The 55,785-nt window shown below is 69.7% G+C and carries 50 protein-coding genes (1 of these 50 running past the window's edge); 24 read left to right on the top strand and 26 right to left on the bottom strand.

Annotated elements, in window-relative coordinates; translation table 11 throughout:
• The 6 genes from ACFSC0_RS02770 to ACFSC0_RS02745 form a co-directional block, all read right to left on the bottom strand.
• On the bottom strand, positions 1–1,095 hold the 5' portion of the coding sequence (locus ACFSC0_RS02770; protein ID WP_377280638.1) for an ABC-F family ATP-binding cassette domain-containing protein. Its footprint begins 534 nt before the window's first position; the window shows 1,095 of its 1,629 coding nt (coding positions 1–1,095); its start codon is at positions 1,093–1,095; its stop codon lies beyond the left edge, outside the window.
• Between the two features lie 95 nt (positions 1,096–1,190).
• A complete protein-coding gene (locus ACFSC0_RS02765; RefSeq protein WP_377280639.1) occupies positions 1,191–2,015 on the bottom strand; it encodes a thioesterase family protein in 825 nt (274 codons plus the stop codon).
• Positions 2,016–2,206: 191 nt separating this feature from the next.
• Positions 2,207–3,019: an HNH endonuclease gene (locus tag ACFSC0_RS02760; protein ID WP_377280640.1), complete on the bottom strand. Its 813-nt coding sequence runs from the start codon at positions 3,017–3,019 to the stop codon at positions 2,207–2,209.
• Positions 3,016–4,728, bottom strand: a complete 1,713-nt coding sequence (locus ACFSC0_RS02755) for an AAA family ATPase (protein ID WP_377280641.1) — start codon at positions 4,726–4,728, stop codon at positions 3,016–3,018. The genes ACFSC0_RS02760 and ACFSC0_RS02755 overlap by 4 nt, the downstream gene beginning before the upstream one ends.
• 2 nt (positions 4,729–4,730) lie before the next feature.
• The gene (locus ACFSC0_RS02750; RefSeq protein WP_377280642.1) at positions 4,731–6,308 is read right to left on the bottom strand and encodes a restriction endonuclease subunit S; all 1,578 of its coding nucleotides are present in this window, start codon (positions 6,306–6,308) and stop codon (positions 4,731–4,733) included.
• Between the two features lie 49 nt (positions 6,309–6,357).
• Complete coding sequence (locus ACFSC0_RS02745) at positions 6,358–7,869, bottom strand: class I SAM-dependent DNA methyltransferase (RefSeq protein WP_377280643.1); 1,512 nt, start codon at positions 7,867–7,869, stop codon at positions 6,358–6,360.
• Between the two features lie 348 nt (positions 7,870–8,217).
• On the opposite strand from ACFSC0_RS02745, the gene ACFSC0_RS02740 reads away from it, so the two are divergent.
• The 4 genes from ACFSC0_RS02740 to ACFSC0_RS02725 all read left to right on the top strand — a co-directional run bounded on the left by ACFSC0_RS02740 (position 8,218) and on the right by ACFSC0_RS02725 (position 15,804).
• Positions 8,218–9,840, top strand: a complete 1,623-nt coding sequence (locus ACFSC0_RS02740) for a long-chain fatty acid--CoA ligase (RefSeq protein ID WP_377280644.1) — start codon at positions 8,218–8,220, stop codon at positions 9,838–9,840.
• 206 nt (positions 9,841–10,046) lie between these two features.
• On the top strand, positions 10,047–10,922 hold the full coding sequence (locus ACFSC0_RS02735; RefSeq protein ID WP_377280645.1) for an alpha/beta fold hydrolase: 876 nt from the start codon (positions 10,047–10,049) through the stop codon (positions 10,920–10,922).
• Positions 10,923–10,982: 60 nt separating this feature from the next.
• Positions 10,983–12,068, top strand: coding sequence for a Zn-dependent alcohol dehydrogenase (locus ACFSC0_RS02730; protein WP_377280646.1), 1,086 nt, complete (start codon positions 10,983–10,985; stop codon positions 12,066–12,068).
• 382 nt (positions 12,069–12,450) lie between these two features.
• The gene (locus ACFSC0_RS02725) at positions 12,451–15,804 is read left to right on the top strand and encodes a TonB-dependent receptor domain-containing protein (RefSeq protein ID WP_377280647.1); all 3,354 of its coding nucleotides are present in this window, start codon (positions 12,451–12,453) and stop codon (positions 15,802–15,804) included.
• A gap of 82 nt (positions 15,805–15,886) precedes the next feature.
• Here ACFSC0_RS02725 and ACFSC0_RS02720 read toward each other — a convergent pair whose 3' ends face one another.
• From ACFSC0_RS02720 to arsC, 5 genes are all read right to left on the bottom strand, one after another.
• The gene (locus ACFSC0_RS02720; RefSeq protein ID WP_377280648.1) at positions 15,887–16,195 is read right to left on the bottom strand and encodes a hypothetical protein; all 309 of its coding nucleotides are present in this window, start codon (positions 16,193–16,195) and stop codon (positions 15,887–15,889) included.
• Between the two features lie 72 nt (positions 16,196–16,267).
• On the bottom strand, positions 16,268–17,494 hold the full coding sequence (locus ACFSC0_RS02715) for a TetR/AcrR family transcriptional regulator (protein ID WP_377280649.1): 1,227 nt from the start codon (positions 17,492–17,494) through the stop codon (positions 16,268–16,270).
• Between the two features lie 88 nt (positions 17,495–17,582).
• Positions 17,583–19,220 (bottom strand): carboxylesterase/lipase family protein, encoded by a 1,638-nt coding sequence (locus tag ACFSC0_RS02710; protein WP_377280650.1) that lies wholly within the window; start codon positions 19,218–19,220, stop codon positions 17,583–17,585.
• Positions 19,221–19,537: 317 nt separating this feature from the next.
• The gene (locus tag ACFSC0_RS02705) at positions 19,538–20,887 is read right to left on the bottom strand and encodes a M23 family metallopeptidase (RefSeq protein ID WP_377280651.1); all 1,350 of its coding nucleotides are present in this window, start codon (positions 20,885–20,887) and stop codon (positions 19,538–19,540) included.
• A 187-nt stretch (positions 20,888–21,074) separates the two neighbouring features.
• Positions 21,075–21,425, bottom strand: a complete 351-nt coding sequence (arsC, locus tag ACFSC0_RS02700; RefSeq protein ID WP_377280652.1) for an arsenate reductase (glutaredoxin) — start codon at positions 21,423–21,425, stop codon at positions 21,075–21,077.
• A gap of 156 nt (positions 21,426–21,581) precedes the next feature.
• On the opposite strand from arsC, the gene ACFSC0_RS02695 reads away from it, so the two are divergent.
• A complete protein-coding gene (locus ACFSC0_RS02695) occupies positions 21,582–22,646 on the top strand; it encodes an amidohydrolase family protein (protein ID WP_377280653.1) in 1,065 nt (354 codons plus the stop codon).
• Between the two features lie 74 nt (positions 22,647–22,720).
• Positions 22,721–22,906, top strand: a complete 186-nt coding sequence (locus ACFSC0_RS02690) for a hypothetical protein (RefSeq protein WP_377280654.1) — start codon at positions 22,721–22,723, stop codon at positions 22,904–22,906.
• A 62-nt stretch (positions 22,907–22,968) separates the two neighbouring features.
• On the opposite strand, the gene ACFSC0_RS02685 is transcribed toward ACFSC0_RS02690, so the two are convergent.
• The 3 genes from ACFSC0_RS02685 to ctrA form a co-directional block, all read right to left on the bottom strand.
• Positions 22,969–24,606 (bottom strand): M10 family metallopeptidase C-terminal domain-containing protein, encoded by a 1,638-nt coding sequence (locus ACFSC0_RS02685; RefSeq protein ID WP_377280655.1) that lies wholly within the window; start codon positions 24,604–24,606, stop codon positions 22,969–22,971.
• A 139-nt stretch (positions 24,607–24,745) separates the two neighbouring features.
• Complete coding sequence (locus ACFSC0_RS02680; RefSeq protein ID WP_377280656.1) at positions 24,746–27,136, bottom strand: M20/M25/M40 family metallo-hydrolase; 2,391 nt, start codon at positions 27,134–27,136, stop codon at positions 24,746–24,748.
• A gap of 107 nt (positions 27,137–27,243) precedes the next feature.
• The gene (ctrA, locus tag ACFSC0_RS02675; RefSeq protein ID WP_329634694.1) at positions 27,244–27,939 is read right to left on the bottom strand and encodes a response regulator transcription factor CtrA; all 696 of its coding nucleotides are present in this window, start codon (positions 27,937–27,939) and stop codon (positions 27,244–27,246) included.
• 362 nt (positions 27,940–28,301) lie between these two features.
• On the opposite strand from ctrA, the gene ACFSC0_RS02670 reads away from it, so the two are divergent.
• The 7 genes from ACFSC0_RS02670 to ACFSC0_RS02640 all read left to right on the top strand — a co-directional run bounded on the left by ACFSC0_RS02670 (position 28,302) and on the right by ACFSC0_RS02640 (position 34,542).
• On the top strand, positions 28,302–29,444 hold the full coding sequence (locus ACFSC0_RS02670) for an SDR family oxidoreductase (RefSeq protein ID WP_377280657.1): 1,143 nt from the start codon (positions 28,302–28,304) through the stop codon (positions 29,442–29,444).
• A 69-nt stretch (positions 29,445–29,513) separates the two neighbouring features.
• Positions 29,514–30,356, top strand: coding sequence for an alpha/beta fold hydrolase (locus ACFSC0_RS02665; RefSeq protein ID WP_377280658.1), 843 nt, complete (start codon positions 29,514–29,516; stop codon positions 30,354–30,356).
• A gap of 39 nt (positions 30,357–30,395) precedes the next feature.
• Complete coding sequence (locus ACFSC0_RS02660) at positions 30,396–30,764, top strand: BlaI/MecI/CopY family transcriptional regulator (RefSeq protein ID WP_377280659.1); 369 nt, start codon at positions 30,396–30,398, stop codon at positions 30,762–30,764.
• A complete protein-coding gene (locus ACFSC0_RS02655; RefSeq protein ID WP_377280660.1) occupies positions 30,754–31,683 on the top strand; it encodes a M56 family metallopeptidase in 930 nt (309 codons plus the stop codon). Before ACFSC0_RS02660 ends, ACFSC0_RS02655 begins: the two co-directional genes overlap by 11 nt.
• Positions 31,684–31,751: 68 nt before the next feature.
• Positions 31,752–33,089, top strand: coding sequence for a flagellar protein export ATPase FliI (gene fliI, locus ACFSC0_RS02650; protein WP_377280661.1), 1,338 nt, complete (start codon positions 31,752–31,754; stop codon positions 33,087–33,089).
• Positions 33,086–33,496 (top strand): flagellar export protein FliJ, encoded by a 411-nt coding sequence (locus tag ACFSC0_RS02645; RefSeq protein ID WP_377280662.1) that lies wholly within the window; start codon positions 33,086–33,088, stop codon positions 33,494–33,496. Before fliI ends, ACFSC0_RS02645 begins: the two co-directional genes overlap by 4 nt.
• Positions 33,493–34,542: an endo-1,4-beta-xylanase gene (locus ACFSC0_RS02640; protein WP_377280663.1), complete on the top strand. Its 1,050-nt coding sequence runs from the start codon at positions 33,493–33,495 to the stop codon at positions 34,540–34,542. The genes ACFSC0_RS02645 and ACFSC0_RS02640 overlap by 4 nt, the downstream gene beginning before the upstream one ends.
• Here the strand turns inward: ACFSC0_RS02640 and ACFSC0_RS02635 are convergent.
• The 3 genes from ACFSC0_RS02635 to ACFSC0_RS02625 are packed head-to-tail and all read right to left on the bottom strand — an operon-like array spanning position 34,539 to position 35,790.
• The gene (locus ACFSC0_RS02635; RefSeq protein ID WP_377280664.1) at positions 34,539–34,862 is read right to left on the bottom strand and encodes a hypothetical protein; all 324 of its coding nucleotides are present in this window, start codon (positions 34,860–34,862) and stop codon (positions 34,539–34,541) included. The genes ACFSC0_RS02640 and ACFSC0_RS02635 overlap by 4 nt on opposite strands.
• Positions 34,859–35,488: a hypothetical protein gene (locus tag ACFSC0_RS02630; protein ID WP_377280665.1), complete on the bottom strand. Its 630-nt coding sequence runs from the start codon at positions 35,486–35,488 to the stop codon at positions 34,859–34,861. The genes ACFSC0_RS02635 and ACFSC0_RS02630 overlap by 4 nt, the downstream gene beginning before the upstream one ends.
• Positions 35,485–35,790 (bottom strand): autorepressor SdpR family transcription factor, encoded by a 306-nt coding sequence (locus tag ACFSC0_RS02625; RefSeq protein WP_377280666.1) that lies wholly within the window; start codon positions 35,788–35,790, stop codon positions 35,485–35,487. Before ACFSC0_RS02625 ends, ACFSC0_RS02630 begins: the two co-directional genes overlap by 4 nt.
• A gap of 84 nt (positions 35,791–35,874) precedes the next feature.
• Between ACFSC0_RS02625 and ACFSC0_RS02620 the strand changes: the two genes are divergently transcribed.
• Positions 35,875–36,549, top strand: coding sequence for a class I SAM-dependent methyltransferase (locus tag ACFSC0_RS02620; protein WP_377280667.1), 675 nt, complete (start codon positions 35,875–35,877; stop codon positions 36,547–36,549).
• A gap of 16 nt (positions 36,550–36,565) precedes the next feature.
• Complete coding sequence (locus tag ACFSC0_RS02615; RefSeq protein ID WP_377280668.1) at positions 36,566–37,024, top strand: GNAT family N-acetyltransferase; 459 nt, start codon at positions 36,566–36,568, stop codon at positions 37,022–37,024.
• 17 nt (positions 37,025–37,041) lie between these two features.
• Here the strand turns inward: ACFSC0_RS02615 and ACFSC0_RS02610 are convergent, their stop codons facing one another.
• A complete protein-coding gene (locus ACFSC0_RS02610; RefSeq protein WP_377355061.1) occupies positions 37,042–37,494 on the bottom strand; it encodes a hypothetical protein in 453 nt (150 codons plus the stop codon).
• 53 nt (positions 37,495–37,547) lie between these two features.
• Between ACFSC0_RS02610 and ACFSC0_RS02605 the strand changes: the two genes are divergently transcribed.
• The 3 genes from ACFSC0_RS02605 (at position 37,548) to ACFSC0_RS02595 (ending at position 41,458) form a co-directional block, all read left to right on the top strand.
• Positions 37,548–38,201: a glutathione S-transferase family protein gene (locus ACFSC0_RS02605; RefSeq protein WP_377280670.1), complete on the top strand. Its 654-nt coding sequence runs from the start codon at positions 37,548–37,550 to the stop codon at positions 38,199–38,201.
• Positions 38,202–38,483: 282 nt separating this feature from the next.
• On the top strand, positions 38,484–40,295 hold the full coding sequence (locus ACFSC0_RS02600; protein WP_377280671.1) for a flavin-containing monooxygenase: 1,812 nt from the start codon (positions 38,484–38,486) through the stop codon (positions 40,293–40,295).
• Between the two features lie 278 nt (positions 40,296–40,573).
• Positions 40,574–41,458 (top strand): DUF2189 domain-containing protein, encoded by an 885-nt coding sequence (locus ACFSC0_RS02595; protein ID WP_377280672.1) that lies wholly within the window; start codon positions 40,574–40,576, stop codon positions 41,456–41,458.
• A 7-nt stretch (positions 41,459–41,465) separates the two neighbouring features.
• On the opposite strand, the gene ACFSC0_RS02590 is transcribed toward ACFSC0_RS02595, so the two are convergent.
• Positions 41,466–42,458, bottom strand: coding sequence for an LLM class flavin-dependent oxidoreductase (locus ACFSC0_RS02590; RefSeq protein ID WP_377280673.1), 993 nt, complete (start codon positions 42,456–42,458; stop codon positions 41,466–41,468).
• Between the two features lie 93 nt (positions 42,459–42,551).
• Between ACFSC0_RS02590 and ACFSC0_RS02585 the strand changes: the two genes are divergently transcribed.
• From ACFSC0_RS02585 to ACFSC0_RS02565, 5 genes are all read left to right on the top strand, one after another.
• On the top strand, positions 42,552–42,794 hold the full coding sequence (locus ACFSC0_RS02585; RefSeq protein WP_377280674.1) for a hypothetical protein: 243 nt from the start codon (positions 42,552–42,554) through the stop codon (positions 42,792–42,794).
• A gap of 107 nt (positions 42,795–42,901) precedes the next feature.
• Positions 42,902–43,291, top strand: a complete 390-nt coding sequence (locus tag ACFSC0_RS02580; protein WP_377280675.1) for a DUF6491 family protein — start codon at positions 42,902–42,904, stop codon at positions 43,289–43,291.
• Positions 43,292–43,489: 198 nt separating this feature from the next.
• Positions 43,490–44,872 (top strand): flavin-containing monooxygenase, encoded by a 1,383-nt coding sequence (locus tag ACFSC0_RS02575; protein ID WP_377280676.1) that lies wholly within the window; start codon positions 43,490–43,492, stop codon positions 44,870–44,872.
• Between the two features lie 65 nt (positions 44,873–44,937).
• On the top strand, positions 44,938–45,510 hold the full coding sequence (locus ACFSC0_RS02570) for a TetR/AcrR family transcriptional regulator (protein WP_377280677.1): 573 nt from the start codon (positions 44,938–44,940) through the stop codon (positions 45,508–45,510).
• A 25-nt stretch (positions 45,511–45,535) separates the two neighbouring features.
• Positions 45,536–45,922, top strand: coding sequence for a VOC family protein (locus tag ACFSC0_RS02565; RefSeq protein ID WP_377280678.1), 387 nt, complete (start codon positions 45,536–45,538; stop codon positions 45,920–45,922).
• A 4-nt stretch (positions 45,923–45,926) separates the two neighbouring features.
• Here ACFSC0_RS02565 and ACFSC0_RS02560 read toward each other — a convergent pair whose 3' ends face one another.
• The 7 genes from ACFSC0_RS02560 to ACFSC0_RS02530 form a co-directional block, all read right to left on the bottom strand.
• Positions 45,927–46,142, bottom strand: a complete 216-nt coding sequence (locus tag ACFSC0_RS02560; protein WP_377280679.1) for a hypothetical protein — start codon at positions 46,140–46,142, stop codon at positions 45,927–45,929.
• Positions 46,139–47,296, bottom strand: a complete 1,158-nt coding sequence (locus ACFSC0_RS02555; protein ID WP_377280680.1) for a PepSY-associated TM helix domain-containing protein — start codon at positions 47,294–47,296, stop codon at positions 46,139–46,141. Before ACFSC0_RS02555 ends, ACFSC0_RS02560 begins: the two co-directional genes overlap by 4 nt.
• 5 nt (positions 47,297–47,301) lie before the next feature.
• Positions 47,302–49,398, bottom strand: a complete 2,097-nt coding sequence (locus ACFSC0_RS02550) for a TonB-dependent receptor (protein ID WP_377280681.1) — start codon at positions 49,396–49,398, stop codon at positions 47,302–47,304.
• Positions 49,399–49,586: 188 nt separating this feature from the next.
• Positions 49,587–49,862, bottom strand: coding sequence for a hypothetical protein (locus tag ACFSC0_RS02545; RefSeq protein WP_377355059.1), 276 nt, complete (start codon positions 49,860–49,862; stop codon positions 49,587–49,589).
• Positions 49,863–49,983: 121 nt separating this feature from the next.
• A complete protein-coding gene (locus ACFSC0_RS02540; protein ID WP_377280683.1) occupies positions 49,984–50,406 on the bottom strand; it encodes a hypothetical protein in 423 nt (140 codons plus the stop codon).
• 65 nt (positions 50,407–50,471) lie between these two features.
• Entirely contained in the window at positions 50,472–52,286 is a 1,815-nt protein-coding gene (locus ACFSC0_RS02535) for a glycoside hydrolase family 15 protein (protein WP_377280684.1), read from the bottom strand.
• On the bottom strand, positions 52,283–53,320 hold the full coding sequence (locus ACFSC0_RS02530) for an SDR family oxidoreductase (RefSeq protein ID WP_377280685.1): 1,038 nt from the start codon (positions 53,318–53,320) through the stop codon (positions 52,283–52,285). Before ACFSC0_RS02530 ends, ACFSC0_RS02535 begins: the two co-directional genes overlap by 4 nt.
• A gap of 186 nt (positions 53,321–53,506) precedes the next feature.
• Between ACFSC0_RS02530 and katG the strand changes: the two genes are divergently transcribed.
• Complete coding sequence (gene katG, locus ACFSC0_RS02525) at positions 53,507–55,753, top strand: catalase/peroxidase HPI (protein ID WP_377280686.1); 2,247 nt, start codon at positions 53,507–53,509, stop codon at positions 55,751–55,753.
• Positions 55,754–55,785 lie beyond the last annotated feature (32 nt).

Here is a 55,785-nt window from a genome sequence, read left to right as displayed (position 1 = left end):
CGTCGACTTGCCGGCGCCGTTGGCGCCAAGCACGCACCAGCGTTCCTTGCGGCGCACCAGGAAATCGAGGCCTTCGTAGATCGGCTGGGCGCCGTAGCCCTTGTGGACGCCCCGCAGGCTGACCACGTCGTCGCCCGACCGCGGGGGGCTCTTGAACTCGAACTGCACCGACTGCCGGCGGCGCGGCGGCTCGACACGCTCGATCTTGTCGAGCTTCTTCACCCGGCTCTGGACCTGGGCGGCGTGCGAGGCGCGCGCCTTGAACTTCTCGATGAACTTGATCTCCTTGGCCAGCATCGCCTGCTGGCGCTCGTACTGCGCCTGGCGTTGCTGTTCCCCGAGCGCGCGCTGCTGCTCGTAGAAGTCGAGGTCGCCCGAGTAGGTGATGAGCGAGCCGGCGTCGATCTCCACCACCTTGCCGATGATCCGGTTCATGAAGGCGCGGTCGTGCGAGGTCATCAGCAGGGCGCCGTCGTAGCCCTTCAGGAAGGCCTCCAGCCAGATCAGGCTTTCCAGGTCCAGGTGGTTGCTGGGCTCGTCCAGCAGCATGCCGTCGGGCCGCATCAGCAGGATCCGCGCCAGCGCCACGCGCATCTTCCAGCCGCCGGACAGGAGGCCGACGTCGCCGTCCATCCGCTCCTGGCTGAAACTCAGGCCCGCCAGCACCTCGCGCGCCCGCGCTTCCAGCGCATAGCCGTCCAGCTCCTCGAAGCGCTCCTGCACCTCCCCATAGCGTTCGATGATGGCGTCCAGCTTGTCGGCCTGGTCCGGATCGACCATCGCCGCCTCGAGCTGCGCCATCTCGGCGGCGAGCGCGCTGACGGGCCCCACGCCGTCCATCACCGCCGCGACCGCGCTCTGGCCCGACATCTCGCCGACGTCCTGGCTGAAATAGCCGATGGTCATTCCGGCATCGATGGCGACCAGGCCATCGTCAGGCTGCTCCTGACCGGTGATCATGCGGAACAGCGTCGTCTTGCCGGCGCCGTTCGGGCCGACCAGCCCGACCTTCTCGCCCTTCTGGACGCCCATCGACGCCTCGATGAACAGGATCTGGTGGCCGTTCTGCTTGGAGACGTTGTCGAGGCGGATCATCGGGCGGTCTGCTAGCCGGTGGGCGGGCGGAACGCCAGCGTCGGGGCCTGGGCGTGTTGTCCCAGGCAGGCGGGGCCTTGCGTGCGCTCAGGCGCTCATTCCGGCACTCTCGGGTGCTCGCGGTACCAGAGCAGCTGTTCGCTCGTGGCCAGGAGCTTGCCGTCGCGCCGCCAGTAGCTGGAGCGCTCGTCCGTCGCGCCGCCGCCGCCCACGCGGCCCTCGTACTCGACGAGCAGATAGTCCTCACCCGCGGCGGCCACCTCTTCGGCGGCAGCGTGCAGATAGATGGTCAGCGTCACGGTCGTGGTCATGACCGTATGGCCGAGGGCGTAGAAGGCGCGGGGCGGCGAACTGTCGGTGAGCATCCCGAGCAGCGCCTTGTTCCATGGGCCGAGCTTTGGCCTGACCCAGGCCGTCGACCGCGAACTGGCCGCGGGCTCGATCGGAAAGGTTTCGGAGGTTCGGCGCTCGAACGCCCGGCTGCCGAAGTGCTGGGTCCCGCCGGGCCGCGCCTGCGGCGGCAGGCTCTCCGGGTCGGGCGCCTCCGGCATCTGCGCGAACGCAAAGGCCGGCGTGGCGGGTCGCCTGGCCATCGTCACGATGGCGTGGACGCTGACCTCCGCCGCGCCTGCCGACCGCAGCTCGACCTCCCAGACCCCGACGGAGCCGCCCTGGCGCAACCGCCGCGTCCGCACCTCGACCGTGCCGGCGCTCAGCCCCGCCACGTAGGTGAGCGTGATGGCCAGCGGCTCCCCCCGCGCCTCCGGCTCGGCCGCCACCACGGCAAGGCACAGGCCGATGGAATAGCCGCCCCAGAGGGGGCCGTTCGGATTGCGCCATTCGGGTCCGGCTTCTGTGGTCCAGACGCCGGAACCGAGGGAGGTCAGGGGGAAGAGTTGGTCGTCTAAGGTCGTCGTCATACGCGCGGCTCTAGCGCGCCGAGGCGGTGCGAGGAAGCTTGGTGCGGATCGAGCGAGCGGCGGCGCGGCGGGCACCGATGTCCCGGTTGCGCCATGAGCGGACACTCGGTCGCTGCCGGAAACCAGACCCTCCGGGCGGCTAAAGCACACTCCGCTGCAGTTCGGAGCAGACATCAGCGCGAACCGGCGGTTCAGGTTTCCAGCAGCTCTTGGATCCATGGATGGTCGGTGTCTCGTTCGCCGCTCAAAAGGAAGCGCATCTCACCACTAAAAGGCGCGTCCACGCGAACTGCAGCAAGAATGCGCGCTGCTACCTTCTTGAAGGCGACGTCCATCGCGTGATCTGCCTGAGCCGCGACGAATGCTGCCTTAGCTTCCTCGATGTCGCTCAACAGCTTTACTGCTTCGCGATGTCTCATCTTGCAGGTGGGATCGTGGTGGAGGTGATAAACGTCGATCGAGACCTCTGCCCGTCGGATGAGGTCTGCCTGAGTGCTGGCTGGGCAAGGTGTTCCATTTTCTTTTCTGCACCCCAAGAGCCGCCAGTCACCGACTTCGCAAGGATCGAGCAACATCGGTCGCTCGCCAGCGATTGATCCCGCCGCGTACACGCGCTGCGTTTCGTCCATCAACGGAAAGCGATCAGCTTTACCGCCGACGGTCCCCCCTTCGAGATCCTTTCGACGCGAGTTGCAGAAAGTGCAGGCGTACCGAAAGTTTGACGGATCAAAAGCAAGCCACGTGTATCCATGATGCTTCTGCGCGGCGTCGCTTACCCGCCCCTTCGGCCGGAAGTGATCGACTGCATTGTCGGAACGCGGCACCGGCAGTTCGCAGTACCAACATTTGTCGTGGAAAAGCTCTGCCAAGCCATCCTTTAGCTCTCTCCAAACCGGCGCATGATCCCCTACAGAGGCACCTCCGGAAACGGCGGCGGCCGCCACCGCTGCGCGATCCAGCCAGCCGTCGGGCAGCCGGAGCCGTGCCAAGTCGATGTACCTCATGCCTGTGGTGCTCTGCCGCCGGCCTGTTCAGCGAGCAATTCCTTGATTAGGCGCCTCCCGAGATCCTCGCGCTCGTCGAGGGTCATTGCAGTCGATTGGCGTGCTAGCTCTTCGGCATCGTCCGTCCCATAGGCGGCCTGTAAGGCCTCGAACCTTAGGCGGAGATAGCGAGAATATTCGTCGTCCGGATGGAAGAAGCGGAACCCTAGCCGCTCGAGCTTCTGGTTTATCTGGGATAGCTCATCAAGTTCGTGCGGAGCCAAGTGCTCCTTACCCGCGTAAGCTCGCTGGCGTTCCAAGAGGGCGTAGGTGGGCGGGTCCAGGGCTGAGGCGATGCCAAACATGTCGCTCGTCACGATTGCCGCGTACCCCAGCCCTCGGGGATCTAAATCTGGATGCACCGCTACAATCCGGTGACCCTCTCCGTCAGCGCGGAGTTGAAGGATCTGAACCTGTTCCTTGGTAAGCTCCGCGATGGCGAGTGGATTGTGGGTCGTAAGGAGGATGTGGCTATTTTCGCGGTCTGAATCGTTTCGGCCAGCGAACGTCCGCAGATAATTGAGGTAGTCGACGGACCAGCGAGGGTTCAGATGGGTGTCCGGCTCATCAAGGAGAAATAGGCTTTCGCTTTCGGCGGTGAATCGCAGAAGGCCTAGAACGGTTAGCAGTTGTTGCTCGCCTTCGCTTAGTTCGCGAAAGGTGACGGTGCCGTCGTTCTTCCGGAGGCGAACCCGTATCCGGACTTCTTCTATAAGCTGAGAAACGTGGGTGCTTTCCAGGTCGCGGAAGAATTCCGCAGGTCTCTGATCCCCAACAAGAGCCCTTAGGGCTGCGATGTCTTTCACATAGAGGTACTTAAATTGAAGCGCCTTGGTATTCCAGAGGGACACTTGGACTCGACGTGTAAGTGACACAGGGGCGAGCGCTACGTCGTAAAGCCGGTCGAGAAAGCCGGCGACCACCCCCTTAGCGAACCAGAACCGCGGGTCCCCTTCTTTAGAAGTCCATGGCGGCTCTCGGAGCACGAATAGGACGGAGTCTATTCCCTCATCTGGGTCTAGGCCGAGGTGGTTGGTTAAGAATTCTCGGACCTCGTCGGTTTGCTGAATCAAGAACGCCAGTAGAACAAATTGACTGTGTACTGGCATTGCGTAGAAGAGCCGTTTGAGTCCAGGATTCTCTCCCCGCCTTAGCTTTTTATCGAAATCTTCAAGGTATGGCCGGAATACCTGGTACAGGCGGTCGCTTTCGCCCGAATAATATGCAAACACATACTTTGGCAGGTATGCTGTTTGGTTGTCGAAGAACGTCTTTAGTGCGATCTTGTGCCCAGCCATAGCTGGTCGTTCCGTTCGCTCCGCCACGTTCTCAGAGCCAGCGCCCAGTTCGGCATGGCTGGCCACATGAATGATGAGGGGCTCCCGCTCGCGGTCAGGGTCAGCATCTACATTGATGTAGAGAGTTTCCGCCCCTGCGCCGATGCGGTACTCCAGATTGTAAGCGAAGCGCGGGCGCCTGTCCCCGCTGATCAAATCCCGGAAGATTGTGGCGAGTGCTTCAAGTACATTGGACTTGCCGGTGCCATTCCAGCCGATGAGGACCGTTATCCAGTGCCTCTGGTCAAAGTCGATCGAGACATTCTTGAGATTCTTGAATTGCTGAGCCGGCCCCGCCTTCGAGGTTCCGATCGTCAGGCGATCTAGCCGCATGGTCAGGCCGCCTTAAGTCGCAGCTGGTCTTCGATCTTATTGCCGTCGCCGTCGGTGACCGTCTTCACCTCAAGCTTGCCCATAAGGTCCAACTCTCTTAGCTGAGCGTAGAACTGCTCGATGTCCTCAGTACGCGCGTTGTCACCGTGACCGCATAGCTGCAGCGCGGCTTGGGCAGAGATCCAATCGCTGGCTTCTGTCAAAACCTGCTCGACAGTCTTGTCCACTTTGACCTCCGCCTCCCCTAGTCTCGTCGCGCGTGAGGACCGGGCGCGTCCCTCGACGGGCCGCCCCTCAGTCTTGGTCTTGATGCGATTCAGCCGAACCGCGGCGGGTTCATCCGTATCATCCTGTGGCACAAGCCCGCCTCTGAGCGCCTTGCTGAGTATGGCTGCCTCCAGCGGGGCAAGGAACTCCGTCGCGCGCCCATGATCTGCCGAGACGCCATCCAGCCAGGCTAGCGCTGCCTCCAAGCGGCGCACGATCTCCAACGCCTCGTCGAGAGGCGGCACGGGCACCGGTAGCGCGGCGACCTTCCGCTTGCTTATCGAGGCAAGGTTGGTTGTCTGCGTTCCCTCGTCGAAGAAGTAGCGCTGCCCGTGCTCATTCGCGAAATGAGAGACGAATTCAGGCGGCACGATCCCGGGCCGCATCCTGATGCGAAAGACATGGTTTTGATGGATGCATTGGGGAATTTGCTCGTCCCATACCCAGCCGCGTCCGAGCTTGTCGCGGTCACCGCCTTCGTTCATCAGAATGTCCCCCTTGCGCAGCAGGAGGCGGTCCCGCTCCGCTGGAGTGACCTGGATAGTTCTGACGTCATTCAATGCCAGCCATCCGCGCTGCACATTGGCTACGCGAAGGTAAGGTACTTCGACCAGGGCCTGCTCCCTGGTCCGCCTCTTCCCAACTTGAATGCCGCCTTGGATTTCGCTGATGTCCCCGAGCGCTCGCAGCTCCCACTCCGCGGGAAGACCATCCACCGATGATCCGTCGCGCCGCAGGTCTGCGGTGAGTTCGCCGGAGAAGGCCTTTCGCATGAGCGCGGACTTGTAGCGGGCAATTAGCGCCGGGATCGGCGCGAGCTCAGATTGGGCCCGCCGCGTACCCGCCAACAATTGCCCCACCTTTTCTGAGATGCGTTCCTGCTCCGCGAGCGGTGGAACGGGGATCTCTAGACGCTTCAGCTTGCCGCCTGATATTCTTACGCGCGTGCTGCCACCAGATTGGGCGTGAATGCGCTGGCGCACCTCTGGACTATTGATCGCGTACATAAGCCAGCGCGGGTCAGCGCCGGCTTCGACCGGGTCGGCCCGCCATATCATGATATCTACTACGGTTACGGCCGGCTGCCCGACGTCCGGGAATAGGCACGCTCGTCCTAGCGGCTCAGGCATCCTCGCGACCAGCAAATCACCCGGCTTGAGAAGCGTGCAGCCCAGACGATCGACCGTCCTTGGGTTCATGTATCGCGTCGAGCGGTCGACAAAATGCCCATCGCCGATGTCGGCGAGCTGAATCAACCTTACGGAGCCGCTTGGATCCTGATCTTTGCTTTCCACCCAATCGCCGTCAGTCACCACACCATCCGGGCCGGCGAGCTGCTCGAGTGTTGCTACAGCCCAGCCGCTAGGCATCATAGTCATCAGCTAACCCGTGGCGGTGAGGCGTACGGCGCGGAGTTGCCGAAGCTTCAGTCGACATCGTCAATGATCCGTCTACGACTGGCACTTCCGCCTCCTCGGCGTCCATTAGCTCATCCGCAACGGCTTCGATTTCCGCGACAGCAGCGCGCAGGTGCACGAGGATCGCTGACGCAAGATCTTCAGGCTCCGTCAGCGCCTCTTCCGGATCGGTATCGGATCCGGCGTGCCAGGAGATGTTGAGATCGTCGGATCGGGCCGCGATGGCTTCGCGCGTGAAGCAGCGCCAGCGATCTTCCTCGTCTCTGGGTGAGCGATCGGATCTGCCGAGCGGATCGTCGCCAAATAGTGCTTCGAAGGCCGAGAAGTCTTCACGTCTAAGAGGCCGCTTCTTCCCGTACTTGGGCGCGTTGTGTCGCATATCGTACACCCATAGGCGGCGAGTGTTCGACCTGTTCGTTCGGCCCTTTGTGAAGAATAGAACGTTTGTCTTCACGCCGGGGCTATAGAATATACCGGTTGGTAGACGCAAAATTGTATGCAGATCACAAACGTCCATAAGCTCATTGCGCACCTTTCGCGCAACGCCATCTTCGAAGAGAACGTTATCGGGTAATACGACCGCTGCCCGTCCGCCAGGTTTGAGCCCGCGATAGATATGCTGCAGGAATGCCAATTGCTTGTTCGCAGTCGCGTAGGAGATGTCGCTTCGCATCTTTCGGGCGCTGCCCGCCTTCGCGCCGAACGGCGGATTTGCGAGTATGACGTCCGCTTCTGAAAGTGCTTGTGCGTCGTCGGTAAGGGCGTCTCCGAGAGTTATTTTGGCATTCAACTGGTGCAAGAAGGCATTCATCAGGCAAATTCGATAAGTGCCCTTCTCAATTTCAATGCCTTCATACCGAGGCGGTGAGTTTTGATACAAGGCACCCGCTGTGGAGGCTCTCACGTATTGATCTGCCGAGATCAGGAATCCACCGCTTCCGGTCGCTGGGTCCTGGATGATCTCGCCTGCCTTCGGACGCACCATACGAACAATGCAGTCGACGAGCGGTCGTGGCGTGAAGTATTGCCCCGCGCCTGATCGGGCATCCTGCGAGTTCTTCGCCAGCAAGCCCTCGTAGATTTCGCCCATTCCGTCCATGGTGACGGAATGCCAGTCGATCTGAGCGATGCCTTCGATGACCGCTCGCAGGTTTTCTGAATGTGAAAATACCGTCGTAGGAAACGCATAGATGCGTCGAACCTGCTCGCTTGGCGCGTGGGCTCCCAAGAAGGTTAGCATCTCTCGGTAATGATCGAGCAGGTCGCGCCCTTTGTAGGAAGCCAGATCTTTCCACCTGCGGCCTTCGGGAAGCAGATGATCCGTGCCCGTTTCATCTGCGATTTTCAGGAAGAGAAGGTAGGTAAGCTCAGATATATACTCATGATAGCTTACGCCGTCACCGCGGAGTATGTGGCAGAGCCCCCAAATCTTTTGAATGATGTTGTCAGCGTTCACTGCGGGGAAACCTGAGCTATTTGGACGACATTGCCGCTGTGTATGCGGGTTGGCGACCACCTGAACCGGGGCTCGCCGCCGGGCTCGTTATGACTGATTGCCGCCTTTGCCCAAAGCGCCGCTGCGCGATGTCGCGAACTTCGAGGGCAGCCTATTAGAGGCGGTCGCGCGGGGCGAGATGCCGATGATTGAAGTTCGGGCCTACGGCCAAGCATGAAGATGCCCGGCAAGCTGACCTTTCGAACGTCAGCTAAGAGTCAGCATCGGCTCCCGCACTCCTCCTTCCGCACCAACCCCCAGCGCCATAACCTCCCCTGACCACCGCACCCGCCCGGGAGGCCCCGCCCCATGCTCGCCCTGATGATGGACCGGCCGCTGACCCTGCCGTCGATCCTCGAGTATGCCGCCGCCTACCACCCCCACCGCGAGATCGTGACGCGCACGGTCGAGGGCCCCATCCACCGGTACGGCTACGCCGAGGCGCTCGCGCGCTCCAAGCGGATGGCGAATGCGCTGATCGCGCTCGGCGTGAAGCCGGGGGACCGGGTGGCGACGCTGGCGTGGAGCACGCACCGGCACTTCGAGCTCTACTATGCGGTGTCGGGGATCGGGGCGGTGCTGCACACGATCAATCCGCGGCTGCACCCGGACCAGATCGCCTGGGTGGCGGGGCATGCGGAGGATTCCGTGCTGTTCTTCGACATCAGCTTCGGGGAGCTGGTGGGGGAGGGGCTGAAGGGCAGGCTGCCGACGGTGAAGACCTTCGTCGCACTCACCGACCGGGCGCACCTGCCGGCCGAGGCGCCGGAGGGGACGCTGGTCTACGAGGAGCTGGTCGAGGCCCATTCGGCCGCATTCGACTGGCCGGAGCTGGACGAGCGGCAGGCCAGCGCCCTCTGCTACACCTCCGGCACCACGGGCAATCCCAAGGGCGTGCTCTACGGCCACCGCTCGACGGTGCTGCACGCCATGGCGGCGGTGGCGCCGGACGCCTTCGACCTGTCGGCGCGCGATGCGGTGCTGCCCTGCGCCCAGATGTACCACGCCAACGCCTGGTGCACGCCCTATGCGGCGCCGCTGGTGGGGGCCAAGCTCATCCTGCCCGGGCGGGCGCTGGACGGGCCCAGCCTCTGCGAGCTGGCGCTGGCCGAGCAGCCGACCTTCCTGCTGGGGGTGCCGACCATCTGGGTGGGCCTCTTGGACCACCTGGACCAGACCGGCCAGCGGCTCACCTCCGTGCGCCACGTGGCGGTGGGCGGCTCGGCCCCGACCGCGTCGCTGGTCCGGCGCATCGAGGAGGGGCTGGGCGCCAGCGTTAGGCAGATCTGGGGGATGACCGAGACCAGCCCGATGGGGGTGATCAACACCCCGCTGGCCGCCCACGCCGGAGAGGCGCCCGAGGCCGCCGCCGCCCGCAAGCTGAAGCAGGGGCGGGGGATGTGGGGCGTGGAGATGCGCATCGTCGGCGAGGACGGGGCCGTGCTGCCCCGCGACGGCAAGAGCAGCGGCGCGCTGCAGGTGAGGGGGCCCTGGGTCTCCTCGGCCTACTTCAAGCACGACGGGGCCGCGGCCTTCACCGACGACGGCTGGTTCGACACCGGCGACATCGCCACCCTCGATGCCGAGGGCTACCTGCGCCTCACCGATCGGGCCAAGGACGTGATCAAGTCGGGCGGGGAGTGGATCTCGACGCTGGACCTGGAGGACGCGGTCTCCTCCCACCCGGCCGTGGCCATCGCCGCGGCCATCGGCGTGCCGCACCCCAAGTGGGACGAGCGGCCGCTGCTGCTGGTGGTGCTGCGGCCCGGCTATTCGGCGAGCCCCGACGAGCTGAAGGCGCACGTGGCGAGCCGCGTCGCCAAATGGTGGGTGCCGGACGAGGTGCGCATCGTCGAGGCCCTGCCCATCGGGCCCACCGGCAAGGTGCTGAAGCGCGAGCTTCGCCAACAGGTCGCCCAGGCCGCCGAGTAGCCGCCCTGAAGTGTTGCGTCCGGGCCAGGGCGGCGAACACACTATGGTGACGCTTCCTTGATGGGGCGAACTCCCGCGCCCACTTCGCGTTCAGAATTGCGAGGTGAGTGTTCGAGGAGCGTTGCGTGGCGCGTAAAAGACCGAAGGGAGTCTTGGCCTTAGGTTGGGCGTGCATCTCCTGTGCGGCGACCGGCCGGACCGAGCATGTGCCGACATCCGAAGACTATCCCGACGACGTGGTCCGCCGGATCAGCTTCGAGGCCGGCGGCGGCCACGGCTGGAAGATCTCGGCCCTGACGACGCCGAGGGACAAGCCGGCGCCCTGGAAGATCGTGGTGATCACCGGCTCGCCCTCCTGGGCCGAATACTGGGCGCCGGTGATGGCCGCCCTGCCGCAGGACCGCGAGATGCTGGTGGTCGACCGGCCGGGCTTCGCCGGCTCGGAGCCGTTCGACTGCGTGCCGGACATCACCGTCCAGGCGCAGGCGCTGGCCCCGGCGCTGGCCGCCGCGCCCGGCCAGAAGGTGCTGCTGATCGGCCAGTCCTACGGCGGGGCCATCGCCAGCCTGATGGCCAGGGCCCATCCGCGCCAGGTTCACGGCCTGGTGCTGCTCTCGGCCTTCCTCGGCTCGCCCGGCCCGACCGCGAAGTTCCTCCTGGAGCACGGCTCGAAGGTGCTGGGCCTGCTGCCGCGCGACCTGAAGCACGCGACCATCGAGTGCACCGGCCAGGCGAGCCAGCTGCACCTGCTGCATCAGGCGCTGCCGGCCCTGAAGGTCCCGATCCACGTGGTGCACGGGGACGCGGACGACTTCGCGCCCATCGACATCGCCGAGCGGTTGGCCCGCGAGACCCGCACGCGCCGGCCGATCCGGTTCCAGAGCGTGCCCGGCGCCAACCACTTCATGAACGATGCGCCGCCGCAGCTGCTGCTGGAGGTGATCGAGGCCTGCATCCCGCCGGCGCCGTTGCCGCTGTGGAAGCGCGTGCCGCTGCCGAACCTGCGCTGGCCGAAGCTGCGCCTGCCGCAGACGATCGGGGCCGGCGGCGTGCGACAAAGGGGCTTGGCCGCCTCCATCTGAACGGCGATAAGCGATGCCTCAACCGCCCTTGCGGGCCAACGATTGGGGAGAGCCTCGCCGATGAAGGCCGCCGTTCTGCGCGAAGTGCGCACGCCGCTTCAGATCGAAGACGTCCAGATCAACAAGCCGGGCCCGCGGGAAGTGCTGATCCGCACCGTCGCGGCCGGCGTCTGCCACTCGGACCTGCACTTCATCGAAGGGTCCTATCCCCACCCGCTGCCGGCGGTGCTCGGCCACGAGAGCGCCGGCATCGTCGAGCAGGTCGGCTCGGACGTGCGCACGGTGAAGCCGGGCGACCACGTCATCACCTGCCTGTCGGCCTTCTGCGGCCACTGCGAATTCTGCCTGACCGGCCACATGAGCCTGTGCGTGTCGCCCGACACCAAGCGCGACCCGAAGGACGAGCCGCGGCTGATGCAGAACGGCGCGCCGATGCCGCAGTACCTGAACCTGTCGTCCTTCGCCGAGCAGATGCTGATCCACGAGCATGCGTGCGTGGCGATCAACAAGGAGATGCCGCTGGACCGGGCGGCGCTGATCGGCTGTTCGGTGATGACCGGGGTCGGGGCGGTGATCCACACCTCCAACGTGCGGCCCGGCGAGACCGTGGCGGTGATCGGCTGCGGCGGCGTGGGCCTGTCGGCCATCAACGGGGCGGCGATCGCCGGCGCGGGCCGGATCATCGCCATCGACATGCACCCGGGTAAGGAGAACTTCGCCAAGGCGTTCGGCGCCACCGACTTCATCAACGCCTCGGAGACCGATCCGGTGAAGGCGGTGATCGAGCTGACCAAGGGCGGCGTGCACCACTCGTTCGAGGCCATCGGCCTCGGCAAGACCGCCGAGCAGGCGTTCAACATGCTGCGCCGGGGCGGGACCGCCAACGTGATCGGCATGATCCCCGTCGGCCAGACGGTCACCCTGATGGGCGCGGCCTTCCTGGGCGAGAAGCGGATCCAGGGCTCGCTGATGGGCTCCAACCACTTTCCGGTCGACATGCCCCGGCTGGTGGACTTCTACCTGCAGGGCAAGCTGAAGCTGGACGACATGATCTCGCGCCGGCTGAAGCTCGAGCAGATCAACGAGGCCTTCGACGAGATGAAGAAGGGCGGCATCGCCCGCTCGGTCGTCATGTTCGACGCTTAACGGCGAAGCCCGCCGATTCTCTTGCGCGCGCCCGCATCAATGCTTGCGGGCGCGCGTTTCATTTGGCCCTGCTCCGACGGCCCAGGTCGGGGCGATTCCCTGCAAGCATACCCCCGCCTAGAATCCCGCGCCGCGCCCCGGCCGCCCCCGCCTGCGCCGATGCGGCTATATTGTCATTCCAAGTCAAGAACTTCGCGCGCCGCGGACAGCGGCCGGCGCGGCGGAGATACCGGCCGCTAGATTTCGTGTTTCCGGCCGGAAGCAGAGTTGCAGACTGAAACAATTCTGCTTGCGAACAGTACCGATCGGTGTCGAAAATTCGGCATCCACACAGCATGCACGACGATTTCCAATGATCGTGCAGCCTCAGGGGGGATCGGTCATGTCTAGGTCAAATTACTTCCGCGCGTCGTCTTTCGCGGCCCTTGCGGTCGCCACCGGCCTCGGCGCCACCGCCGCCCACGCCCAGTCCGAGGACAGCACCCTCGACGAAGTGGTCGTCACCGGCTCGTTCATCGCCGGCACGCCGGAGGATGCGGCCCTGCCGGTGAATGTCCTCAACTTCGAGGACATCAAGAAGATGGGCGCGCCGAACAACGTGGAGATCATCCGGAACATCTCCGAGATCGGGATGATCCAGGGCGAGTCCAACCGCTATTCGGGCCTGCAGCAGGGCACCGGCTCGGTGAACCTGCGCAACATCGTCTCCTCGCGGTCGATCGTGATCTTCAACGGCCGCCGGCTGCCCGACCAGGTCGGCGGCATCAGCCAGAACACCAACATGATCCCCAACGCCGCCATCGGCCGGGTGGAGGTGCTGAAGGAAGGCGGGGCTACGACCTATGGGGCCGACGCGGTCGGCGGGGTGGTCAACTTCATCACCCGCAAGAGCTACGACGGCCTGGAGATGACGCTCGGCGGGCGGCACATCCCCGGCGCGGAGGACCTCGAGTACGACGCCAGCATCCTGTGGGGCAAGACGTTCGACCGCGGCAACGTGCTGGCGACCCTCAGCTATTCGCACCGCAGCGACCTGCGGGCCCTGGAGCGCGACTGGTCGCAGCGCGACTACCTGGAGAACAACCACATCTTCGCCTGGACGGCGGCGGGCAGCCCGGGCTCCTACGTCCCGCAGTCGCGGCTCGGGGCGACCTTCGTCAACGCCCCGCTGACCGACCCGCTGAACCAGGCGCGCTCGATCACCGGCATCGTGCGCGACCCGTTCTGCTCCGAGCTGGGCGGCTTCGCCGGCTTCTCGGCGACGCCCTCGCCGGTCTGCTACTGGCACCTGACCGAGTACGACTTCCTGCAGGAAGAGCAGAACACCACCCAGTTCTACGGCGAGGCCAACTACGACGTCACCGACAACCTCCGGCTCCACGCCGAGCTGACCTATTCGCAGGTGGACCTGCCGGCGATCTCGATCTCGCCGGGCGAGGGGCCGGCGCGGAACCCGGACGGCGGGACCAACTCGGTCAACCCGGCGCTGTTCTTCTCGACGCCCGGCACCAACCCCGCGGTCGGCCAGTTCCTGCGCGACATCGGATTCTATTCCGATGCGACCATCGCCAACATCACCAATCCGGCCGCGCCCGGCCGCGTGGCGCTGCCGCTGCAGGCCTGGCGCCTGTTCGGGGCCGGCGGCAACCCGCTCAACGCGAGCGGCCTGGACGACTCCCAGCACACCACCAACGAGTCCTGGCGCGGCACCCTGTCGGCCAACTGGGACATCGGCGAGCTGTTCGGCAACAAGCTCTCGCTCGAGGGCGCCGTCACCTACCAGTACACCAATTATTCGGTGAGCACGGTCGACGTGCTGTCCACCCGGCTGATGGCGGCGCTGCAGGGCTTCGGCGGGCCGAACTGCAACGGCGTGCGGGCCGACCTGCCGGGCTCGTCGGGCTGCTACTACTTCAACCCCTTCTCCAGCGCCATTCCGCGCAACGTGGCGACGGGGGCGGTCAACCCCGGCTTCGTCGGCACGGGCAGCTACGCCGGCTACGCGCCGGGGACCGGGCTGCAGAACAACCCCGACATGCTCCGCTGGCTCTACGAGCCGATCTGGATCGAGCGCGAGCAGGACTTCTACGTCTATGACCTGATCCTGCGCGGCGAGACCAACTGGGAGTTGCCCGGCGGTCCGGCGCGGTGGGCGGTCGGCGGCCAGTACCGCCTGACGGAGAACTCGCGCCGGCTCAGCGACCTGGCCAATATCGGCGAGGTGCCGATCGACCCGGCCCTGGCGCAGACGCCGCGCGGGCCGGAGACCAACCCCTGCGTCATCCCCGGCATGCAGCCGGGCGACCCGCCGCGGGTGCTGTTCGGCCAGACCATCACCTGCGTGACGGGCGTCAACGCCGTCGGTCCCTTCCTGGTCGGCCCGTTCGGCAACCGGGCGACCTCGGTCCTGCAGGGGACCACCCGCTTCAACGAGACGCGGGAGTTCCCGGTCTGGTCGGCGTTCGGCGAAGTGAACCTGCCGATCTTCGACAATCTGCAGCTGAACCTCTCCGGTCGCTGGGAGAAGTTCATCTCCGACATCACCGACCGCGACAACGAGGTGTTCGTGCCGGCCGGCTCCATCCGCTGGCAGGTGAACGACATGCTCGCCCTGCGGGCCACGGCGGGCAAGACCTTCTCGCAGGTCAACCCGGATGTCCGCAGCTTCACCGACGCCACCTTCAACGCCATGACCACCTTCGGGGGCAACAACCCGACGGCGACGCGCGTGTACGAGAACCCGGACATCAAGCCGGAGACCGGGTTCAACTACAACATCGGCATGATACTGAATATCAACAACTTCTCGGCGACGATCGACTACTACAACATCACCATCGACGACTACACCGGCCGCGACGTGGGGGTCTCCGACCTGATCGCCCAGTCGCTGCAGGACCCCAACAACATCACGCCGACCAACCCGCTGCTGAACTGCGCCAGCCCGTTCATCACCGAGCCGCAGGCCTCGCTGGACGGCGTGCCGGTGCTGACCCTGGACGGCCCCTGCGTGCAGGGGACCACGCGGGTCCAGGACATCGAGCGGATCACCTACACCAACGACCTGAACTCGGGTCAGCTGAAGACCTCGGGGATCGACCTCACCGCCCGGATCCGGTTCGACGACTTCTGGCGCGGCACGCTGACCCTCAGCACCGACCTGACCTACCAGCTGACCTACGAGGTGACGCCGCTGGAGTACCTCGGCATCGAGATCGCCGAGGGCTGGGAGGGGCTGGGCTACCTCAACGACTCGCCGACCGGCGGCAAGAACGGCCAGCACAACTCCATCTGGCGCGCGACCTGGGGGGCCAACTACGCCATCGGCCGCCACAACTTCAATCTGAACGCCCGCTTCGTCGACAGCCTCGAAGACGACCGCGCCGCCAACTTCCAGCCGTCGAACACGACCAACTCGAACCCGGCGAATCCCTCGTCGTGCCAGGGCTCCGGCGCCAACATCAACTCCAATCCGCCGGACGCCGGCGGCAGCGAGCGGCCGTTCAACGCCGCCTGCAACGTGACCATCCTGAACGGTCAGAAGATCGAGGACTTCTTCACGGTCGACTTCACCTACCGGGTGGAGCTGCCGTGGGATACCTCGGCCTCGTTCACGATCAACAACCTGTTCGACCAGGATCCGCCGTTCGCCCGCTACGGCCTGTCGTACGACCCGTATCTCGGCAGCCCGCTGGGCCGGAACTTCCGGTTCACCATCACCAAGCGGATCTGGTGACGGCGGCGCCGCTGCATGATCGACAGCCCTGCGGGGGCGGCGCCGGCCGCCCCCGCAGTCGCATCAGGCCGGGCCTGGTCCGTTAGTAGCGCGGTTGCCCGTTTTCCCAGTAGTAGCGGCCGGTGCCCGGGTCGTAGAAGTAGTACCGCCCGGCGCGTTGGTCGTAGTACTGGCGGCGGTTGACGTTGTCGTAGCGCGGGGTGGTCGCCGCGCCGAGCGCCGCGCCTGCGGCCCCGCCGACGACCGCGCCGGTCACCGACCCGTCCACGGCCGCGCCGATCGCGGCCCCGGCCAGGCCGCCGGTGGCGGCGCGTTCGGTCATGGTGGTTCCGCAGCCGGCGAGCGCCAGGGCGCCGGCGGCCGCCGCACAGCTGATCAGTGCCTGCTTCATGGCTATCCTCATTTGCTAACCAGCGAACGACCCATGGCGTAGCAAGGTTCCGCGACCGGCGCGTGGCGGGGATCAGCGGACGCTGAACACGCCCCGCAGGGCCGGGCGCACGTAGCCGTAAAGGGTGACCTCCGGCGTCAGCTCGGGAATGCGGTCCAGCATGGCGGCCGAGTTGATCATCGCCAGCAGCATGTGCGCGGCGATGGTGGGGTCCACCGGCCGCAGCGCGCCCTCGACGATGCCGTCGCAGATCTGCCCGGCGAGGGCGTTGGCGGTCTGGCGCATGCGCCGCTCCACGTGGCCGCGCAGCTCGGGCGGGGCCAGGCGCAGCGCGTGCCGGCGGAGCATCCGGCCTCCGCCATGGTGGGCCTGGCTGATGGCCAGCGGCGCAGTCGCCAGGAACAGGCGCCGCCAGCCGGTCTCCTCCGTCCGCGCCCGGGCCAGCGCGCTCTCCAGGATGGCGAAGCTGCGGTCGAAGCAGGCGCCGATCAGCTCGTCCTTGTCGGCGTGGTGATGGTAGAACGAGCCTTTGGTGACCTTCAGCCGGGCCGAGATGCGGTCCACCGAGGCGCCCGTCCAGCCCTCGCGGTTGATCAGGTCCGTGGCCTCGATCAGGAATCGCTCGCGGACCACCTCGCAGCCGGCGACTTCCGCCTCCATCACCGCCAGGTCGTGCGGCCACCGCTGACCGGGCCCGGCCAGGCCGAAGGTCATGATCTCGGCCACCCGGTCGGCGACCCGCGGGTAGTCGGCCAGGGCGTAGTCGCCCAGCCACGCCTCGGACGCGGCCAGCTGCTGCAGGATCAGGCGCGAGAGCAGCCGCTGGCGCCACGCCTCCGGGGCCGGCCGGTCCTCTCCGACCAGCAGGTCGGCGATCCGCTGGCGCAGTTCCTGGTAGCGGATGTCGACCGGATCGCCGCTCGCCCGCCACAGGGTCCGCACCTCGTCGAGCGGCGCCAGCGGCGGCTCCTCGCCCAGCGCGATCCGGCGCTGGACCTCGAAGTAGGCGCGCACGAAGGCCCGCAGGCGCTCCGGCGGCGAGCCGGCGCTCCAGGCTGCGTCCAGCATGGCGTCGAAGCGGTCGGCCCCGTGCAGCAGGCAGGCGCTGACCAGATCCTCGCGCCGCTTGAAATAGTAGGTCAGGCTGACCGGGTGCAGCCCCATCCGCTTGGCGACCGCCGCCAGGGTGAAGCCCGCGAGCCCCTCCTGCGCCAGCGCCTCCGCCGCCGCCGTCAGGATCGCCTCGCGCCGCGCCGCATAGCGCGGTCTCTCGTTGGCAAGCCCCACGCCCGCTTCCACGGTGTTCCTCCCTCCGACAGACCCTTTTTTCTTTGAAGTCTATGGCCTGCCCCGCCGCCGCGAAAGCTCCGCAGTTCGCAGAGCGGCGTTACGCCGCCAGCGCCATGCGCAACTCGGGCGTCGGATCGTTTTCCACCCGGCTCTGCAGGTCGAAGATCATCGTCGCCCGCCGCTCGACCTCGTACGGCGGCCAGGCGGGCAGGGCGGGCGTGCTCGGGTTGCCGGAGCGCGCGAAGGCGAGCCAGGCGGCGCTCATCTGGTCGGCCAGGGCCTGGGGCTCGGGCCCGGGGCCGACGAAGGCGCGATTGGTCTCGACCCGGTCGAACACCAGCGGGATCTCCAGCGTGTGGGGCGACTTGAAGACGCCGTTCCCGACCGGCGTCTCCCAATCCAGCCGGTACATCCACACCGGTGCGCCCTTCTGGGCGGCCTTCCGCTCGGCCAGGGTGATCGAGCGTCCGAGCATCCCCGTCGCCGTGGCGAAGGCGGTGAACAGGTAGGTCGGCGAATAGTCCGGATGGACCTTCCTCAGCGCCGCCAGCACCGCGTCGGCCCTGGGCCCGGCCTGCTGGCGCGTCCGCTCCACCAGCTCGGCCTCGGTCAGCTTCCCGAACCAGGGCTCGGAGGCCATGAACAGGGTCATCTCGTCCTTGGTCGTGCCGATCAACAGCGGGATGTCGGCCGACTGGGGCGGGGCGTCGGGCGTGAACGGGTCGCGCGGCAGGACCAGGCCGTCCACCACCGGGGCGAGGCCGAAGCGGGTCCCCGGCTGGGTCACCGCCTTGGCCTGGGCGGCGTAGGCGGCCTTGATGATCGCCTCCGCCGGGACCGCCTGCAGCGCCGCCGTATCGCCCTTGGCGATCCCGAGCTCGGCCAGCAGCATCTCGGCGTTGCGCGCCGCCGCCTCCTTCGGCACGCCGGTCAGGCCGGGTCCGCTCTGGACGATGGCCTTGTGGAACAGGCCCTTGGCGGCGGGCGTGGCCATCAGGGTGGAGACCTTCGCCCCGCCGCCGCTCTCGCCGAAGATGGTTACGTTGCCGGGATCGCCGCCGAACGCCTCGGCGTTGTCGCGCACCCATTGGAGCACGGCGATCAGGTCCAGCAGGCCGGCGTTGCCCGACTTGTCGTAGGCCTCGCCCATCGCCTCGGCGAGGTAGGTGTAGCCGAAGGCGTTCAGCCGGTGGTTCACGGTCACCACCACCACGTCGCCTTTGCGGGCCAGACCCAGCCCCTCGTACATCGGCCAGCCGCCCGAGCCGTAGGCGTAGCCGCCGCCGTGGAACCAGACCATGACCGGCCGCTGCTTCGAATCCCCCAGCCCCCGGGTCCAGACGTTGAGGAACAGGCAGTCCTCGCGCCCCTCGCGCGTCTCGCGCGCCGTGGGGAAGACCTCGGCCAGGGACCTGCCCAGCGCCGACTGCGCCTCGCCCGAGGGGCGGGAGTACATCTGCACGGCCGGCGCGCCATAGGCGATCGCGTCCACCGGCTCGGTCCAGGCCTTGGGCGGCTCCGGAGGCTTGAACCGCAGCGGCCCCACTGGCGGAGCGGCGTAGCGCACGCCCTTGAAGACGTTCACCCCCTCCTGCACGATCCCGCGCACCGGCCCGAAGCTGGTCCGCACCACCGGCGTGCGCGCCTGGGCCGCGGCGGGCGTCCAGAGGAGGGTGGCGCCGGCGAGCCCGCCCGCGCCGAGCAGCAGCCCGCGCCTGTGCATGATTGCGCCCATCGTCGCCTCCCGAACCCGCTCGCTGCGGCAGCAGGCGTCAGAGCGGGCGGAACGTCAACGGTGGCGACGACAAATGCCGCCTCTACCTCCCCCGCGAAGCGGCGGGAGGGGAACCAGGCGCCGAGCGCAGCGAAGAGCGACTGGTGGAGGGGGCGAGCCGCAGGCGCGGCGCCGGGCAATGCGACAGCGCGCGAGGTGGAGAGGCGGTGCAGGTGGCTCGCCCCCTCCACCCCCCGCTCTTCAGCCGGCGGGCGCCGGCTTCGGCGGGCAGTCCCCCTCCCGCCGCTGCGCGAGGGAGGTAGGGGAGGGAGAGTGGATTATCGCGCCAGGCTGGCGGTGGTGAGGCGGGGGGCGGCCTCGGCCAGGTGGCGGGTCTCGGCCTTGGCGGCCACCAGGCGCTCGATCTCGGCCTTCTTGGCCTTGAAGGCGGCTAGTTCGGAGCCGGCCAGCACCGTGCCTTGCGGGACCTTGGCGCCGATCGGGTTCACGCGGCGGCCGTTCAGCCAGACCTCGTAGTGCAGGTGCGGTCCGGTCGAGGCGCCGGTGGAGCCCACATAGGCAATCACCTGCCCCTGGCGGACGCGCTGGCCCTTCTTGATGCCCTTGGCGTAGCGGGAAAGGTGGGCGTAGCCGGTCTCCCAGCCGCCCGAGTGGCGCACGCGCACCCAGTTGCCGTAGCCGCCCCAGCGGCGGGCCTCGACCACCACGCCGTCGCCGGCGGCGAACACCGGCGTGCCGGTCCCGGCCCCGAAGTCGATGCCCTGGTGCATGCGGTTGTAGCCGAGGATCGGGTGGCGGCGCATGCCGAAGCGGGAGGTCATCCGCGCCCCGTCGACCGGGGTGCGCAGCAGGAAGCCTTTGATGTTCTTGCCGGTCTCGTCGAAGTACTCGACCCCGCCGCCGGGCCGCTCGAAGCGGTAGAAGCGCTGACCCTTGAACTCGGCGTATTCCAGCTCGCCGGTGTCGACGGTGCGGCCGCTCTCGGTGACCTTGCGGCCGAACACCAGCACGAACGGGTCGCCCGGCTGGATCTCGCGGAAGTCGACCTTGTGCGAGAACAGCTTGACCATCTGGCCGGTGATGGTCGGCGTCGCGCCGAGCTTGGCGGCGCTCTGGTAGAGCGAGCCGTGGATCTCGCCGTCGGCGACGGTCAGCTCCTCGCGGACCTCCTCCTCCATCTCGCGCAGGCGAAGCGCGCCGTCGAAGCTGCGGGACAGGGTGATAGCGCTGGCCGGGCCCGTGCGCAGGGACAGGCCGATCAGCTTGGCCGGGCCGTTCTCGCCCTCGGGCTTGGCGACCGCGGCGTCGAACTTCAGGCCGGCCTTGATGTTGACCACGTCCATGGCCCCGCCGAGGGCGCTCACCGCCTGGCGGGCTTCGTCGGGGGCGACGCCGGCGCGGCGGACGGCGGCCTCGAAAGTCTCGCCGGGCAGGATCTTCACCGCCACGTTCTCGGGCCGGGTGAAGCCGGGCTGGGCCTCGGCCGCAGCGAAGGCCTGGTGCTGCAGGGCGGCGATGGCGGCCGGATCCAGCGGCGGCGGCGCCTGCGGGCCGGCGTCCTGCGGCGAGGTCACCTTCCACGCCAGCAGCGCGATCGCCAGGGCGCCGACGCCGGCGGCGGCGGGCGCAAATCGGAAGGTCTGCCGTCGTGGATCGAATTCTTGCATCGTGCCCCCGAACTGACGATGTCGCGGTAAGTACCGAGTGAAGGCTGTTGGTTAACAGCCGGCCGAGGCAGGCCGAATCATGCTGCTCGTAAGTAGGTTAACGGCAGGTAACGCGTTGCCCCACAGGGTTTTTCGTCTCAAGGGGCCTGCGACCGTTGCGGTATTCGGTCGCGCGCTGCGGCTATACTCAAAGTAGACCCAGAACGAGTTCCGCGGGCCGGCAGAGAGCCGCGCCCTTCGGCGTGGCGACGATGGGCCGATTGACCAGGATCGGGTCCATCACCATGGCCGCCACGATGGCCTCTTCGGAGGTGGAAGGGTCGGTCAGGCCGAGCTCATCGGCCTTGGTGCCCTTGACCCTGAGGGCGTCTCGGGCGCTGACGCCCATCCGCTTGAACAGCCCCTCCAGCTGCTCGCGCGTCCAGCCGGCCTTCAGATATTCCACGACCTGCGGCTCGATCCCCTTCTCCCGCAGGAGGGCCAGGGTGTTCCGGGACGTGCCGCAGGCGGGGTTGTGATAGATCACCACGTCGCTCATGGCGGGGGTTTAGCCCACCGATTGTGACAGCGCCAAGACAGAGCTGGCGGGAGGGGTGACAGGTAGGGCCGCGCCCAACCAGGCGCCGGCGCCTTTCGGTGACTGGTTGCGCCGGCCCGGCGCTAGCTGTCACCCTCCTGCGGGAGGAGGCGCCAGATGACCGAAGCCGCGACCACGCCCGCCGAGCCGATCCTCGAGCCCGAGCTGCCGATCGTCGATCCGCACCACCACCTGTGGGACCGGCCCGCCGCGCGCGGGGCCGACCTGCCGCCGCCCCGCCACCCGTTCGAGGTCCTGACGCGGCTCTCGCCCCGCTATCTGCTGGACGAGCTGCTGGCGGACCTGCGGCGCGGCCACAACGTGCGGGCCACGGTCTTCGTCCAGTGCGGGGCCATGTACCGGGCCGACGGGCCGGCCCACCTGCGCCCGGTCGGCGAGACGGAGTTCGTCAACGGCGTCGCGGCGATGACCGCCAGCGGGATCTACGGCGAGGTGCGAGCCTGCGCCGGCATCGTCGGCCATGTGGACCTGACGCAGGACGAGGGCCTCGTCGCCGAGGCGCTGGAGCGCCACCTCCAGGTCGCCCCCGACCGGTTCCGCGGCATCCGCCACAGCGCCTCATGGGACGCTGACCCGGCGGTGCTGGGGCCGCTGCATCGGGGGGCTGCGGGGCTCTACGCCTCCGACGCCTTCCGGCGCGGCTTTGCGCGCCTTGCGCCGCTGGGCCTGTCGTTCGACGCCTGGCTGCTGGAGCCGCAGATCGGTGAGCTGACCGACCTGGCCCGCGCCTTCCCCGAGACCCCGATCATCCTCGACCATGTGGGCACGCCGCTGGGCATCGGGGCCTACGCCGGCCGCCGGGAGGAGCGGTTCGGCGTCTGGCGCGACGCGCTGGCGGAGCTGGCCCGCTGTCCGAACGTGGTGGTCAAGGTCGGCGGCCTGGCCATGCCGTTCGCAGGCTTCGCCTCGTTCCAGAGCCGGCCGCCGGCGTCGTCAGAGCAGCTCGCCGCGGAGTGGCGGCCCTATGTGGAGGCGACGATCGAGACGTTCGGGCCCGAGCGCTGCATGTTCGAGAGCAACTTCCCGGTGGACCTGGGCAGCTGCAGCTACGACGTCCTGTGGAACGCCTTCAAGCGCCTCGCCAAGGGCTGCTCGGCCGACGAGAAGGCGGCCCTGTTCAGCGGCACGGCGACCCGGGTCTACCGCCTGGCCCTGCCCTGAGCCGGAACGGGCCTGCGTCCCGCCCGTTCGCTCCGATCGAAGCGCCGCACGGCGCGCAGGATTGGAGATGCGCGATGAACACCCCCACGCCGGCCAACCAGAACAAGCCGAAGCACGGCGTCCAGCCGAAGCCGAAGATCGAGGAGCGCAACGCCCTCAATCGCGGGGCCGACACCCGCAAGACCGATGAGAACAGCCAGCACAGCGGCGGCGCCAGCGGGACCGGCGGCGTCGGCGGCGCCGGCGGCAGCGTCCTCTAGGCAAGAAAAGGCCCCCGGCGAGCGGATCGCCGGGGGCACGAGTTCGAGGGGAAGGGGACCCTCTACAAAAGCCAGGCGGCGCCCACGGCGACGTCGCCGTTGATGCGGATGACCATGTCGGCCGCCGCATCGCCGTTGGTGTCGAAGGCGAAGGTGGTCAGGTTGGCGCCCGCGTCGAAGCTGCGGACCATCTGGCCCGCGACCCCGGTGAAGCTGGCGGCCTGAACGAAGGCCTCGTTGGCGGCCGTGGCCACGTTGGCGTCGATCTCGGAGACGTTGACCCGCTCGCCGGCCGCGTAGTCGGCGATCAGGTCGTTGCCGCCGGTCTCGGTGAAGCGGAACTCGTCCAGGCCGGTCCCGCCGTACAGGGTGTCGTTCCCCTCCAGGCCGTTCAGGACGTCATTGCCGCCCAGGCCCATCAGCACGTTGCCGACGTGGTTGCCGACCAGGTAGTCGCGGGCCGAGCCGCCGGTCGCGTTCTCGATGACCGTGTTGTAGGCGATGCTGATGTTCCGGTGGGACAGGGCGAAGACGCCTGAAACGCCGGTGTCCGCCAGCACCCGGTTGTGGCCGATGTTGCCGATGTTCGTCAGGAAGGCGTCCCAGTCGGCCTGGGTCCACAGCTCGAAGTCGCCCTGGTCCGCGTCGGTGACGGCGTTGAACGCCTCGGTGATGGCGTTGGCCTCCTCGAGCGTCGGCCGCACGCCCGCCGAGCTGAACGCGCCGGGCCGAAGGTCGAGGAAGACGCTGGCGTCCGCCCCGGAGAGGTCCAGGGTGTCGATCCCGCCCGCGTCGTAGATCGACAGGAAGGGCGAGCGGTTGACCTCGAAGTCGTAGACCTCGTTTCCGGCGTTCGAGTTGAAGCCGTAGGTCGTGGCGCCGGCCCGGGTGGTCGGGTCGGCCCCGTACTTGGACTGGATGGCCAGGATGTCGTGCAGCAGCGGGGTCTGGGCGTAGCCGACCAGGCCCAGTTCGGTGTGCACCGGCTGGGCGCCGCTCTTCTGCGGGCTGAAGTAGGACATGATGGAGAACTGCATCGTGTCCTGGGCGTAGAAGGCGTCGCCCTCGTAGGTGATCGGGTCGGGCTCGCCGTCCCCGTCGTTGTCGTCGCCGAAGTCGTAGTCGCCGGGGTGCGTCAGCCCCAGGGCGTGGCCGGCCTCGTGCACCAGGGTGGTGCGGCCGTAGCCGTTGAAGTCCAGCCACAGGTTGGTCCAGTTGGCTTCCGGGGTCGCGGTCCAGATGTCACTCTGCACCTTCACGCCCTTGCCCGGATAGTAGGCGTGGGCCTGGGCCGGGCCGGTGGTGGTGTTGGCGAAGACGATGTCGGCGCCCACGCCCTTCTTCTCGACGATCGATTGCGGGATCAGGTCGTCCCACAGCTCCATGGCCTCGCGGGCGACCTCGCGCTGGGCGGCGCTGAACGGGGTGTAGCCGCCGGGCTCGGTGAGGCCGTAGGTCGGGTTGTTGTAGATGCCCACCGGGCGGGGCGTGTCGAGGAAGGTGAAGGTGATCGTCTTGCCGGCGATGATGCGGCCGGAATCCAGCTGCCCGATCACCTGGTCGTGGTTGTAGATCGGCTTGCCGGCCCAGGTGGCGATGCCGGCATAGTCTTCGAGCAGGAACGGAAGCGCCTCGTCGCCGAGGACGGGATCCGCGCCCGAGTTCAGCGGCGCAGCGCCGCTCAGAGCTCTTTCGACCATCAAATGACCCTTCGGTTTGTCGCGTCCTGGAGGGTCGTCAGCCGGTTGCAGCCGCACCCCCCGCTACCGGAAGGATGCATGGTCACAGATGTAACGCCAGAGGGATTCTGCCTCTTAGCTACATGTTACCAGTGATAAGTTACCACTGCGCTTGCAGCTCGCCGACGACCAGCGTCGCACCGGAGGCGCCGAAGGGCATGACCTTGCGTGGCGTGGGCGGCGGCGGGATCGCGCCCGGCGGCCAGGCGTCGGCCGCCGACCAGTAGCGCACCTCCAGCCGGCCCGCGCCTTCGGGCCGGAAGGCCAGCGAGACGCCGTCCGGGTCGCCGACCCAGCGGATGCGCGTCCACTGGCCCGCCGGGGCGGTGAGGCCGGTGCGATTGCCCTCGACCGCCAGCTCGGCCAGCGCGACGGTGGGGCGGATCTCGATGGTGAGGCTGCGGGCGCCGGCCGGCGGCAGGATCGACAGCAGCCGGGCGCCCTCCAGGCCGGTGGCCAGCGTGGCCGCCGGGGCCGGCAGGTCCAGCCAGCGGGCCGGGGCCGCGGCGACGGGCTCGGGGTAGAGGGGCGGCAGGGGGCGGCGCGCGATGGTCCCGCCGTCGGCGGTGAGCACCTGGCGGGCCCAGGCCGTCTCCTCGCCGGCCGAGGCCACGCGCCAGGCCTGCCGCCGGGCGGTGTCGACCACATAGGCCAGGGTCGCCGGCTGCGGATGGCGCTCGCTCCAGGGATCGGTGAAGCGGATCACGCCGATCAGCGCGATCCCGATGACCAGCAGGCCGAGCGCCGTCAGCCGTCCGCCGCCGCCGATCCGCGGATGGGCCAGCGGCCAGATGAACAGGGCGGCCAGGGCCGCATAGACCGCCAGCATCTCCGGCAGGTCCATCGCCAGGAACGACATGTGAAGGTAGGGGCCGAGCCAGGCCAGGCCGAGCGCGGCCACGAAGGCGGCGATCAGCGTGTCGACGAAGCTCTTCACCGCCGCCAGGGCCACCAGGGCCGCGCTCGCCGCCGCCAGCGCGATCGGCCAGACAAGCAGCACCGCGGCCGTGGGCGCCGCGGCCTGTGCGGCGCAGGCGGTCAGGAAGCCTGTCGCCAGGACGCCGGCCCAGGCGCCGGGAAGGGAGGCGGCTCGGCCGAAGGTGACCAGCCCCAGGACCGCGCCGGCCGCGCCGATCCCTGCGCCGACCGCGTCGAACCCGCCGAACAGAGAGCAGGCCAGCCCGGCCGTGGCCGGGATCGCCGCCGCCTCGATGCGCGTCTTGCCGCGCGCCAGGGCCGCGGCGGCGTAGAGGGTGGCCGACAGGCCGATGACCACCAGCGCCGCCTCGAACAGCGGCCCCCGCGCATAGAGCTCGAACTGGTCCAGATAGCCGAAGGGCGTGCCGGTCGCCCGCCGGGCGATGCGCAGCAGGGCCGCTGCGAGCAGCAGCAGGTAGAGGAAGGCTCCGGCCCCCTGCGCCAGGTCCATCCAGCTCGCCGCCGCGTCCAGCCGCCGGGCGCGGACGGCGGCCACCAGCAGCAGCGCTGCGGCGGCCGCCAGGATCGCCCAGCCCACGATGGGCGGGTAGGCGATCACCCAGGCCGCCAGGTCGGCGAAGACCACTTCGGGCGTGCGGGTCGGCAGGGCCTCGGCCGTGGCGGCCTCTCGGGTCGCGGCCAGCGCCTGGGCGCCCAGGTCCTGCAGGGAGCCGCGGTCGAGCCGCTCGGGCGTCGCGGTGGGCGAATGGTACTCGAAGGGGCGCCCCACGAAGGCGAAGTTCAGCCCCGGGATCCCCGCCTCCATCGGCACGGTGAAGTCCGTGTCGTTGGGCATCTGCTCGTAGACGAACTGGCTGAGCGAGGTCGCCGCCGGCCGCACGGCGGACCTGGCGAACAGCCGGATGGTCTCGCCGTTCTCCGGCCCCGTCTGGAACATCAGCGCCCGGCCCGCGCCGCCGCGGGACTCCAGGTTGATGACGAAACCCACGCGGCGCGCCAGCGCATGCCCGGCGAAGAAGGCGCGGGCGCCCAGCAGGCCCACCTCCTCGCCGTCGGTGAACAGGAAGACCACGTCGCGGGCCGGCGGATCGCCCGCCTTCAGGGCCCGGGCGATCTCCAGCATGGCGGCGACCCCGGCCGCATCGTCCGCCGCGCCCGGCGAGCCCGGCACGCTGTCGTAGTGGGCCATCAGCAGCACAGCCGGGGCCGCGCGGTCCCGGCCCGGCAGGACGCCGATGACGTTCTCGACCCGCCCGCCGGCGAGGACGAGCTCGCGCCCCTCGCGCTGGTCCCAGACGTCCTCGGCCTGCACCTCCGGCGCGAGCCCGAGCTCGGTCAGACGCCGCACCAGGTGGTCGCGCACCAGCCGGTTGGCGTGCGAGCCCATGGGATGCGGCGCGCGGGCGATGACGCGCACGTCGGCCATCGCCCGTTCGGCGGAGAAGCGGTCGGCGGGGGCGTCGGCGGGGCGGACCCGGGGCGGGTCGAGCTGCAGCCAGGCCAGCAGGGCGGCGGCGATCAGCGCGAGCGCCAGTACGATCGTGCGTCCCATCCCGCAGCTCCCGCTCCTTCGAAGGGGCGAACCTAAACAGCCTCGCCGGAAACGAAAACGCCCGCCGGAGCGACGGCGGGCGTTAACAAGAGAGGTGGGGCGTCAGGTCAGGCGGCGACGACCTGTTCGTGCGGGTCGCGCAGCACGTAGCCGCGGCCCCAGACGGTCTCGATGTGGTGCTTGCCGTCGGCGGCGGCGGCCAGCTTCTTGCGCAGCTTGCAGATGAAGACGTCGATGATCTTCAGCTCCGGCTCGTCCATGCCGCCGTAGAGGTGGTTCAGGAACATCTCCTTGGTCAGGGTCGTGCCCTTACGCAGGGAGAGCAGCTCCAGCATCTGGTATTCCTTGCCCGTCAGGTGGACGCGCATGCCGTTCACTTCGACGGTCTTGGCGTCCAGGTTGACGGTGATGTCGCCGGTCTTGATCACCGACTGGGCGTGGCCCTTGGAGCGGCGGACCACGGCGTGGATGCGGGCGACCAGCTCGTCCTTGTGGAACGGCTTGGTCATGTAATCGTCGGCGCCGCCGCCCAGGGTCTTCACCTTGGTGTCGATCTCGGCGGTGCCCGACAGGATCATGATCGGGGTGTTGATCTTCGCCACCCGCAGCGTGCGCAGCACGTCCATGCCGCTCATGTCGGGCAGGTTCAGGTCCAGCAGGATGAGGTCGTAGTCGTAGATCTTGCCCAGATCCACGCCCTCTTCACCGAGGTCCGTCGTATAGACGTTGAAGCCTTCGGACTTGAGCATCAGCTCGATGCTCTGCGCTGTGGCGCTGTCGTCCTCAATAAGCAGTACGCGCATCCGCCCCTCTTCCTCTCCGCACCTCGGTCATAGCCCGCAGATTCGCTCGATGCCGCAGGCCGTCGCCGTTAACTTGCCAGCGAGTTAATTTAAGACTGGTTAATGGTGAAATCTCTCGCGTCGAAGAAATGGTTAACGCGATTTGAGATTCCGCCACAAGCGAGGCGGAAGGCCGCGCTTCCTGACGCCGGTTGAATCTTTTGTGATTGGACGCGGCCGCGAAGCACCCCCACTCCGGCGACGGCCCGGCCCCTGCGTCAAGCCGCCGCGCCTGGAGCGGCTTTCGGGAACGCCAGGGCAAGCTGGGCGGTTGTCGCCCGGGAGGGGGCGAGCGTCCGCCCGCGGAGCAAGGGGATCATCGCATGCGGCCCAGACTGAAGCCTCTCGACCAGCAGGTGATCGTGATCACCGGGGCGAGCTCCGGGATCGGCTTGGCCACCGCCAAGAAGGCGGCCAAGGCCGGCGCCGCCGTCGTGCTCGCCGCGCGCAACGAGGACGCCCTGAGGGCGATCTGCGCCGAGATCAACGCCGCCGGCGGGCGCGCCCACGCGGTGGGCGCCGACGTCGGCGACGCGCAGGACGTGGAGAAGATCGCCCGGGCGGCGATCGCCCGCTTCGGCGGCTTCGACACCTGGGTCAACGACGCGGGCGTCGGCCTCTACGCCGAGCTCACCGAAACCCCGCTGGAGGACCACGCCCAGCTGTTCCGCACCAACTACTTCGGCGTCGTCAACGGCTCCATCGAGGCGGCCAAGCACCTGGCGGACAAGCCGGGCGGCGGGGCGGTGATCAACGTGGGCTCGGTGCTGTCGGACATCGGCGCGCCCATCCTGGGCGCCTACGCGGCCTCCAAGCACGCGGTGAAGGGCTTCACCGAGTCCCTGCGCATGGAGCTGCAGCGCCACAACTCGCCGGTGTCGGTCACCCTGATCAAGCCGAGCGGGATCAACTCGCCCTTCTCCGACCACGCCCGCAACTACATGGACAAGCCGGCCCGCGTGCCGCCGCCGGTCTACGCGCCGGAGGTGGTCGCCGACGCCATCCTCTACGCGGCCCAGCGGCCCGTGCGGACGCTGACCGTCGGCGCGGGGGGACGGCAGATGACGCTCACCGCCGCGCTGGCGCCTCACTTCGCCGACCGGCTGTTCGGGGCGACCTTCCCGCCGCTCAGCAAGCGCAAGGGCGAGAAGCCGGCGAGCGACAATCTCTACGGTCCCGCCGAGGACGGCCGCGTTTCGACCCCGCATTTCCGCGGCCGCAAGTTCAGCGTCTACACCGAGGCGCGCAAGCGGCCGGGACTGACCATCGGCCTGGGCGCCTTCGCGCTCGGGCTCGCCGCGGCCTGGCTGGGCCGCAAGCAGCTGGGCGCGGCGGCCCGGCCGCTGCTGGCCCGCACCGTGCGGCCGCTGGCGGTGCGCGCCGTCCGCCGTCGGCCGATGGCCGCAGCCCGCTACGCGCTGCGCCACCCGCGCCAGACGCTGCAGGTCGCCCGCGCCTTGCGCTGAACTTCGCCATCTGGTCTGCAGCAGGGGTTCTAGGCCGCGCCGGCGGGCGGCGGGGCAGGGGAGGCGCGCATGATTGAAGAGCAGCGGTTCGGCTATCGTGGCGAGGACGGCGCGGAGATCGCCGCCTTCCGCTGGACCGGCTCGGCGCCGGCCAAGGCGGTGATCCAGCTGGCGCACGGCGCCGGCGAGCACTCGCTGCGCTACCTCGAGCCGCTGACGCCGATCATCGAGGCCGGCTACGTCCTCTATTCCGCCGACCACCGGGGCCACGGCGCGACCGCCGGCCCTGACAGGCTCGGCGACTTCGGCCCCGGCGGCGCGGCCGCGGCCATCTCCGACATGGCGGTGCTGTCGAAGAAGATCCGCGCCGACCACGCCGGCCTGCCGCTGATCCTGTTCGGCCATTCGATGGGCGCGGCCTTCGCCCAGGTCTACCTGACCCGCCACCACGGCTTGATCGACGCCCTGGTCCTCTCCGGCACGGCGGCCACCTGGCTGCCCCGGGGCGAGCGGCGCGATCCGAACAGCGCCTTCGAGAACCCGCGCACGCCCTACGACTGGCTGTCCCGCGATACGGCCGAGGTGGACAAGTACATCGCCGACCCGCTGTGCGGCATCCGCTTCACGCCCGAGTCCGGCGCCTCGTTCCGCACCATCGGCGAGCAGGCGGCCGATCCGGGCTACCTGAATGAGGTCCGCAAGGGCCTGCCGGTCTACATCTTCGTGGGCGACGAGGACCCCATCAACGACAAGCTGGCGCGGGTCACGCCGCTGGTGGACCGCTACCGCGAGGCGGGCCTCGACGTGACCTTCAAGGTCTATCCGGGCGGGCGGCACGAGATGCTGAACGAGACCAACCGGGCCGAGGTGGTCGCCGACCTGAAGGCCTGGCTGGACCGCGTCGCCGGTTGAGCGCTTGACGCCGGCTTACGCCCGTAGTCTGCTGCCCGGATGCACATCACCGCCGCCGAGAGCCAGGTCATGGAGAGCCTCTGGCGCACCGCCCCGCTGACGCCGGACGAGCTGATCGCCGACGTCCGCACGCGCGAGGACTGGGGCCCGGCGACCGTCAAGACGCTGATCAACCGGCTCCTGAAGAAGAAGGCCATCCGCTCCGAGCGGATCGACGGGCGGACCCGATACGTCCCCCTCGTGCAGCGCGCCGACTACGTGCAGTCCGAGAGCCAGAACCTGCTGGACCGGCTGTTCGGCGGCGAGCTGACGCCGCTGGTCGCCCACTTCGCCGAGCACCGCAAGCTGACGCCGCAGGAGGTCGAGCGGCTGAAGCGCCTGATCGACGAGCTCGGCGATGACAAGTGAGCTGATCGAGGCCCTGGTCCGCGCCAACCTCGCCGCCTCGGCGGCGGTCCTGATCGTGCTGGCGCTGCGCAGCCCCGCCGCGCGCCTCTTCGGCGCCCAGACCGGCTACGCGCTGTGGAGCCTCGTCCCGCTCGCCTGGGCGGGGAGCCTGCTTCCGGCCCGGATCGCCGACGAGGGCGCGAGCCTGCCCGCTCACGGGCCCGCGCTGGGCTCGCAGGTCGCCGAAGCGCTCGCCATGCTGTGGCTGGCCGGCGTCGGGGCGAGCCTCGCCGTCTTCGCCCTGGCCCAGCTCCGGTTCTGGCTGCGCCAGCGGCAAGGGCGGGCGGGGCCGGCGGTCGCCGGCGTCTTCTTCCCGCGGCTGGTCCTGCCCAGCGACTTCCGCAGCCGCTACAGCGTGCAGGAGCAGGCGCTGATCCGCGCCCACGAGCTGGCGCACCTCGACCGCGGCGATCCGCGCGTCAACGCCTTCATCGCCGCCTTCCAGCTGGTCAACTGGTTCAATCCGCTGATCCACTACGCCGCCGCCAAGGCGCGCCTGGACCAGGAGCTGGCCTGCGACGAGGCCGTTCTCGCCGCCCGGCCGACGGCGCGCCGGGCCTACGCCCAGGCGCTGCTGAAGACCCAGCTGGCGGCCTCCGGCCCCCCGCTGGGCTGCCACTGGCTGGGACGCGGCCGCCATCCCCTGGAGACCCGCATCGGCCGCCTCGCGGCGCCGGCCCCGGGGGAGGCGCGGCGGCTGGCCGGAGCGCTGACGGCCGGCGCGCTGGCCATCGCCGCCGGGGTGTCCGCCTGGAGCGCCCAGCCCGTCCGCCCCCCACCCGAGCCGAAGGTCCTCGTCGTCCCGGCTCCGCCGGTGATGCACGTCCTGCTGGCCGGCCCGGACGCCCTGCCGCCGGTCGTTCTGCCGCCCCGGCCCTGAGCGGAATCTTCACCACCAGTTAAGGCCTTGGGCCGGATTCTGGCGGCCTTCCTGGGGGCCACCGAATCTTGCGCAGCCTTGTCGCCGCCGTCGAGCGTATCGATCCGCTGACCGTCTCCGGCCGCGTGGCCGCGGTGAACGGCCTGCTGATCGAGGCCCGCGGCGGGCTGACCCGGCTGGCGGTCGGCGCCCGGGCGGAGATCCAGCGCCTCGCCGACAAGCCGCTGCCCGCGGAGGTGGTCGGCTTCCGCGAGGCCCGCGCCCTCCTGATGCCCTTCGGACCCGTCGAGGGCGTCGCCCCCGGCGCGGAGATCCGCATCGAGCCGCTCGGCTCGGCCGTGCGCCCGACCAAGGCCTGGCTCGGCCGTATCGTCGACGCTTTCGGCGAGCCCATCGACGGCAAGGGCCCGCTGCCCCAGGGCCTGGCCGCCTATCCCCTGCGCGCGCCGCCGCCTCCGGCCCACGCCCGCGGCCGGGTCGGCGCGCGGCTGGACGTCGGCGTTCGGGCCATGAACGTCTTCACCACCTGCTGCCGCGGGCAGCGGCTGGGCGTCTTCGCCGGCTCCGGCGTCGGCAAGTCTGTGCTTCTCTCGATGCTGGCCCGCCAGTCGGACTGCGACGCGGTCGTCGTCGGCCTGATCGGCGAGCGGGGCCGCGAGGTGCGCGAGTTCATCGAGGAGACCCTCGGCGAGGAAGGGCTGAAGCGCGCCATCGTCGTGGTCGCGACCTCCGACGAGCCGGCCCTGAAGCGCCGCCAGGCCGCCTACATGACCCTGGCGCTGGCCGAGTTCCTGCGCGACCAGGACCTCGAGGTCCTGTGCCTGATGGACAGCGTCACCCGCTTCGCCATGGCCCAGCGCGAGATCGGCCTGGCCGCCGGCGAGCCGCCGACCACCAAGGGCTACACCCCCACCGTCTTCACCGAGCTGCCCAAGCTGCTGGAGCGCGCCGGCCCCGGGCCGATCCGCCCCGACGGCACCACGGCCGGCCCGATCACCGGCCTCTTCACCGTCCTGGTGGACGGCGACGACCACAACGAGCCCATCGCCGACGCGGTGCGCGGGATCCTGGACGGCCACATCGTCATGGAGCGGGCGATCGCCGAGCGCGGCCGTTTCCCGGCCATCAACGTGCTGAAGTCGATCAGCCGGACCATGCCGGGCTGCCACCAGCCGCACGAGCGCGAGATCGTGCAGGGCGCCCGCCGCGCGCTTTCCGCCTACACCAACATGGAAGAGCTGATCCGCATCGGCGCCTACCGCACGGGCTCGGACCCGGAGGTCGACCGGGCGATCGCGCTCAATCCCGCGCTCGAGGCCTTCCTCGCGCAGGACAAGGACGAATCCACCAGCCTGGACGAAGCGTTCGGGCGGCTGGCCGGCATACTGGGGGGTGATGCGGCATGAGCTGGACCAAGAGTTTGATCCGGATCTCAACCTATCAGGTGGAGGAGCTGCAGAAGCGCCTGGCCGACATCGTCGACCGCCGGCGCGCCGTCGAGGCGCGGCTGCTGCAACTGGCCGCCGAGGCCGTCGCGGAGGCCCAGACCTCCCAGGCCGACGCCGAGAACGGCTGGTACAAGGCCGGCTGGCTGGAGGGCCTGCGGGTGCGCAAGGCTGAGCTTCAGGCCGAGCTCGCCGCCATCCAGCAGGAGGAGGCCGGCGCGCGCGACATCCTCGCCGAGGCCTTCGAAGAGCAGAAGAAGTACGAGCAGGTGGCCGAGGCCATGCGCCTGACCGCCGCCAAGGAGAGCGCCCGGCGCGAGACCGCCGCGCTCGACGAGCTGGGCCTGCGGGCCGCCGGCGGGCGGTGAGCGGCCTTAGCCGCCGGACCCTGATCGGGGCGGCCCTGGCGCTCGGCGCCTGCGAGAGCCGCGCCCAGCCGGCGGTCCCGATCGAACTCGCGCCTCTGCGAGCCGCCGCGCCGTTCCCGCTGGGCGTCTGCGCCCAGGTCAGCCACATCGACGATCCCGAGTGGGCGCGCCTGGCCGCCACCCACTTCTCCCAGCTCACACCCGAGTGGGAGATGAAGATGGAGTACATCGTCCAGCCGGACGGGACCTTCCGCTTCGACCGCGCAGACCGGCTGGCCGCCTTCGCCCGGACGAACCGGATGCGGCTCTACTGCACGACTCTGATCTGGTACGCCCAGCGACCGGAAGGCTTCGAGACGCTGGACGAGGACCGCGTCTCCTTCGGCCGCGCCTACGACAACTACATCACCGCCGTCGTGGGACGGTACCGCGGGCAGGCCGTCGGCTGGGACGTGGTCAACGAGGCCGTGGCGGAGGACGGGGAAGGGTGGCGCCAGAGCCTGTGGGCCAGCCGGCTCGGCGACTTCGACCACATGCGCCGGGCCTTCGACGTCGCCCGCGCGGCCGATCCGGACGCGGTGCTGTTCCTCAACGACTACAACCTCGAGAGCATCCCCAGGAAGCTCGACACCTTCCAGCGCCTCGTCGACCGGCTGCTGAGCGCGGGCGTTCCGGTGACCGGCCTCGGCTGCCAGAGCCACATCGACGCGAGCCTGCCCCCCGGCGCCTACACCCGCACCCTCGAGGCGCTCGCCCGCTTCGGCCTGCCGATCCACGTCTCCGAACTCGACGTCTCCCTTGTCCGCGCCGGCCGCGGGCCGCGCCTGGAAGAGCGCCAGGCCGCCCTCTACGCCGAGGCCATGGAGGCCTTCATGGCGCTTCCCGCGCATCAGCGCTTCGCCTTCACCCTCTGGGGCCTGCGCGACAAGGACTCCTGGCTGAAGCGCGAGAACGCCCGTGACGCGCCGCTGCTGTTCGACGACTTCGGCCAGGCCAAGCCCGCCGCCGCGGGGCTCGCCCAGGCGCTGGGCGCCCTGAAGCGCTAGGGCCAGCTGCCGTCGAACCTGCCTTCGTGGAGGGTGACCTCGTCGCCGGGGCCGGCGCAGGCCCAGCCGCTCTTCGTGGCCGTCCGCCAACGGAACCCCTCCCGCGCCCGCCAGCACTCGTCGCCGGGGATGGGCTCCACGTGCGCCGGTCCATAGCCCTGGGCCAGGAGGGCGCGCTCGACGCTGTCCTGGCGGCGCTCGTTGACCCAAACGCCGGCGCCGACCGCGAAGACCACGAGCACGGCCGCGATGGCCGCGGCGGCCGTCAGCACCGGTCTTGCGAACGGCTGCTCCACCCGGGCGTCGAGGGGGTTCCTCACGGCTGAGCCTCGCGGCGGCGGAGCGCGCGACGCTGATAGAGGCTGAGGCCGATCAGGATGGGCGCGGACCCGAGGAAGACGAGGAACAGGGGCCTGGGGGGAAGCAGGAGGCCGCTCGCGGCAAGCACCGCCCCGGTGAGCGTCAGGCCCCAGCCGATCCGCAGCGCCGTTCGGGTCCAGACCGCCGGGGCCGGCGCATCCGCCCCGGTGGGCGGGCTGAGCTTGGCGAAGAAGTTGCCCCGGATCGCCATGGCGACGCCGACCAGCACGCAGACCAGCCGGAGGTAGCTGGCACCGTCGAGGGCGGGCGGCTCGGCGTTCAGGTACAGCCGCGCCGCCCAGGCCTGGACCGCGGCCAGGAAGACGAACCAGAAGACCAGCGCCCCCTGCAGGTGCCGCGCGTGGTCCTCCGCGAGCCGCATCCGCTCGGCGGCGAACAGGCGGTGCGCCAGGATCAGCAGCGTTGCGGCGCTGACCGGAATGGCGAGCAGCACCAGCGGCCGCAGGGGCCGTTGCAGGTCCGCCGCGAGCTGACCCGCGTGCGCGCGCCAGGCCAGCGCGCCGGCCGCCACCAAGGCGAGTTCCACGACGATGGCGACGAGCAGCAGGCGGACGATCCGGTTCACCGCGCGGCCTCCTCGTCGGCGCCGGAGCTTCTCTGGCCGCCGAGGCCGATGCCGAAGGTGTCGGCGAACGCCAGCAGCGCGTCCTCCAGCACCGACAGCCGCAGCCGATAGGTGATGGAGGCGCCGTGCTTGTCGGCGGCGATCAGGTCCGCCTCCTTCAGCACCGCGAAATGCCCAGACATCGTCGCCTTCGAGACGGGGAAGGCGGCGGCGAGTTCGCCGGCGGTCATCGGCCGCTCCCGCAGCAGCTGCAGGATGCGGCGGCGCGTGGGGTCGGAAAGGGCTTTGAAGACGCCGCTCATGTTCGGAAGTTAGGCAAATACCGAACTAAGGGTCAAGCGGCGCCTTTACGGAAACGAAAACCGCGCTCTCTAGAAGTTCGGGCGATGAAGCTGATCTACGCCCTGCAGGACCCGGACAATCCGAACTCGCTCGCCATGAAGATGCGGCGGGCGCGGGCCCGGCATGTCACGGGGCTGATCGAGCAGATCGCAGCCGAGACCGGCCGCTGCCGCATCCTCGACCTGGGCGGCGAGCCCGACTACTGGCGCCTGTTCGACCGCGCCCTGCTGGAGCGCTGCGGCGTCCACATCACCCTGGTGAACCCCCAGGCGTTCGAAGTCGCCGATCCGATGTTCGAGGCCGTCGAGGGCGACGCCTGCGCGCTGGAGGCCTATCGGGACAACGCCTTCGACCTCGTCCACTCCAACTCGGTGGTGGAGCACGTCGGCGACTGGCCGCGCATGGAGGCCTTCGCCCGCGAAGCTCGGCGCCTCGCGCCCCGCTACTACGTCCAGACCCCCTACTTCTGGTTCCCGATCGAGCCCCACTTCTCCGCGCCGTTCTTCCACTGGCGCTCCGAGCAGAGCCGGGCCCGGGCGCTGATGAAGAAGCGCCACGGCTTCGCCGAGCGGGCGAGGGACGTGGGGGCGGCCATGCGCGACGTCCAGCACGCGCGCCTCCTCGACAAGACCCAGTTCCGTTTCCTCTTTCCCGACGCCCGCCACCTTGACGAGAAGTTCGCCGGCCTGACCAAGTCGCTGATCGCGATCCGGGCTTAGGCAAAGGGGAGCGGCGATGACGGCCGCTGTTTTCATCGATGAGGCGGGGGCCGGCGACCTAGCCTGGCTCATCGAGGCCGATCGCCATGTTCCCGAAGCTTGGGTTCGTCGGTGCATCGACCACGGCGAATACCTGATCGCTCGGCACGCCGATGTCCCCCTCGGCTTCCTCCGTTATAGCTGGTTCTGGGGGACGATCCCCTTCATGGACCTCATCTGGGTGGATCCGGCGCATCGCCGCACGGGCGTCGGACGGGCTCTCGTGGCGCGCTGGGAAGCGGACATGCGGGAGCGTGGCGCCGAGGTGCTGCTTACGTCCAGCATGAGCGACGAACCGGAACCGCAGGCCTGGCATCGCCGAAACGGCTTCACCGAGTGCGGGCAGCTGACCTTCGGCGTGGCTCAACCGACGCCGGAGGTCTTTTTCGTGAAGGATTTGCAGCGCTCGGGCCGCCCGCACGCCCTAAGCGGCTGACCGGCCTGAGCCGCCGGTTAGCTGAAGTTGGCGTGGCGGCAGAGCACCCTCAGAACGCGCTCGCCGCCAAATCCTATCACGATCCGGATCATCCCGCCGTCGGCGGGGATCGCATCCGCGAAGCTGACTTCCGCGTGGCTCCAGCCGATGAGTTCTGGCTGGTGCACCAGGCCCCAGCTTCTGAGCCCGCCGGCGAACTCCATATGCTCGACGAGCCGGCAGGTCAGCCGTCGGTGAACGGGGGCCTCCTCGATGTTCGGCCGCACGGCGCCCGTCGCTCGATCGAAGACGTCATTGATCGTGATCTGCAGGGTGCTGAGAGCGTCCGAGAAGCGGAGGTCCTCCACGATGCATTCGCTAAGCGCGGCCAGCTCGCGCCGAAGTTTGTCTTCCATGCTCTGTCTCTTGCGGTCCCGCACGGCAGGACCGAAGGGCTGAGAATGGGACCGCGCGCAATGCTTGACGAGCATGTAAGCATACGCTTACCGTTAGTTACCGCTAACGCCCAGAGAGGATGCTCCCCATGTCCGCGTTCGTCGTTCACACCGTCCCCGGCAGCCCGTTCGCCCGCGCCGTCATGGCCGTCCTTGAGGAGAAGGGCGCGGACTGGCGTCTGGCCCCGCTCGCGCCGATGGCGAGCAAGCAGGAGCCCCACATCAGCCGCCACCCGTGGGGCCGCATGCCGGTGCTCGAGCATGGCGGCTTCTGGCTCTATGAGACCCAGGCGATCCTGCGCTACCTCGACCGCGTGCTGCCGGAGCCGGCGCTGACGCCGGCCGATCCGAAGGTCGCGGCCCGCATGGACCAGCTGCTCAACATCAACGACTGGTACCTCTTCCAGGGCTGGGCGGCGGTGGTCGTCTTCCAGCGCGTGGTCGGCCCGCGGCTGCTCGGCATGAGCCCGGACGAGGCGGCGATCGCCCAGGCGGCGCCGCAGGGCCAGCCGGTGGTGCGCGAGCTCACCCGCCTGCTCGGCGACAAGCCCTACCTCTGCGGCGATCAGCCGAGCCTCGCCGACTTCGCCATCGCGGCCCAACTCGACCTGATGGCGCAGACCCCCGAGTGGACGCAGGTCGCCGGCTCGGCCGACGCCCTCAAGGCCTGGCTCGACCGGATGCTCGCCCGCCCGTCGATGCAGTCCACGACCTGGGCCAACGTCGCGGCGATGGCGGCCTGAGCGCGTTCCTTTCCCGCGAAGCGGGAGAGGGGGACCGCCCGCCGAAGCCGGCGGAAGCCGGCTGAAGAGCGGGTGGGGGAGAGGGAAAGCCGCAGCCACGGCGCTGTGGCCTGCCCTTTCCACCATCGGCTCTTCGCTCCGCTCGGCCGGCGGTCCCCCTTTCCCATGAATGGGAAAGGAAGGAGCGGGCGACATACCCGATCTTCGAGAATCCTTGCGCCCGGCGGGAGGCGTGCTACCACCCTGCCCATTGGTGCGTAGGCGATTTCGAAGGTGTGATCGATGAGCGAGGCGGGAACTGCGAAGCGGCCCATCGACAAGCAGGCGCTGCTGGCCAAGTACCGCGCCGAGCGGGACAAGCGGCTGCGGCCCGAGGGGAACGCCCAGTACCTGGAGCTGAAGGGCAGCCACCTCGCCCACTATCTAGAGGACCCCTACACGCCCTTCATCGAGCGGGCGCCGGTGACCGACCACGTCACGTTCGCCTTCGTGGGCGGCGGGTTCGCGGGCCTGGTGACCGGCGCGCGGCTGGTGGAGGCCGGCGTCAGGGACGTTCGGATCATCGACAAGGCCGGCGACTTCGGCGGCACCTGGTACTGGAACCGCTATCCGGGCGCCCAGTGCGACACCGCCTCGATGGTCTACATGCCGCTGCTGGAGGAGACCGGTCACCGGCCCAGCGAGAAGTACGCCCACGCCCCAGAGATCCTGGAGCAGTGCCGGCGGATCGGCCGCCAGTACGGCCTCTACGACCACGCCCTCTTCCACACCGAGATCACCGACCTCGCCTGGGACCAGGGCCGCTCGGCCTGGGTGATCCGCACCAACCGGGGCGACGAGTTCACCGCCAGCTTCGTCGGCCTGGGCACCGGGCCGCTGCATGTGCCCAAGCTGCCCGGCATCCCCGGCATCGAGCGGTTCCAGGGCCACTCCTTCCACACCAGCCGCTGGGACTACGGCTACACCGGCGGGGATCCGAACGGCGCGCTGATGGAGAAGCTGGCCGACAAGAAGGTGGCGATCATCGGCACCGGCGCCACCAGCGTGCAGGCCGTCCCGCACCTCGCCCGCGCCTGCGGGACGCTCTACGTCGTCCAGCGCACGCCGTCCTCGGTGGACGTGCGCGCCAACCAGCCGATCGATCCGGAGTGGTTCGAGGGGATCGCCACGCCCGGCTGGCAGCAGCGCTGGCTGGAGAACTTCACCGAGAACCAGGCCGGCGGCACGGCCGAGGTGGACCTGGTGCAGGACGGCTGGACGGACCTCTCCCGCCGCATCCGGGCCAAGATCGCCCAGCTGCCGCCCGAGCAGCGCACGCCGATGAACATGCTGGCCGCCTACGAGGATTCCGACTTCGAGAAGATGGAGGAGATCCGCGCCCGGGCCGAGCAAGTCGTGAAGGACAAGGAGACCGCCGAGAAGCTGAAGGCCTGGTACCGCCAGCTGTGCAAGCGGCCCTGCTTCCACGACGAGTACCTGGAGGCCTTCAACAATCCGAACACCCATCTCGTCGACACCGACGGACAGGGTGTCGAGGCGATCACCGAAAAGGGCTTCGTCGTCGCCGGCCGCGAGTACGAGGTGGACTGCATCATCTACGCCTCGGGCTTCGAGGTCGGCACCGAGTACAGGCGTCGCGCCGGCTTCGACCTGACCGGCCGGGACGGGCTGAAGCTGTCGCAGGCCTGGGCCGAGGGGATGCGCACGCTGCACGGCGTGCACGTCCACGGCTTCCCCAACGCCTTCTTCGTCCAGCCCACCCAGGGCGCGAACCTGATCTCCAACGTGCCGCACAACCTGACGGAGTCCGGCCGCACCATCGCCGCCATCGTCGCCGCCGCGCTGGAGCGGGGCGCCAGGGAGGTCGAGGTGACGCAAGAGGCGCAGGACGCCTGGGTGGAGCTGCTGCTGAAGGGCGTGGGCCGGATGCTCGGCTCGGCCGACTGCACCCCCGGCTACTACAACAACGAGGGCCAGGACCCCGGCCCGGCCGCCCGCTACAACGTCGGCTACCCGGCCGGGCCCAGCGCCTTCTTCCGCTACCTCCAGGGCTGGCGCAGCTCGGGCGCGTTCGAGGGGCTGGCGTTCCGCTAGGGGATCCTACCTCCCGCCGAGGGCCGCATCGGGCGAGCCATGCGCCGCCGGCCGTGCTAGTCTCAGTCCAGTTCTGCGTGGGTCGTGGTCCTGGACCAGCCACACGCCCGAGAGCCCTTCCCGCTCACGATGATCGTCGTGAGGGGACAAGGAGGGCTCTCAACAAAGGGTGACGACCCTGTTCACCCCGACCGGCGTGTCCCACGCCGCTCGGGACAGGGTCGGCGGCGGTCCCTGACGGCCACGCTCCCAACGCTAAGGCCTTGGGAGGAGCAGCGATGCCCGCCGACAACCACATCCGAAATCCCTTCGAAATGGCCGTATCCGGGCTGGGGGCGGTGATGTCCGACGCCGGCCGGGCGGTGGCGCAGGCCAAGCCCCGCACCGCCGAGACGGTGGAAGCGCCGGCGATCCGGCCGATCGCCACGCGCGACCTGACGGACGCGTTGCGCCGCGGCGCCGCCGACGTGGGCGCGGCGCGAGACGACGTCCTGTTCATCGCGCTGATCTATCCGCTGGCCGGGCTGCTGATCGCCACGGCGGTGTTCCAGAACCGGCTGACGCCGCTGATCTTCCCGCTGGTCGCCGGCTTCGCCCTGCTGGGGCCGCTGGCCGCGGTCGGGCTCTACGAGATCAGCCGCCGCCGCGAGCGCGGCGAGCCGGTCTCGGCCTCCACGCCGCTGGCCGTGCTCCGCTCGCCGGCGATCGGCGACATCCTGCGGCTGGGCGCCCTGCTGGTGGCCATCTTCGCCGCCTGGCTGGTCGCCGCCTGGGCGATCTACGCCGCGACGCTCGGGCCGCAGCCGCCGGCCTCCATCGGCGCCTTCGCCAGCGAGGTTCTGACCACTCCGGCCGGCTGGGCGATGATCGTCATCGGGATCGGCGTCGGGGCGCTGTTCGCCGTCGCGGCCTTCGCCCTCAGCGTCATCTCCTTCCCGCTGATGCTCGACCGGCACGTGCCCATGTCGACCGCGGTCCGGGCCTCCATCGACGCGGTGAAGGCCAGCCCCAAGGCGATGTTCACCTGGGGCCTGATCGTCGCCGGCCTGCTGGTGCTGGGCTCCCTGCCGGCCCTGGTCGGCCTGGTCTTCGTCATGCCCCTGTTGGGGCACGCCACCTGGCATCTCTACCGGAAGGTGACAGGAGAGGGGCCGGCGGCCTGACGCCGGCTCACGCCGCCGGCGCGAGGGCGTCCCGGACGCCGGCGGCGATCTCCAGCGACCGGATCCGCTTGGCCTGGTCGTAGATCTGGGCCGTGACAATGATCTCGTCCGGCCGGTGCCGCGCGATGAAGTCCGCAAGGCCGCGGCGCACCGTCTCCGGTCCGCCGACCACCGCCTTCGAGAGCGGCCCGCCGGGCGCCAGCGTGCCCGCCAGGCTCTCGTAGTCCTCGATCGGCGGGGGCAGGGGGCCGGGCTGGCCGCGGTGCAGGTTGATGAAGGCCTGCTGCAGCGAGGTGAAGAGGATCCTCGCCTCCTCGTCGGTGTCGGCGGCGACCAGGTTCAGCCCCAGCATCAGGTGGGGCTTTGCCAGATACTCCGACGGGGCGAACTCGGCCCGGTAGATGGCGCTGGCCTGGTCCACCATCTGCGGCGCGAAGTGGGAGGCGAAGGCGAACGGCAGGCCGAGCGCGGCCGCCAGTTGCGCGCCGAACAGGCTGGAGCCCAGGATCCACACCGGCACGTTGGAGCCCGAGCCGGGCACCGCCCGGATCGCCTGGCCGGGCGCGGGGTCCCGCAGGAAGGCGAGCAGCTCCAGCACGTCCTGCGGGAACTCGTCGACGCTTCCAGCCAGGTTGCGGCGCAGCGCCCGCGCCGTCAGCTGGTCGGTGCCGGGCGCACGGCCGACGCCCAGGTCGACGCGGCCGGGAAAGACGGCCTCCAGCGTGCCGAACTGCTCGGCGATGATCAGCGGCGCGTGGTTGGGCAGCATGACCCCGCCGGCCCCCAGCCGGATCGTCGAGGTGCCCTCGCCGGCGTAGGCCAGGGCCACCGCCGTCGCGGCGCTGGCGATGCCGGTCATGTTGTGGTGTTCGGCCAGCCAGTAGCGGCGGTAGCCGAGCCGCTCGGCGGCGTGGGCCAGCTCGCGGCTGGCGCGCAGCGACTGGCCGGGCGTGCCGCCCTGGACGATGGGGGAGAGGTCGAGGACGGACAGCGGAACCATGCCTCCCATGTAGGCGCCCGGCGGCCGTGCGGAACCCGTCGGCCCGCTCGGAAGTCTTGCAGCGAACAGTCGAAGCGCCTCGGGAGACGCCCCATGCCTCCATCCCCGCAGCCGCCACTCGGCGGCGGAACCAATGCCCGCCCGCTCAAGGACCCCATCGGCCAGACCGCACACGGCATTCCCGAAGAGGCGGTCGGCGAGGGCGAGGCTTCGCGCCCGGAGAGCCTGTCGCTCGCCTCCGACCCCGCCGCCGAGGCCCTGGCCCGCAAGCTGGCGGCCGAGGCCGCCAGCTGGGAAGAGCGCCGCAGGTCGCGCGGCGGCGATGGCCAGGCCTGAATGAGTGGGCCGCCGCCTCCCGCGGGGGAGGAGGGCGGCTGAGGTGATCGGCTTTGCGCCCGCCCCGCAGTATCATGGGCCGGCAGCGCACGCGCCGGAGGCCGCCCATGAGACGCCTGATCGTGACCCTCGCCCTCGCCGGCGGTCTCGCCGCCTGCGCCGGCCCGCCCGGTCCAGGCCCGGCCGCCGCCGAGGGCCCCCGCCAGTGCTTCTGGGCCCGCAGCGTCAACAGCTTCAGCGCCGTCGACGACGACACCGTCAACCTGCGCGTGGGCGTGCGCGACTACTACCAGCTCGAGCTGATCGGGGGCTGTCCGGACATCGACTGGGCCCAGAAGATCGCCATCCAGTCCCGTGGCGGCTCCAGCATCTGCGTCGGCTCCGACGCCGTCCTCATCGCCCCCAGCCACATCGGCCCGCAGCGCTGCCACGTGCGCACCGTGCGCCGCCTGACGCCGCAGGAGGTCGAGGCGATGGACCCGAAGGCGAAACCTTAAAGACCTCTCCCTCCGCGAAGCGGGGGGAGAGGGTAGGGTGAGGGGGCCTCTCCGCCGCCCAACTCTCCGCCGCTTCGCGCCGGGCGCGGCTTCGCCGCGCGCCCCTCACCCAACCCTCTCCCCGCGAGCGGGGAGAGGTCAGGCCCGGTAGACTGACGCAGCGTCCGCGCCGCATCCTCCCCGGAGGGAGGACCCGCGATGGACCAGCGACTGCCCAGGGCCTGCATCATCGGGGCCGGCTGCTCCGGCTTCACGACCGCCAAGCGCCTCCAGGACCTGGGCGTGCCGTTCGACTGCTTCGAGATGAGCGACGACGTCGGGGGCAACTGGTACTTCAGGAACCCGAACGGGCTCTCGGCCTGCTACGAGAGCCTGCACATCGACACCTCGAAGTGGCGGCTGGCGTTCGAGGAGTTCCCCGTCCCAGCCGACTGGCCCGACTTCCCGCACCATTCGCAGTTGCTGCAGTACTTCCGCGCCTACGTGGACCACTTCGACCTGCGCCGGAAGATCACCTTCAACACCCGCGTGGAGCTGGCCGAGCGGACGGGGGAGGGCCTTTGGGCCGTCACCCTCTCCACCGGCGAGCGGCGGCTCTACGATGTGCTGTTCGTGTGCAACGGCCACCACTGGGACGCCCGCGTCCCCGACTATCCGGGCGCGTTCGACGGCCCCGCCTTCCACGCCCACGACTACCGCGATCCCTTCGATCCGGTGGACATGCGCGGCAAGCGGATCGTCGTCGTCGGCATGGGCAACTCGGCGATGGACATCGCCTCCGAGCTCTCCCAGCGGCCGATCGCCAGGACCCTCTGGGTGGCCGCCCGCCGGGGCGTCTGGGTGCTGCCGAAGTACATCGACGGTCGGCCGGCCGACAAATCCGCCATGCCGCACTGGATGCCGCGCAAACTCGGCCTCTCGCTGGCCCGCAAGAAGATCAAGAAGACCATCGGGCGGATGGAGGACTACGGCCTGCCCAAGCCCGACCACGAGCCGCTGGAGGCCCACCCCTCCGTTTCCGGCGAGTTCCTGACGCGGGCCGGCTGCGGCGACATCAAGTTCAAGCCGAACATCGCCGAGCTGATGGGCGACAAGGTCCGCTTCGAGGACGGCAGCGTCGAGGCGGTGGACGCCATCGTCTACGCCACCGGCTACCGGATCAGCTTCCCCTTCTTCCGCGACCCCGAGCTCCTGCCGGACGCGGAGAACCGCTTCCCGCTCTTCAAGCGGATGATGAAGCCGGGCGTGCCGAACCTCTTCTTCATGGGCCTGGCCCAGCCCCTGCCGACCCTGGTCAACTTCGCCGAGCAGCAGGCCAAGCTCGCCGGCGCCTACCTGACCGGCCGCTACCGCCCGCCGCCGCCGGAGGAGATGACCCGCATCATCGCCGCCGACGAAGCCCTGCACCTCGGCCCCTACTACAAGGCGCCCCGTCACACGATCCAGGTCGACTTCGGCCTCTACGTCCACGACCTGATGAAGGAGATCCGGCGCGGAGAGGCGCGGGCGAAGGCGGCGGGCTGGGCGCTGCCGGTGGCTGCGCGGACGAAGGCGGGGGCGGAGGCGATGGCGGCGGCGTAGCCCGTCTCCGCTTGACACTGACCGTCGGTCAGTAGTTAATGACCATCGGTCACTAAGGAAGGCCGATGGACAAGCCGGTACGCCGTCGTCTGAGCCCGCAGGTCCGCAAGCTCGAGATCATCGAGGCGGCCGAGCGGCTGTTGCAGGCCCACGGCTCGCGGGTGCGGGTCGAGGACGTGGTCCGCGAGGCGGGCGTCGCGAAGGGCACCTTCTTCCTCTACTTCCCGACCTGGGACGACCTGCTCGAGACCGTGCGCGACCGGCTGGTCTCGGAGTTCGACGCCGCCTATCCGCTGCCGACGGAAGCCGAGGGCCCGATCGACTGGCCCGCGCTGGTGGAGTGGCAGGCGGGCGCCTTCGTCGATTTCACCCTTTCGCGGCGGGGCCTCGGGGAGGCGGTGTTCCACTCCGACTTCGCCGAGCGGCGCCCGCTCGCCGACCACGCCAATGTCCGGCTCGCGGCGGTCATCCGCGCCGGCCAGGAGGCCGAGGCGTTCGGCCCGGTCGATCCGGAACCCACCGCCCGGCTGCTGTTCGCGGCCATCCACGAGGCCGCCGACGCGGTCGCCGCCGGGGCCGACCGGGACGCCATGGTCGCCGCGCTCAACACCCTGCTCCGACGCGCCCTCGCGCCTTGAGCAGCGCACCGCAGGAGGAAAGCCCATGAACGAAAGCGTCGTGAACGTCCGCTACATGGTCGGCGACGTGCAGGCGGCGGCCGACTGGTATGTCGACAACTTCGGCTTCAACCGCCTGCCGAACGCCTCGCCGGCCTTCGCGGCTGTGGAGCGCGGGCCGCTGCGGCTGCTGCTGAGCGGCAAGTCCAGCTCCGCCGGCCGGCCCATGCCCGACGGCCAGCAGCCGGCGGCCGGAGGGTGGAACCGGTTTCAGCACCTCGTCGAGGATCTGCCGGCCGAGGTCGAGCGCCTGCGCGCCAAGGGCGTGAAGTTCCGCAACGACATCGTCACCGGCCCCGGCGGATCGCAGATCCTGGCCGAAGACCCGTCGGGCAACGTCGTGGAGCTGTTCCAGCCGGCGGCCTGGTTCTGAGCCGCTAGCCCTGCTTTCCGCGTCCCGCAGGCCAGGTCCGCCGCGCGACCCAGGCCCAGGCGATGACCGCGATCGGCGCTCCGATCGGCGCCCAGGCCAGCGCGTCGGCCGGCCCGTCCACCAGCAGCGCGAAGACCAGGCCCACGAGGCTGACGAGGGCGAGGACCGCCGGGGCGAAGAAGATCTCGTGGGCCCGCTTGGGCTTCTCGGGACGGCTCATTCGGCGGCCTCGCGCATGGCGAAGGCGGGCTCTGCGCCGCGCTCGAGTTCGGCCAGCCGCGCCTCGACCGAGGTGCGCCTGCGCCCGAGCCACAGGTAGAGGCCGCTGCCCAGCACCACGATGGTGACCACCGTCAGCAGGGCCCAGAGGATCTTCATCGGCATGCCGCCGTAGTCGCCGAAGTGCAGCGGCTGTGAGACGAACAGGGCCACCGCATACCAGGGCATGTCGCGCATGGCGGTGAGCTGGCCGGTCTCGGCGTCGATCAGGGCCGGCTTCAGGACCCGCGATGTCAGCGGCGTCTCGCCGTGCATGAAGACGGCGTAGTGGTTGCGGCTGGAGAAGGGCGTCCCCGGATAGGCGACGATCTGGGGCGTCATCCCGGGCGCGGCGGCCCGGGCGGTCTCGACCGCGGCGTTGACGGACGCCAGGTTTGTCGCCGGCGGCTTGTCCCGGTAGGGCGCGGTCATCTCGGCCAGCTGGTCCGCCTGCCACAGGTGCAGGATGGGCGTCGCCAGGGTGTTGATCAGGCCCGTGCCGCCGACCACCAGCGCCCAGGCCATGGTGGTCACGCCCAGGAGGTTGTGCAGGTCCAGCCACTTGATCCGCGCGCTGCGGCCCTCGCGCACCGCCCCGAACGGCAGGCGGCGCATGAAGGGCGCGTAGACCACCACGCCGGAGACGATGGCCGCCACGAACAGCCCGCCCATCAGCCCCAGGAACAGGGTGCCCGGCAGCCCGGCGAACATGTCGTAGTGCAGCCGGAAGAGGAAATACATCACTCCCTCGGTCAGCGGCGGGACGTCGAGCAGCTGGCCGGTTCCGCCGTCGTAGGTGGCGATATGGCCCTCGACCGCGTCGATCGTGGGGGCGGTGGTCACATAGACGACCGGCTCGTCCTCCTCGAAGCTGACGTACTGGACGACCTCGCCGGGCCGGCGGGCCAGCGCGTCGGCGGTGATGGCGTCCAGGCTGGCGGGCGCCGTGCCCGGGGCGAGTTCGGCCGCCTCCGGGGCGCGGCCGAGCAGGTGCTCGATCTCGTGGTAGAAGATGAGCGGCAGGCCGGTGATGCACAGCATCAGCAGGAAAGCGGTGCAGACGAGGCTGGTCCACTTGTGGACGAGGTACCAGCCTTTCACGGTCGCCCGGCTCATCATGGTCAGAAGTCCGCTTGCAGCCCCACCTGGATGGTCCGGGGCGTGAGGATGGTGGCGCTGTCGTCGAAGAAGGTCGCGCCGGGATAGAGCATCACCGGGCCGGTCTCGTCGAAGACGTTGGCCACCGAGGCGAAGACCTTGACGTTCCCGACGCGGTACGCGGCGCGCGCGTTGGCCGTCCAGAAGGCGTCGACCTCGCCGCGCGGGTCGTTGTCGATGGCCGTGTGGTAGCCGCCGCTGTAGCGGGCGTCGGCGCCGAACTCGAAGCCGCTCTCGTGGCGGTAGTCGACGCCGAGGTTGAAGCTGAGCGAGGGCGAGCGCGGCAGCTCATGCCCCTCGATCCCTGAGTTCGGATACTCGGTCACCTCGGTCTGCAGCAGGCCCACCGCGCCGAACAGCTCCAGTCCGGGCGCGGCCATGTAGCGGGCGCTGACCTCGGCGCCCAGCGTCTCGGCCTCGTCGGCGTTGCGCACCACGTAGGACCACAGGTCCGGGTCCGGGTTGAGGTCGAACGGCAGCTGGATGTCGCGGTAGCGGTCGTAGAAGACGTTGCCGGTCAGGTTCAGCCGCCCGCCGGCCAGCGAGGCGCGCGCAAAGGCCTCGTAGTTCCACACGAACTCCGGCTTGTAGGTGTAGCTGACGAAGGGGACCTCGTAGGTGAAGCCCGCGCCCCCGCCGTTGTAGCCGCGCGAGGCCAGCACCCCGACTGTGACGTCGTCGCTGAGCCGCCAGGCGAGCGAGGCCTTCGGCAGGAAGACCTCGTAGGTCTCGTCGAAGTCGATCAGGAAGGGCCCGACGCCGCCGGTGCGCTCGCGCTCCTCGCGCTCCAGCCGCCCGCCGAGGGTGAGCTCCAGCTCAGGGGTCAGCGCGACCAGGCCTTCGGCGAAGGCGGCGTAGGTGCGGGTGGAATCGTCGAAGGTCCCGCCGCCGAACAGGTCGATGTATTCGTCCTGCTCGGCCTTGAAGACGTGGGCGCCGACGAAGCCGCGGATCCGGTCGCCCGCGGCGCCGAAACGGACGCGCGGCTCCAGCACCCACTCCTCGCCGTTGATCTCGGCGTTGCCGTCGCCGGGCAGGGCGTAGCGGCGGACCCGAAGGTCGGTCCCCGAGGCCAGCATCTCGAAGGTCAGGCCCGGCCCGAAGGTCTGCGAGGCCTCCAGGATGGCGCTGGTCGCCCGCGTCCCGAACACCGGCTGGAACGGGTAGGAGGCGACGTGGTCGTCGAAGGGATAGGTGACGTCCGCCGTCTGCGGCTCGTGGGCGTCCAGGTGCGAGACGGTCAGCAGCGCCCGGAAGCCGGGCAGGGCCTGCGGCGTGAACAGCAGCTTGCCGCGCAGCGCCAGGCTCTCGGACTCGCCGGGATCCTCGATCCCCGGATAGCCGGTGAACTCGACGAAGCTGTCGCTGCGCCGCCAGTCGGCGGCGAGGCGGAAGGCCAGCTGGTCGTCCAGCAGCGGCCCGCCGACCGCGCCCGACACCTGCTGCGTATCGCGGCTGCCGGCCAGGATGCGCGCCGTCCCCGACCAGTCGAAGGTCGGGTCGCGGGTCTTGACGATCACCGCCCCGGCCACCGCGTTGCGGCCCTGCAGCGTGCTCTGCGGCCCGCGGAACACCTCGACCCGCTCGACGTCCCACAGCGTCGCGTCCGAGAAGATGGCTTCGTTGTGCGAGAGGGTGCGCCCGTCCACCTGGTGGTTCAGCCGCGGCCGGGTGCCCGCGAAGAAGGCGTCCGCCCCCTGCGCCGGGCCGGTGCCGTCCAGCCCGCGGATGGCCGGGGCGAAGTTCGACGGCTCGACCGTGACCACGTTGGGGATCTGCGAGAGCAGATCGCTGGTGGTGACGATGTCCGTCCGCCGCTCCAGCTCGCGGCCGTCGGTGACCGACACGCTCGAGGCGGTGTCCTGCAGCGAGCGGGTGGTCTTCTCGCCGGTGACCACGATCTCGGACAGCGCGACGTCCTGGGCCAGCGCCGGCCCGGCCGCGACCGCTGCGGCGATCGCGACGAGCGAGGCCGAGGCCCGCAGCGCCCGCCGCGCGCCCGACAGCCGCTCCGGCCCCGATCGCGCCACAACCCGCAAGATGCCCCCCGAGACGCTCATCGCTTCCCCTAGTTCAGAATGAGAATGACTATCATCTGCGGCCTCTAGTGTCGACTGGGCGACGGGTCAAGGCGGGCGCGTGGAGGTTGGGCGCCGATCAGCGCCTGACGCGGGCCTCGGGTCCGGTCACCGGCGCCGCTCGGCCGCCGGCCCGCCGGGACCGCCCCGACCGTCAGCCACCAGCGGCGTCACTCGCGCCTCTGGCTTCTTCGTGCGCCAAGTACCCCGCCCACGATCACCATTGCGCACAAGCAAAGAGCAGCCATGAAGGCGGAGGCGCCCCAGAAGCGGCGCATCGGGCTGTCGTAATAGGGCGGATACGCCGGCCATCCGAAGGAGATGGCGAAAGCCAGGTGAGCGATGCCCAGGACGGTCGCCGTGTTCGCTGCGCCCTTGGTCAGCTTGGCGGGCGACAGCAACGTCGCGACGAGGACGCACCAACCCACCCCCGCGAAGAGGGCCACCACTCCGAAGAGCGACTATCCGAGATCACGCGCAGCACCCAGGCTCAGACTGAGCGAGCCGCCGCAGCGAACCAGATCGCCGACACCGCGAACCACAAGGCGAAGTGTCGCCGCGAACGGGTCACCAGTCCTTCGCGGTCGCGTAGCTGTCGCTGAGAAACACGAGGTTCACGCTCCATCCCGCCCCATTGTCGTAGAGGAAGGTTCGGAAGAAGAGCGGGCAGTTCTCGCCTCTGACCATGTACACGAGTTCGTAGAAGGCCGGCGTGACTTGGTTTGTTCGCATCCGCTGCCAGTCGCGAACGGGACCGCAGTATTTGACCGCGCTCTCGGTCAAGGCGATCATCTGCTCCAGGTCCGCCTGCTTCTTCGTCATGACTGTTCCTGCGAACAAGTCGGCGTAGCCTTGCGCGACCTGCCCGCCGCGAAGGCTGGCCAGGAAGGCCTCCAGCTTCGCGACCCCCGCGGCCGGCGCCTCCTGGGCGCGGACGACTCCTGGCGCAGCCAAGGCGATTGCGGCTGCGACAACAGCAAAGAGACGCATCGGTACCCCCCCCTCGACCTCAACGCCAAGCTTAGCAGTCGCGCCCGGACCCGGATAGCGCGTCCTTACCCATTCCCATCGCCGCGGCTCCGCTCGGCGGCCGGCCCGCCCGCCCGGGCCAGGTTGTAGGCCGTGTCCACCAGCGCCAGGTGGGAGAAGGCCTGGGGGAAGTTGCCGAGCAGGCGGCGGGCCTTGGGGTCGTACTCCTCCGCCAGCAGGCCGACGTCGTTGCGGATGGAGAGCAGGCGCTCGAACAGGGCCTGACCCTCGTCTCGGCGGCCCATGAGGATCAGGTTGTCGGCCAGCCAGAAGCTGCAGGCGAGGAAGGCGCCTTCGCCCGGCGGCAGGCCGTCGTCATCGGCCTCGGTGTCGTAGCGCAGGACGAAGCCGTCCCTCGTCAGCCGCTCCTGGATGGCGCGCGCGGTGCCGACCACGCGCGGATCGTCGGGCGGCAGGAAGCCCACCAGGGGGATCAAGAGGGTGCTGGCGTCCAGCGAGCCCGAGCCGAAGCTGCGCGTGAAGGCGCCGAGCGTCTCGTCGAACCCCTGCCGGCAGACGGTCCCGTGGATCTCGTCGCGCAGGGCCCGCCAGCGGTCCGCCGGCCCCTCCAGCCCGAACCGCTCCACGGACTTCACCGCGCGATCGAAGGCGACCCAGGCCATGACCTGCGAGTGGGTGAATCGCTTGGGCCCGGAGCGCACCTCCCAGATGCCCTCGTCGGGCTCGTCCCAGCAGGATTCCAGGTGCTCGATCAGCTGCACCTCGAACGGCCAGCTGGTGTCGATCCCGTCGACGCCGGCCCCCCGCGCCTGGTGGATGGCGTCGAGCACCTCGCCGAACACGTCCAGCTGGCGCTGCTTGAAGGCGGCGTTGCCGATCCGCACCGGGCGGGCGCCCTCGAAGCCGGGCAGCCAGTCGGCGGTCCACTCCATCAGCCGGTGCTCGCCGGCCACACCGTAGGCCGGCTGCACCTTCTTGGGATCGCCCGCCAGGGCGCGCAGCAGCCAGTCGCGCCAGGCCTGCGCCTCCTCCCGATACCCGGCGTCGAGCAGGGTCAGGAGGGTGAAGGTGGCGTCCCTCAGCCAGCAGTAGCGGTAGTCCCAGTTGCGCCCGCCCGCCCAGCGCTCCGGCAGCGAGGTGGTCGGCGCGGCGATGAGGCCGCCGGTGGGCCGGTAGGTCAGGGCCTTGAGGGTGATCAGCGAGCGCCTGACGGCCTCCGACCAGGGCCCCTCCACCTCGGCGCGCCCGGCCCACTCGGCCCAGTACCGCTCGGTCGCCTCCAGCGAGGCCTCCGCATCGACGCTGTCGGGGCGGGGCGTGTGGGAGGGGAAGTAGGTGAGGACGAAGGTCGCCTGCTGGCCGGCCCGCAGGCTGAACGCCATCCGCCACGGCTGACCGTCCGCGCCCCGGAGCGGCGGCGTGGTCTCCAGCCGCACCGCGTGCGGGCCGGCCAGGGCCACGAAGCCGTCCTCGTGCGCCTGGATCAGCGGCGCGATGCGACCGTAGTCGAAGGCCAGCTTCAGGTCGGAGCAGACCTCCACCTCGCCGCGCTCGCAGGCGACGATCCGCACCAGGTCCGAGGCCTTGTGGCGCAGGGGCATGAAGTCGGTGACCAGGAGGAGGCCGCCCGCCGTCTCGAAACGGGTCTCCAGGATGAGGGTGTCGCCCCGGTACCGACGCGAGGTCGAGACCACCTCGCCCGCCGGCTGCATCAGCCAGCGGCCGTGCTCGGGCTCGCCCAGCAGGGCGGCCAGGCAGGCCTCGGAATCGAACCTTGGCCAGCACAGCCACTCGATGGCGCCCGAGCGGTGGACCAGGGCGGCGGTCTCGCAGTCGCCGATCAGGGCGTAGTCGCCGATGTCGCGCACGGCCCGGCTCATCGCCGTCCCAGCCGCAGGCCGGCGGCCAGGCCCGCCAGGGTGAACAGGGCCGCGCCGGCCGCCGCCACGGCGAGCCTCACGTCGGGCCCGTGCGCGAGGATGGCCCGCCCCTTGGCCTCGGCCCCGAAGGGCCCGCGGACGGCGTGCAGTCCCTCGGCGGGCGCGAACAGGTTGCCGGGGCGCTCGGCGGGGGCGGGGGCGCCGGTGAACTGGCCTTCCCAGGCCTTGCGGGCCATCAGCCGGTCCATCAGGGCCGGCGCCAGCGCCTGGCCCAGGATCGCCTGCAGGGTCGAGCCCGCCAGCCAGTAGTCGCGGCGCGGATGGACGGCGGCGTGCAGGATGGCCGCCGCCGCCGTCTCCGGCCGGTAGACCGTGCCCACCGGTCGCGGCTCCTCCGGCAGGTGGGTGCGGGCCCAGGTGAACTGGGGGGTGTTCACCGCCGGCAGGTGCACCTCGGTGATCCGGATCGGGCTGTTCTCGTGCAGCAGCTCGGACCGCAGCGAGCTGATGAAGCCGCGGACGGCGTGCTTGGCCGCACAGTAGGGCGCCTGCAGGGGGATGCCGCGAAAGGCCAGCGCCGAGCCGACCTGGACGATGACGCCGCGGCCGCGCGGCCGCATCGCATCGAGCGCGCTCAGGATGCCGTGGACCGAGCCCAGGTAGGTGACCTCGGTCACCCGCCGCACCTCCTCGGCGGGGAGGCGGCTGATGGGCGAGAAGACGGTGGCCATGGCCGCATTCACCCACACATCGATCGGCCCGAGCTCGGCCTCCACGCGCGCCGCCGCGGCCCGCACCGCCCCGGCGTCGGCCACGTCCAGCGGCAGGACGAGGGCGCGGACGCCGAGGGCCTCGACCTCCTTCGCGACGTCGCCCAGGGCCTCGGCGCTGCGCGCGATGAGGCCCAGGTTCGCGCCCGCCCGGGCGGCGGCCTGCGCCACCGCGCGGCCGACGCCGGCCGAGGCCCCGGTGACGACCACCGTCTTGCCGGCAAGCGCCGGCCCGCCCACGTCCCGGTCCAGCGAAACGCCCATGGAGGCCCTCCCGGTGTGCTGCTGAAGAGCGGCCTGGAGCCGCCCCCTTCTAGTGCGCGGGCCGAGGGCGGGGTTGCGGGACGGCGGTCGCCCAAATCGAGGCCGTCGATGGCCGGCATCGATTCTTTCGCTTTGCCCAATCGGAATCGCGGGTCGCCTAATGGCGTCCAAAAGGGAGGACACCCGATGGACGACGCCAGCCCGCTCTCCGACAAGAGGAAGGAACCCGCCGCGCTCCGCTCCCTGCTGGGGCGCACCAACCGCGACTGGTGGCCCAACCAGCTGTCGCTGGAGATCCTTCACCAGCACGGCGCCCACGGCGACCCGATGGGCGAGGACTTCGACTACGCCGCGGAGTTCCAGACGCTCGACTACGCGGCGGTGAAGCGCGACCTCACCGCGCTGATGACCGACAGCCAGCCCTGGTGGCCGGCCGACTACGGCCACTACGGCCCGTTCTTCATCCGCATGGCCTGGCACAGCGCCGGCACCTACCGCACCGGCGACGGCCGCGGCGGCGCCTCGTCGGGCGCCCAGCGCTTCGCCCCGCTGAACAGCTGGCCGGACAACGCCAACCTCGACAAGGCGCGCCGGCTGCTGTGGCCGATCAAGAAGAAGTACGGGCGCAAGCTCTCCTGGGCCGACCTGATGATCATGGCCGGCAACGTCGCCTTCGAATCCATGGGCGCGCCGGTGTTCGGCTTCGGCGGCGGCCGCAAGGACGTCTGGGAGCCGCTGCGCGACATCTACTGGGGCACCGAGGAACAGTGGGTCGGCCAGGAAGGCAACCTGACCCGCATCGACGAGGAGTCCGGACGGGCGCTGGAGAACCCGCTGGCCGCCATCCAGATGGGCCTGATCTACGTCAATCCGGAAGGCCCCGGGGGCAATCCGGACCCGCTGAAGTCGGCCCGGGACATCCGCATCACCTTCTCGCGGATGGGCATGAACGATGAGGAGACCGTCGCCCTGACCGCCGGCGGCCACACCTTCGGCAAGGCCCACGGGGCCGGCGACGCCTCCAAGGTGGGCGCCGAGCCCGAGGGCGCGGACATCGCCCAGCAGGGCCTCGGCTGGCAGAGCGGCCATGAGACCGGCATCGGCGACCACACCATCACCAGCGGCATCGAAGGCGCCTGGACCCCCACGCCCATCAAGTGGGACATGAGCTTCTTCCACATGCTGCTGGACTACGAGTACGAGCTGGTGAGGAGCCCGGCCGGGGCCAAGCAATGGCAGCCCATCAACCCGAGGCCCGAGGACCTGGCCCCCGGCGCCCACAGCCCCGAGCGGCGCGTTCCGACGATGATGACCACGGCCGACATGGCCTTCAAGATGGACCCCGAGTACCGCAAGATCTGCGAGCGGTTCCGCAACGACCCGGACGCCTTCGCCGACGCCTTCGCGAGGGCCTGGTTCAAGCTCTGCCACCGCGACATGGGGCCCAAGTCCCGCTATCTCGGGCCCGAGGTGCCGGCCGAGGACCTGATCTGGCAGGACCCCATCCCGCCGGTCGACCACCCGCTGGTGGACGCCGCCGACATCCAGGCCCTGAAGGGCAAGCTGCTGGCCAGCGGCCTGTCGGTCGCCGACCTGGTGCGCACCGCCTGGGCCTCGGCCTCCACCTACCGCAGCTCGGACCACCGGGGCGGCGCCAACGGCGCGCGCATCCGCCTGGATCCGCAGCGGGGTTGGGAGGTGAACGAGCCGGAGAAGCTCGCCCGCGTCCTCTCGGTGCTCGAGCGGATCAAGGCCGAGTTCGACGGCTCCGCCGCCGGCGGCAAGAAGGTCTCCATCGCCGACCTGATCGTGCTGGGCGGCGTGGCGGCTATCGAGAAGGCCGCCCGCGACGCCGGCCGCAACGTCGAGGTCCCGTTCATGCCCGGCCGCATGGACGCCTCGGCCGAACAGACCGACGCCGAGAGCTTCGAGGTGCTGGAGCCGAAGGCCGACGGGTTCCGCAACTACCTGCAGGTCCGCTTCAGCGTGCCGACGGAGGAACTGCTGATCGACCGGGCGCAGCTCCTGAACCTCACCGCCCCGGAGATGACCGTGCTGGTCGGCGGCCTGCGCGTGCTGGGCGCCAACCACGGCGGCTCGAAGCACGGGGTGTTCACCGACCGGCCCGGGCAGCTGACCAACGACTTCTTCGTCAACCTGCTCGACATGGGCACCGCCTGGAAGCAGGTGGACGACCGCGGCGACGAGGTCTTCGTCGGCACCTGCCGCAGGACCGACGAGGAGAAGTGGACGGCCACCCGCACCGACCTGGTGTTCGGCGCCAACGCCCAGCTGCGGGCGCTGTGCGAGGTCTACGCTTCGGACGACGCCGGCGAGAAGTTCGTGCAGGACTTCATCAGCGCCTGGACCAAGGTGATGAACGCCGACCGCTTCGACCTGCCCAGGTCCCAGCGGCTCCACCGGGCGGCGTGACTCGGGGGGCGCGCGCCCCCTCCGTCTCGTCG

It is taken from the genome of Phenylobacterium terrae, assembly GCF_042681205.1.
Lineage (GTDB): Bacteria > Pseudomonadota > Alphaproteobacteria > Caulobacterales > Caulobacteraceae > Phenylobacterium > Phenylobacterium terrae.
The sequence above is the reverse complement of the archived record's forward strand: the minus strand, read 5'-3'. Positions and strand labels throughout refer to the sequence as shown.

What these genes read in the sequence shown, in the direction of transcription:
- ACFSC0_RS02705 (WP_377280651.1), bottom strand. Translation starts at nt 20,887, where the DNA reads ATGCAAGAATTCGATCCACGACGGCAGACCTTCCGATTTGCGCCCGCC.
- ACFSC0_RS02670 (WP_377280657.1), top strand. Translation starts at nt 28,302, where the DNA reads ATGCGGCCCAGACTGAAGCCTCTCGACCAGCAGGTGATCGTGATCACC.
- ACFSC0_RS02765 (WP_377280639.1), bottom strand. Translation starts at nt 2,015, where the DNA reads ATGACGACGACCTTAGACGACCAACTCTTCCCCCTGACCTCCCTCGGT.
- ACFSC0_RS02760 (WP_377280640.1), bottom strand. Translation starts at nt 3,019, where the DNA reads ATGAGGTACATCGACTTGGCACGGCTCCGGCTGCCCGACGGCTGGCTG.
- ACFSC0_RS02615 (WP_377280668.1), top strand. Translation starts at nt 36,566, where the DNA reads ATGACGGCCGCTGTTTTCATCGATGAGGCGGGGGCCGGCGACCTAGCC.
- ACFSC0_RS02755 (WP_377280641.1), bottom strand. Translation starts at nt 4,728, where the DNA reads ATGCGGCTAGATCGCCTGACGATCGGAACCTCGAAGGCGGGGCCGGCT.
- ACFSC0_RS02600 (WP_377280671.1), top strand. Translation starts at nt 38,484, where the DNA reads ATGAGCGAGGCGGGAACTGCGAAGCGGCCCATCGACAAGCAGGCGCTG.
- ACFSC0_RS02710 (WP_377280650.1), bottom strand. Translation starts at nt 19,220, where the DNA reads ATGGGCGCAATCATGCACAGGCGCGGGCTGCTGCTCGGCGCGGGCGGG.
- ACFSC0_RS02625 (WP_377280666.1), bottom strand. Translation starts at nt 35,790, where the DNA reads ATGAGCGGCGTCTTCAAAGCCCTTTCCGACCCCACGCGCCGCCGCATC.
- ACFSC0_RS02575 (WP_377280676.1), top strand. Translation starts at nt 43,490, where the DNA reads ATGGACCAGCGACTGCCCAGGGCCTGCATCATCGGGGCCGGCTGCTCC.
- ACFSC0_RS02610 (WP_377355061.1), bottom strand. Translation starts at nt 37,494, where the DNA reads ATGCTCGTCAAGCATTGCGCGCGGTCCCATTCTCAGCCCTTCGGTCCT.
- ACFSC0_RS02680 (WP_377280656.1), bottom strand. Translation starts at nt 27,136, where the DNA reads ATGGGACGCACGATCGTACTGGCGCTCGCGCTGATCGCCGCCGCCCTG.
- ACFSC0_RS02730 (WP_377280646.1), top strand. Translation starts at nt 10,983, where the DNA reads ATGAAGGCCGCCGTTCTGCGCGAAGTGCGCACGCCGCTTCAGATCGAA.
- ACFSC0_RS02660 (WP_377280659.1), top strand. Translation starts at nt 30,396, where the DNA reads ATGCACATCACCGCCGCCGAGAGCCAGGTCATGGAGAGCCTCTGGCGC.
- ACFSC0_RS02685 (WP_377280655.1), bottom strand. Translation starts at nt 24,606, where the DNA reads ATGGTCGAAAGAGCTCTGAGCGGCGCTGCGCCGCTGAACTCGGGCGCG.
- ACFSC0_RS02690 (WP_377280654.1), top strand. Translation starts at nt 22,721, where the DNA reads ATGAACACCCCCACGCCGGCCAACCAGAACAAGCCGAAGCACGGCGTC.
- ctrA (WP_329634694.1), bottom strand. Translation starts at nt 27,939, where the DNA reads ATGCGCGTACTGCTTATTGAGGACGACAGCGCCACAGCGCAGAGCATC.
- ACFSC0_RS02540 (WP_377280683.1), bottom strand. Translation starts at nt 50,406, where the DNA reads ATGCGTCTCTTTGCTGTTGTCGCAGCCGCAATCGCCTTGGCTGCGCCA.
- ACFSC0_RS02570 (WP_377280677.1), top strand. Translation starts at nt 44,938, where the DNA reads ATGGACAAGCCGGTACGCCGTCGTCTGAGCCCGCAGGTCCGCAAGCTC.
- ACFSC0_RS02655 (WP_377280660.1), top strand. Translation starts at nt 30,754, where the DNA reads ATGACAAGTGAGCTGATCGAGGCCCTGGTCCGCGCCAACCTCGCCGCC.
- ACFSC0_RS02585 (WP_377280674.1), top strand. Translation starts at nt 42,552, where the DNA reads ATGCCTCCATCCCCGCAGCCGCCACTCGGCGGCGGAACCAATGCCCGC.
- ACFSC0_RS02555 (WP_377280680.1), bottom strand. Translation starts at nt 47,296, where the DNA reads ATGAGCCGGGCGACCGTGAAAGGCTGGTACCTCGTCCACAAGTGGACC.
- ACFSC0_RS02740 (WP_377280644.1), top strand. Translation starts at nt 8,218, where the DNA reads ATGCTCGCCCTGATGATGGACCGGCCGCTGACCCTGCCGTCGATCCTC.
- ACFSC0_RS02725 (WP_377280647.1), top strand. Translation starts at nt 12,451, where the DNA reads ATGTCTAGGTCAAATTACTTCCGCGCGTCGTCTTTCGCGGCCCTTGCG.
- arsC (WP_377280652.1), bottom strand. Translation starts at nt 21,425, where the DNA reads ATGAGCGACGTGGTGATCTATCACAACCCCGCCTGCGGCACGTCCCGG.
- ACFSC0_RS02565 (WP_377280678.1), top strand. Translation starts at nt 45,536, where the DNA reads ATGAACGAAAGCGTCGTGAACGTCCGCTACATGGTCGGCGACGTGCAG.
- ACFSC0_RS02645 (WP_377280662.1), top strand. Translation starts at nt 33,086, where the DNA reads ATGAGCTGGACCAAGAGTTTGATCCGGATCTCAACCTATCAGGTGGAG.
- ACFSC0_RS02665 (WP_377280658.1), top strand. Translation starts at nt 29,514, where the DNA reads ATGATTGAAGAGCAGCGGTTCGGCTATCGTGGCGAGGACGGCGCGGAG.
- ACFSC0_RS02535 (WP_377280684.1), bottom strand. Translation starts at nt 52,286, where the DNA reads ATGAGCCGGGCCGTGCGCGACATCGGCGACTACGCCCTGATCGGCGAC.
- ACFSC0_RS02590 (WP_377280673.1), bottom strand. Translation starts at nt 42,458, where the DNA reads ATGGTTCCGCTGTCCGTCCTCGACCTCTCCCCCATCGTCCAGGGCGGC.
- ACFSC0_RS02620 (WP_377280667.1), top strand. Translation starts at nt 35,875, where the DNA reads ATGAAGCTGATCTACGCCCTGCAGGACCCGGACAATCCGAACTCGCTC.
- ACFSC0_RS02595 (WP_377280672.1), top strand. Translation starts at nt 40,574, where the DNA reads ATGCCCGCCGACAACCACATCCGAAATCCCTTCGAAATGGCCGTATCC.
- ACFSC0_RS02605 (WP_377280670.1), top strand. Translation starts at nt 37,548, where the DNA reads ATGTCCGCGTTCGTCGTTCACACCGTCCCCGGCAGCCCGTTCGCCCGC.
- ACFSC0_RS02695 (WP_377280653.1), top strand. Translation starts at nt 21,582, where the DNA reads ATGACCGAAGCCGCGACCACGCCCGCCGAGCCGATCCTCGAGCCCGAG.
- ACFSC0_RS02580 (WP_377280675.1), top strand. Translation starts at nt 42,902, where the DNA reads ATGAGACGCCTGATCGTGACCCTCGCCCTCGCCGGCGGTCTCGCCGCC.
- ACFSC0_RS02550 (WP_377280681.1), bottom strand. Translation starts at nt 49,398, where the DNA reads ATGAGCGTCTCGGGGGGCATCTTGCGGGTTGTGGCGCGATCGGGGCCG.
- ACFSC0_RS02560 (WP_377280679.1), bottom strand. Translation starts at nt 46,142, where the DNA reads ATGAGCCGTCCCGAGAAGCCCAAGCGGGCCCACGAGATCTTCTTCGCC.
- katG (WP_377280686.1), top strand. Translation starts at nt 53,507, where the DNA reads ATGGACGACGCCAGCCCGCTCTCCGACAAGAGGAAGGAACCCGCCGCG.
- ACFSC0_RS02720 (WP_377280648.1), bottom strand. Translation starts at nt 16,195, where the DNA reads ATGAAGCAGGCACTGATCAGCTGTGCGGCGGCCGCCGGCGCCCTGGCG.
- ACFSC0_RS02530 (WP_377280685.1), bottom strand. Translation starts at nt 53,320, where the DNA reads ATGGGCGTTTCGCTGGACCGGGACGTGGGCGGGCCGGCGCTTGCCGGC.